This is a genomic window from Fenollaria massiliensis, from assembly GCF_023347705.1.
GTDB lineage: Bacteria > Bacillota > Clostridia > Tissierellales > Peptoniphilaceae > Fenollaria > Fenollaria massiliensis.
Genome location: NZ_CP096649.1, coordinates 1 through 57,671 on the forward strand (window position 1 = coordinate 1; position 57,671 = coordinate 57,671).

General features: G+C 38.8%; 39 protein-coding genes and 3 rRNA genes (1 of these 42 running past the window's edge). 28 read left to right on the forward strand and 14 right to left on the reverse strand.

Features of this window, described 5'->3' with window-relative positions; translation table 11 throughout:
- From dnaA to lipA, 11 genes are all read left to right on the forward strand, one after another.
- Entirely contained in the window at nt 1-1,332 is a 1,332-nt protein-coding gene (gene dnaA, locus M1R53_RS00005; protein WP_249242609.1) for a chromosomal replication initiator protein DnaA, read from the forward strand.
- A 478-nt stretch (nt 1,333-1,810) separates the two neighbouring features.
- Nucleotides 1,811-2,905: a DNA polymerase III subunit beta gene (gene dnaN / locus M1R53_RS00010; protein WP_249242610.1), complete on the forward strand. Its 1,095-nt coding sequence runs from the start codon at nt 1,811-1,813 to the stop codon at nt 2,903-2,905.
- A 39-nt stretch (nt 2,906-2,944) separates the two neighbouring features.
- Nucleotides 2,945-3,148, forward strand: coding sequence for an RNA-binding S4 domain-containing protein (locus M1R53_RS00015; RefSeq protein ID WP_070600668.1), 204 nt, complete (start codon nt 2,945-2,947; stop codon nt 3,146-3,148).
- Nucleotides 3,142-4,242 (forward strand): DNA replication/repair protein RecF, encoded by a 1,101-nt coding sequence (gene recF, locus M1R53_RS00020; protein ID WP_249242612.1) that lies wholly within the window; start codon nt 3,142-3,144, stop codon nt 4,240-4,242. Before M1R53_RS00015 ends, recF begins: the two co-directional genes overlap by 7 nt.
- Complete coding sequence (gene gyrB / locus M1R53_RS00025) at nt 4,232-6,139, forward strand: DNA topoisomerase (ATP-hydrolyzing) subunit B (RefSeq protein ID WP_249242613.1); 1,908 nt, start codon at nt 4,232-4,234, stop codon at nt 6,137-6,139. Before recF ends, gyrB begins: the two co-directional genes overlap by 11 nt.
- A 12-nt stretch (nt 6,140-6,151) precedes the next feature.
- On the forward strand, nt 6,152-8,590 hold the full coding sequence (gyrA, locus tag M1R53_RS00030; RefSeq protein WP_249242614.1) for a DNA gyrase subunit A: 2,439 nt from the start codon (nt 6,152-6,154) through the stop codon (nt 8,588-8,590).
- Nucleotides 8,591-8,615: 25 nt separating this feature from the next.
- Nucleotides 8,616-8,930 (forward strand): STAS domain-containing protein, encoded by a 315-nt coding sequence (locus M1R53_RS00035; protein WP_249242615.1) that lies wholly within the window; start codon nt 8,616-8,618, stop codon nt 8,928-8,930.
- The gene (locus tag M1R53_RS00040; RefSeq protein ID WP_249242616.1) at nt 8,927-9,262 is read left to right on the forward strand and encodes a hypothetical protein; all 336 of its coding nucleotides are present in this window, start codon (nt 8,927-8,929) and stop codon (nt 9,260-9,262) included. The genes M1R53_RS00035 and M1R53_RS00040 overlap by 4 nt, the downstream gene beginning before the upstream one ends.
- Nucleotides 9,259-10,017, forward strand: a complete 759-nt coding sequence (locus M1R53_RS00045; RefSeq protein ID WP_070600680.1) for a SigB/SigF/SigG family RNA polymerase sigma factor — start codon at nt 9,259-9,261, stop codon at nt 10,015-10,017. Before M1R53_RS00040 ends, M1R53_RS00045 begins: the two co-directional genes overlap by 4 nt.
- Nucleotides 10,014-10,997: a lipoate--protein ligase gene (gene lplA, locus M1R53_RS00050; protein ID WP_249242617.1), complete on the forward strand. Its 984-nt coding sequence runs from the start codon at nt 10,014-10,016 to the stop codon at nt 10,995-10,997. Before M1R53_RS00045 ends, lplA begins: the two co-directional genes overlap by 4 nt.
- The gene (lipA, locus tag M1R53_RS00055) at nt 10,998-11,852 is read left to right on the forward strand and encodes a lipoyl synthase (protein WP_249242618.1); all 855 of its coding nucleotides are present in this window, start codon (nt 10,998-11,000) and stop codon (nt 11,850-11,852) included.
- 683 nt (nt 11,853-12,535) lie between these two features.
- Here lipA and gltS read toward each other — a convergent pair.
- A complete protein-coding gene (gene gltS / locus M1R53_RS00060; protein ID WP_249242619.1) occupies nt 12,536-13,789 on the reverse strand; it encodes a sodium/glutamate symporter in 1,254 nt (417 codons plus the stop codon).
- 1,161 nt (nt 13,790-14,950) lie between these two features.
- On the opposite strand from gltS, the gene M1R53_RS00065 reads away from it, so the two are divergent.
- The 13 genes from M1R53_RS00065 (at nt 14,951) to M1R53_RS00130 (ending at nt 38,860) form a co-directional block, all read left to right on the forward strand.
- Nucleotides 14,951-16,485, forward strand: a 16S ribosomal RNA gene (locus tag M1R53_RS00065).
- Nucleotides 16,486-16,684: 199 nt separating this feature from the next.
- Nucleotides 16,685-19,543, forward strand: a 23S ribosomal RNA gene (locus M1R53_RS00070).
- 35 nt (nt 19,544-19,578) lie between these two features.
- Nucleotides 19,579-19,695 (forward strand): 5S ribosomal RNA (rrf, locus tag M1R53_RS00075).
- Together the 16S, 23S and 5S rRNA genes form the textbook arrangement of a ribosomal RNA operon.
- Before the next feature lie 632 nt (nt 19,696-20,327).
- Nucleotides 20,328-21,035, forward strand: coding sequence for a stalk domain-containing protein (locus M1R53_RS00080; protein WP_019214395.1), 708 nt, complete (start codon nt 20,328-20,330; stop codon nt 21,033-21,035).
- Nucleotides 21,036-21,150: 115 nt separating this feature from the next.
- A complete protein-coding gene (locus M1R53_RS00085) occupies nt 21,151-21,888 on the forward strand; it encodes a YfjL-like protein (RefSeq protein WP_249242620.1) in 738 nt (245 codons plus the stop codon).
- A 172-nt stretch (nt 21,889-22,060) separates the two neighbouring features.
- On the forward strand, nt 22,061-23,659 hold the full coding sequence (gene abc-f / locus M1R53_RS00090; protein ID WP_249242621.1) for a ribosomal protection-like ABC-F family protein: 1,599 nt from the start codon (nt 22,061-22,063) through the stop codon (nt 23,657-23,659).
- A gap of 694 nt (nt 23,660-24,353) precedes the next feature.
- Nucleotides 24,354-32,564: a S8 family serine peptidase gene (locus tag M1R53_RS00100; RefSeq protein ID WP_283162601.1), complete on the forward strand. Its 8,211-nt coding sequence runs from the start codon at nt 24,354-24,356 to the stop codon at nt 32,562-32,564.
- 506 nt (nt 32,565-33,070) lie between these two features.
- Nucleotides 33,071-33,394 carry an ArsR/SmtB family transcription factor gene (locus M1R53_RS00105; RefSeq protein ID WP_249242622.1) on the forward strand — a complete coding sequence of 108 codons (324 nt, stop codon included), beginning with the start codon at nt 33,071-33,073 and terminating at the stop codon, nt 33,392-33,394.
- A 121-nt stretch (nt 33,395-33,515) separates the two neighbouring features.
- Entirely contained in the window at nt 33,516-34,562 is a 1,047-nt protein-coding gene (gene arsB / locus M1R53_RS00110; RefSeq protein ID WP_249242623.1) for an ACR3 family arsenite efflux transporter, read from the forward strand.
- A gap of 138 nt (nt 34,563-34,700) precedes the next feature.
- Nucleotides 34,701-35,927, forward strand: coding sequence for a putative DNA modification/repair radical SAM protein (locus tag M1R53_RS00115; RefSeq protein WP_249242624.1), 1,227 nt, complete (start codon nt 34,701-34,703; stop codon nt 35,925-35,927).
- Entirely contained in the window at nt 35,905-36,633 is a 729-nt protein-coding gene (locus M1R53_RS00120; protein ID WP_249242625.1) for a TIGR03915 family putative DNA repair protein, read from the forward strand. Before M1R53_RS00115 ends, M1R53_RS00120 begins: the two co-directional genes overlap by 23 nt.
- Nucleotides 36,634-36,726: 93 nt before the next feature.
- Nucleotides 36,727-38,199 (forward strand): DUF1538 domain-containing protein, encoded by a 1,473-nt coding sequence (locus M1R53_RS00125; protein ID WP_249242627.1) that lies wholly within the window; start codon nt 36,727-36,729, stop codon nt 38,197-38,199.
- Nucleotides 38,192-38,860 carry a P-II family nitrogen regulator gene (locus M1R53_RS00130; protein ID WP_106018394.1) on the forward strand — a complete coding sequence of 223 codons (669 nt, stop codon included), beginning with the start codon at nt 38,192-38,194 and terminating at the stop codon, nt 38,858-38,860. The genes M1R53_RS00125 and M1R53_RS00130 overlap by 8 nt, the downstream gene beginning before the upstream one ends.
- Nucleotides 38,861-39,340: 480 nt before the next feature.
- Here the strand turns inward: M1R53_RS00130 and M1R53_RS00135 are convergent, their stop codons facing one another.
- The 7 genes from M1R53_RS00135 to M1R53_RS00165 form a co-directional block, all read right to left on the reverse strand.
- Complete coding sequence (locus M1R53_RS00135; RefSeq protein ID WP_249242628.1) at nt 39,341-41,020, reverse strand: sensor histidine kinase; 1,680 nt, start codon at nt 41,018-41,020, stop codon at nt 39,341-39,343.
- Nucleotides 41,017-41,688, reverse strand: coding sequence for a response regulator transcription factor (locus M1R53_RS00140; protein ID WP_249242630.1), 672 nt, complete (start codon nt 41,686-41,688; stop codon nt 41,017-41,019). The genes M1R53_RS00135 and M1R53_RS00140 overlap by 4 nt, the downstream gene beginning before the upstream one ends.
- A gap of 8 nt (nt 41,689-41,696) precedes the next feature.
- Complete coding sequence (gene phoU, locus M1R53_RS00145) at nt 41,697-42,353, reverse strand: phosphate signaling complex protein PhoU (protein WP_249242631.1); 657 nt, start codon at nt 42,351-42,353, stop codon at nt 41,697-41,699.
- 15 nt (nt 42,354-42,368) lie between these two features.
- Nucleotides 42,369-43,121 (reverse strand): phosphate ABC transporter ATP-binding protein PstB, encoded by a 753-nt coding sequence (gene pstB / locus M1R53_RS00150; protein ID WP_019214414.1) that lies wholly within the window; start codon nt 43,119-43,121, stop codon nt 42,369-42,371.
- Nucleotides 43,121-43,927: a phosphate ABC transporter permease PstA gene (gene pstA / locus M1R53_RS00155; protein ID WP_249242632.1), complete on the reverse strand. Its 807-nt coding sequence runs from the start codon at nt 43,925-43,927 to the stop codon at nt 43,121-43,123. Before pstA ends, pstB begins: the two co-directional genes overlap by 1 nt.
- Nucleotides 43,920-44,786, reverse strand: a complete 867-nt coding sequence (gene pstC / locus M1R53_RS00160; RefSeq protein ID WP_070600200.1) for a phosphate ABC transporter permease subunit PstC — start codon at nt 44,784-44,786, stop codon at nt 43,920-43,922. The genes pstA and pstC overlap by 8 nt, the downstream gene beginning before the upstream one ends.
- A gap of 68 nt (nt 44,787-44,854) precedes the next feature.
- Nucleotides 44,855-45,790, reverse strand: coding sequence for a substrate-binding domain-containing protein (locus M1R53_RS00165; protein ID WP_249242633.1), 936 nt, complete (start codon nt 45,788-45,790; stop codon nt 44,855-44,857).
- An 857-nt stretch (nt 45,791-46,647) separates the two neighbouring features.
- Between M1R53_RS00165 and M1R53_RS00170 the strand changes: the two genes are divergently transcribed.
- A complete protein-coding gene (locus tag M1R53_RS00170) occupies nt 46,648-48,006 on the forward strand; it encodes an MATE family efflux transporter (protein WP_249242634.1) in 1,359 nt (452 codons plus the stop codon).
- 300 nt (nt 48,007-48,306) lie between these two features.
- Here M1R53_RS00170 and M1R53_RS00175 read toward each other — a convergent pair whose 3' ends face one another.
- Both M1R53_RS00175 and ybaK read right to left on the reverse strand, forming a co-directional pair.
- Nucleotides 48,307-51,147, reverse strand: a complete 2,841-nt coding sequence (locus tag M1R53_RS00175; RefSeq protein ID WP_249242635.1) for an insulinase family protein — start codon at nt 51,145-51,147, stop codon at nt 48,307-48,309.
- Nucleotides 51,148-51,166: 19 nt separating this feature from the next.
- Nucleotides 51,167-51,649 (reverse strand): Cys-tRNA(Pro) deacylase, encoded by a 483-nt coding sequence (gene ybaK / locus M1R53_RS00180; RefSeq protein WP_249242636.1) that lies wholly within the window; start codon nt 51,647-51,649, stop codon nt 51,167-51,169.
- A 93-nt stretch (nt 51,650-51,742) separates the two neighbouring features.
- Between ybaK and M1R53_RS00185 the strand changes: the two genes are divergently transcribed.
- Nucleotides 51,743-52,855 carry an amidohydrolase family protein gene (locus M1R53_RS00185; protein WP_249242637.1) on the forward strand — a complete coding sequence of 371 codons (1,113 nt, stop codon included), beginning with the start codon at nt 51,743-51,745 and terminating at the stop codon, nt 52,853-52,855.
- An 8-nt stretch (nt 52,856-52,863) separates the two neighbouring features.
- Nucleotides 52,864-53,742: a glycosylasparaginase gene (locus M1R53_RS00190; RefSeq protein WP_249242638.1), complete on the forward strand. Its 879-nt coding sequence runs from the start codon at nt 52,864-52,866 to the stop codon at nt 53,740-53,742.
- A gap of 61 nt (nt 53,743-53,803) precedes the next feature.
- On the opposite strand, the gene M1R53_RS00195 is transcribed toward M1R53_RS00190, so the two are convergent.
- The 4 genes from M1R53_RS00195 to M1R53_RS00210 all read right to left on the reverse strand — a co-directional run bounded on the left by M1R53_RS00195 (nt 53,804) and on the right by M1R53_RS00210 (nt 57,105).
- The gene (locus M1R53_RS00195) at nt 53,804-54,421 is read right to left on the reverse strand and encodes a type II toxin-antitoxin system HicB family antitoxin (RefSeq protein WP_249242639.1); all 618 of its coding nucleotides are present in this window, start codon (nt 54,419-54,421) and stop codon (nt 53,804-53,806) included.
- A 24-nt stretch (nt 54,422-54,445) separates the two neighbouring features.
- A complete protein-coding gene (locus M1R53_RS00200; RefSeq protein ID WP_249242640.1) occupies nt 54,446-55,162 on the reverse strand; it encodes a DUF554 domain-containing protein in 717 nt (238 codons plus the stop codon).
- Nucleotides 55,162-55,893 (reverse strand): HAD family hydrolase, encoded by a 732-nt coding sequence (locus M1R53_RS00205; RefSeq protein ID WP_249242641.1) that lies wholly within the window; start codon nt 55,891-55,893, stop codon nt 55,162-55,164. Before M1R53_RS00205 ends, M1R53_RS00200 begins: the two co-directional genes overlap by 1 nt.
- 306 nt (nt 55,894-56,199) lie before the next feature.
- Nucleotides 56,200-57,105, reverse strand: coding sequence for a radical SAM protein (locus tag M1R53_RS00210; protein ID WP_346428864.1), 906 nt, complete (start codon nt 57,103-57,105; stop codon nt 56,200-56,202).
- Between the two features lie 340 nt (nt 57,106-57,445).
- Here M1R53_RS00210 and M1R53_RS00215 point away from each other — a divergent pair, with 340 nt between their 5' ends.
- A protein-coding gene (locus M1R53_RS00215; protein ID WP_249242642.1) for an ABC transporter ATP-binding protein crosses the window boundary here: on the forward strand, nt 57,446-57,671 show its beginning. Its footprint extends 692 nt past the window's final position; only the first 226 of its 918 coding nucleotides appear in the window; the start codon lies at nt 57,446-57,448; the stop codon falls past the right edge of the window.

A 57,671-nucleotide genomic window follows, 5' to 3' on the forward strand; every position in this document is an offset into this window, starting at 1 on the left:
ATGAACAACGCAAAGTCTCTATTTGCAACGTGCTTGGAGGCGCTTAAGGAGGACATTGCTCTAAATAACATAGATCTGTGGATTAGTGTTTTGGAACCGCTTGCTCTTGAAGATGGTGTTTTGGTACTTTTGGCTCCAAATATTTTCATAAAGAGTATAGTTGAGTTCAATTACAAGGACATTATTAAACGCAGGCTTGTATCGATGAATGTAGGTGTGAGTGATGTCAAGGTTTTGGAGCCTTCTCAAGGATACGATTATAAGCAAAGTGTTGAGGAAACATCGCAAAAAACTGGGGATATAATTCCGAATTTGAATCCATATTTCACGTTTAACAGGTTTATTCCGGGCGATGCAAACCTTTATGTTTTTGAAAATTCTAAGAGAATAGCGGAAAATCCTGGTCTTTTATATAATCCTTTTTTCCTTTTTGGTAAAACTGGTCTAGGAAAGACTCATCTTATCAATGCGATAGGCAATAAGATGCTAAAGGATCATAAGGATTTTAGGCTTTTATATATTACGAGTGAAGACTTCACAAATGAGCTTATTGCCTCTTTACAGAACAAAACTATGCGCGAATTTAAGGAAAAGTATCGCTCTTTGGACTGCTTGATTATTGACGATATTCAGTTTTTGTCGTACAAGGATCAAACGCAAGAGGAGTTTTTCCACACTTTTAACGCGCTATACACTATGAATAAGCAGATAATTATCGCATCGGATAGGTCTCCTAGTGATATTAAAAATATTCAAGATAGGATTATCAGCCGCTTTGAGAGTGGTTTGACTATTGAAGTTAAGCAGCCGCCTCTTGAGACGCGTATCGCGATTTTGAGGGCGAAGGCTGATGAGGAGCACTTAAATGTCTCTGATAATGTGCTTGAATATATTGCAAAACGTGCTAAACAGAACATTCGTCAGCTTGAGGGCGCTCTACTTGCTGTTAAGGCTGCTTCTGAACAGGAGGACGGCAGAAAGCTTGATATCAGTGTAGATTTGGCAAAGGATGCGCTTGATTTTATGAGTCAAAGTGAAGAAAAAGAGATCACCATCGACTCGATTAAGGATGCGGTTGCTAAATATTTTAACATCACTGTTGATGATATAAATTCTAAGAGAAAGAACTCTGATATAGCAATTCCAAGGCAGATAGCGATGTATTTTGCACGTGTAAATACTGATTTATCTTATCCAAAGATTGGGGAAGCTTTTGGTGGACGCGATCACTCTACTGTGATATATGCTTATGAAAAAATATTGAAGGAAAAGAAAACTAAGCAGGGTATGAGGGACGCAGTTGAGGCTTTGGAAAAAATCATCTGTGGATAAGTCCTTTTATATGAACATTTTATTCAGAAGACCTGTGGATAAATATTGATGATAAATGCAAATTTGATTAACTTATCCACAATTATACAGGACCTACTACTATTACTCTTTATTAAGATTATTGTTATAGAGAAATTGATTCTGTAAAACATAGTTTAAAAAAGAATGTTTATTTGAAAAGAAATATATTAATAAAAATATTGCTTAAAAAATATATATATTAAAAGAAAATTTATTGCTACTATTTTGTTTATAAAAGAATTTATATGTTTCTATGCAAATGGGTGGAAAAAAATTAAATTTTTATTATATATGTATTGAGTGGAAAAATTTTAATTGTTTACTATAAAAGAAAATTTACTCACATAAATTTTCTTGCGATTTTAAATATAACTATTTAAAATCTAATATATTGAAGAGAAAAAAATACGAAGTGGGTAAAACCATTTCCATTAACAAGAAATAAGAGGTGAATAATATGAAGTTTATTATTGATAAGGACCAATTTTTAAAACATATCACAATCGCTCAAAGGGCTATCTCTCAAAGAAGTCCTCTTGAAATTCTTGAAGCGATTAAAATTACTGCAGCAAATGAAAGAATTAGACTAGTTTCGACTGACACTGAATTAACTATCATAAGTGAGTGTCCATGCACAGTAGTTGAAGACGGCACTTGCTGTTTTTCTAACAAGCTTCTTTCTGACATTGTTAGAAAGGTGCCATCTGGCGATATCAGCTTTACATCGAACGGTGACGACGTTGAGATAAAGGCAAAATTCTCGAAATTCGATCTAAAGAGCATGCCTCACGACGATTATCCAGAGATTGACACGCACTACAGTTTAGACAAGTCTGTGAAATTAACTATGAAAGAGCTAAATAAAATTATCAAGAAAACATTATTCTCAACTAGTCAAGACCAAGCGAGACCAACGCTTTGTGGTGTTTATTTTAAATTTGAAGATGGCGTATTGAGCGCGGCAAGTCTTGATGGTTACAGGATTAGCTCCTTAAAATTTAATGTAGATGTCAAGGAGAATAGCTCATTTATCGTTCCTTACAGAACTTTAGCTGAAATTCAAAAGATGCTTGACGATAGTGACGATATCGTGGAAATAACTTACGCAAGAGACAAGGCTGTCTTTAAAATAGACAGAGCACTACTATATACAAGGCTTATTGAAGGCGACTTTTTCAACTACGAAGAAGTATTTGCAAGTGAGGATTACACTACTGTTGAGATAAATAGGATGGATCTTATCAATGCCATCGAAAGAGTTTCTTTAATCGGTTTTGAGGACAGAATCAGTCTTATTGTCATGGATTTTAAGGATAATAATTTAAACATCGCTGCATCGAACGAAATCGGCAGCGCGACTGACGACATCATGGTAGAAAAAACTGGTGACGACATCAAGATTGGCTTTAACGGCCGCTATGTGCTTGAAGGTCTAAAGGCGATGAGCGCGGATAAGCTTACACTTAAGCTATCTGAAAGCATCAGGCCTATGAAGATTTACGAGGGCGAGGAGTATCGCTACCTTGTTTTACCTGTAAAAATGCAAGCATAATTTAGTATTTATAATTATAGATGAGAATAGGTGAGAATTATGAAGTTTAAGCTAGAAGATGAATATATTCAGCTACAAAATGTTTTGAAGGTTTGCGGACTAGTTGATAGCGGCGCCATGGCGAAAAATATTATCCAAGATGGCTTGGTTAAGGTCAATGGCGAGGTCGAAACGCGCAGAGGAAAAAAGATCAGAGTAGGTGACGTGGTCACTGTATTTGACGAAAGTATCGAAATATGTTAAAGAGTTTAAAGCTTGTAAATTACAGAAGTTTCTCGAAATTGTACTTAAAGTTTCATCCTAAAAAGAACATAATTTTGGCAAACAATGCAAAGGGCAAATCGAATGTGGTTGAGGCGATATACATGCTCAGCTTTTTGAAGAGCTTCAGAACTGAGCGAAACGCGGAGCTTATAAAGTTTGGAAATGCGTCTAGCTATGCATCTTTTGAGTATTTGGCAAATGATATTTTAAATAGAATCGAGATCACGATTGAACCCAAGGGCAAGCTCGTTAAGCAAAATGACAAGATGATCAAGAATGCGAAGGAGTACAATCAAAGGTTTGAAGCGGTTCTTTTTGAGCCATTTGATTTAAATATACTAAAAGGCGCTCCAGGACTTCGTAGAAAGTACATCGACAGCATACTCACAAGGCTTTCGCCATCGTATCGCGATGAACTACTTAGCTACAATAAAGTCCTTATGAACAGAAACAAGGCTTTAAAAATGTACAAGGATAAAAATTCTTTAAAGGCTATACTAAAGTCCTACGATACGCAGCTTATCACGCTTGGTGCGGCTCTGGTAGAAAAGAGAAAAACTTTTACTGAGAATTTCAACACCATTTGCAAGGATATACACAAGGAATTAAGCGGAACAGATGAGCTAAATATAGTGTACAAGAGCAATATTGACATAGAAAAGGATATTAAAAAGGCTTACGAAGAGGCATTTAATGCCAATATTGACAAGGATATCGATAGAAAATCGACTGCCTTGGGCCCTCACAGGGACGACTACGCCATAAGTATAAATGAAAATGAGGCGAGAAAATTTGCCTCTCAAGGTCAGCTAAGGACTGCGATGCTATCTATGAAGATAGCTGAACTAAAGATGATTAGAAGCTTTAACAAGGATGTAACGCTTCTTTTGGACGATGTTTTTTCTGAGCTTGACAAAAAAAGAAAGAAATATCTGCTTGATGCTGTGGGTGATATGCAAGTAATATTCACGCTTCAAGACATGGATGATATAAAAGATTTAATTGACGACGATTATTTAATTATAAAATTAGAAACGAATGAAATGATTTACGGAGGAAGAAATGGAAGATAAGAATTATAATGCGGGTAGTATTCAGGTCCTTGAGGGACTTGAACCCGTTAGAAAAAGACCGGGTATGTACATCGGTTCAACTGGCACAAAGGGACTTCACCACTGCGTTATGGAGGTTATGGATAACTCCATCGACGAAGTTTTGGCTGGTAGAGCGGATACTGTCAAGGTAGTTATTTACAAGGACGGAAGCATATCTATAGAGGACAACGGCTCGGGTATACCGGTTGAAGTCCATCCAAAGACTGGCAAATCGACTTTGGAGACAGTACTGACTGTTTTGCATGCGGGCGGTAAATTTAACAACGACGCATACAAGGTATCAGGCGGTCTTCACGGTGTTGGTGTTTCATGCGTTAACGCTCTTAGCGAATGGCTGATAGCGACTGTTAAGCGCTCTGGCCACATATATGAACAACACTTTGCTAGAGGTAAGGCGCAAGGCGACATACAAGTAGTTGGCGACACAAAAGAATCAGGTACAACAATACAATTCATGCCGGATTCTGAAATTTTTGACACAACTGAATTTTCTAAAGAAGTTCTAGTAACTAAGTTTAGGGAAGTTGCCTTCCTTAATAAAGGTGTTAGAATTACTTTAATTGACGAGAGAGAAGAAGAGCCACAAGAAGAAGTTTTTCACTACGAAGGCGGTATCAAGAGCTTTGTTGAGTACATCAACCGCAGCAAAAACGCCATATCTGAAGATATCATCTATTTCGACAAGTCCATGGAGGACTGCGAGCTAGAGATTGCAATGCAATACACTGACGGTTATTCGGAAAACGTTTTAACCTTCGCAAATAATATACACACAACAGAAGGCGGCTACCATTTGACAGGTTTTAGAAACGCTTTAACAAGAGCGCTTAATGATTATGGTAGAAAAGCCAACATTATCAAGGAAAAAGAAGATAATCTTTCTGGCGATGACGCGAGAGAGGGTCTGACTGCAATTGTCTCGGTTAAGCTTAAAGAGCCACAATTTGAGGGACAAACTAAGTCAAAGCTTGGCAATAGCGAGGTTCAAGGTATTGTAAATACTACATGTTATCAAGAACTTATTGACTATTTCGAGCTTCATCCGCAAGAAGGAAAGAAGATTATAGAAAAAGCAATATCGGCGCAAAGGGCGAGAGAAGCGGCTAGAAAGGCGCGTGACCTATCCAGAGGCAAAAGAAGTGTCTTGGATAACACGACTCTTCCTGGCAAATTGGCGGACTGCCAATCAAACGACAACACTGAGACTGAGATCTTCATAGTCGAAGGGGACTCAGCCGGCGGATCAGCTAAGCAAGGCAGAGATAGAAAATTCCAAGCGATTCTTCCTTTAAGAGGTAAAATTCTTAACGTAGAAAAGGCAAGACTAGATAGGATACTTGCTTATGAAGAGATAAAGGCGATGATAACTGCCTTTGGTACAGGTATTGACACAGAATTTAACATAGAAAAGCTTAGATATGGCAAGATCATCATCATGACCGATGCCGACGTCGACGGCGCTCACATCAGAACACTTTTACTAACATTCTTCTTTAGACACATGAGAGAGCTTGTTGACGATGGACACATCTACATCGCTCAGCCACCACTATATATGGTTAGCAAAAACAGAAAAGAGCACTATGTTTATGACGATGACGAGCTTGAAGAATTACTTAAAGAGATAGGCAGAGACAACTACACAATTCAGCGTTACAAAGGTCTTGGTGAGATGAACCCTGAACAGCTTTGGGAGACTACCATGGACCCAGAACACAGAATTTTATTAAGAGTTAATGTTGATGACGCTGTTAATGCCGACGAGATATTCTCCATGCTAATGGGTGACAAGGTAGAACCGAGAAGAGAATTTATTGAAAAGAACGCAAAATACGCGTCTAACTTAGATATATAATGAGGTAAAAAGATGACAGATGAAGTAATTTTAAAAGATAAACAATTTAAGGACGTCAATGTCGAGCACGAGATGAAGAATAGCTACTTGAGCTATGCGATGAGCGTTATAGTTTCAAGAGCGCTTCCTGACGTAAGAGACGGTCTAAAACCGGTTCACAGAAGGATACTTTACTCGATGAACGAACTTGGCATCACACCGCAAGGCCAGTACAGAAAATCCGCCAGAGTAGTCGGCGACGTACTTGGTAAGTACCACCCACACGGTGATACAGCGGTTTACGACGCTATGGTTAGACTTGCGCAAGATTTCAACACAAGATACTTACTAGTTGATGGCCACGGTAACTTCGGCTCAGTCGATGGCGATGGCGCTGCTGCGATGCGTTACACTGAAGTAAAGATGACAAAGATCGCCATGGAGATGCTTCGTGACATAAACAAAGACACAGTCGATTACATGCTAAACTTCGACGAGACAACTAAGGAGCCAGTTGTGCTTCCATCTCGTTTCCCGAACCTTCTTGTTAATGGTTCATCAGGTATAGCTGTTGGTATGGCGACTAACATGGCGCCACACAACTTAAAAGAAGTTATAGACGCATGCGTTGCCTACATTGACGACAAGGACATAGATGTCGAAGGACTTATGAAGTACATCAAGGGACCGGACTTTCCTACAGGCGCTCTTATTATGGGTAAAGACGGAATCAAAGAAGCCTACAGCACAGGCAGGGGCCGTATTTTACAAAGAGCACTTTGTGAGATAGAAGAGAAAAAGGGCAGAGAAAAGATCATAGTTAGAGAGCTGCCTTATCAAGTAAATAAAGCAAAACTTATACAAAAGATAGCCGAACTTGTTAGAGATAAGAAAATCGAAGGCATATCAGACATCAGAGACGAGTCCGATAGAGATGGCTTAAGAGTAGTTATAGACATAAAGCGTGATCAAAGCGCAAACATTGTACTAAACAATTTATATAAGCTAACACAAATGCAAAATACTTTCGGTATAATCAATCTAGCACTTGTTAATGGCGAGCCAAAGGTACTTACACTAAAAGAACTTATCGAGTACTACATCATGCACCAATACGAGATCATCACTCGCAGAACACGCTACGACCTTGCAAAAGCTGAGGCTAGAGCGCACATCGTAGAGGGTCTACGTATTGCACTTGACCATATCGATGAGATAATCAAGGTAATCAGAGGCTCAAAAGACGATAAGACAGCTGTTAATGAGCTGATGACTAGATTTAAGCTATCTGAAATTCAAGCAAATGCCATCTTGGAGATGAGACTTAAGAGATTAACAGGACTTGAAAGAGACAAGCTTGAAGAAGAATATCTAGAATTAATTAAATTAATAAATCAATATAAGGAAATACTTGGCTCAGAAAGACTCATCTACGGCATTATCAAAGATGAGCTTATAGAAATAAGAGACAAGTACCAAGATTTAAGAAGAACAAGAATCATGCCAGACCCAGGCGAGATCGATACTATAGACATGATAGAGGATGAAGACGTTGTAATCACTCTAACACACTTTGGTTACATCAAACGTATGCCAGAGGGCGCATACAAGATGCAAAAGAGAGGCGGTAGAGGCGTTCAAGGCATGCAAAGACGTGAAGAGGACTTCGTTGAAGACATCTACGTAGTATCAACTCATGACGATTTACTATTCTTCACAGACAAGGGCAGAATTTATTCGCTCAAAGCCTACGAGATACCAGAAAGTTCGCGTCAAGCAAGAGGACTTGCCATAGTAAACCTTGTTCAGCTTGAAAAAGATGAGAAGATCTCAGCCATCATCCCACTTAAGAAAGATGAGGAAGGCGGCTACTTATCAATGCTTACAGAAAAAGGTATATACAAGAGAACTAGCCTTGACGAGTTCAAAAACATCAGTAAGAGAGGACTTAAGGCGATAAATCTTAAGGACGATGACAAGGTTATAGGCGTTAGAAGAACTTCAGGCGATGAGAAGATTGCCTGCGTTACAAAACAAGGTAAAATACTTATCTTTGACGAAAAAACTACTAGAGCCATGTCAAGAACAGCGATGGGCGTTATTGCGATGAAGCTAAATAAAGATGACAGCATAGTCTCAATCGAAGTCGCTAGAAAGGATACATCACTTTTGATGATCACTGAACACGGCTACGGAAAGAAAACAGCCTTTGATGAATTCAAGGTACAAGCTAGAAATGGTAAGGGCATGATCTGCTACAAAGTCACTCAAAAAACAGGACCTATAGTTGTTGCAAAATCTGTAGAAGAGGAAGACGAGATCATGATTATCTCACTTAAAGGCGTTATTATCAGGATAGACAGTGACAGTATAAGTGAATTAGGAAGAAACACACAAGGAGTTATACTTATGAAGCAAGCGGACGATAAAGTTGCCAGCGCATCAAAGTTTGTCTCCTCAGTTGAAGAATAGAATATTAGAATGATAGGAGGTTTATATGTTTGATTTAAACTTAATCGATGAAGAGGGTCACTACCTAATCGAGCTAATAGGCGACCTTGACATATATAACAACAAAAAATTTAAAGAAAAATTAGCCGACATCTACGAAGACCTTGATAAGGATATAGTTGTCGACTGCGCAAAACTTGAATATATCGACTCAACAGGTCTTGGAAGCTTTATAAGTCTATTAAAATTAACAAGAGACGAAGAAAAAGAGATCACAGTGAAAAATCTAAAGAAAAACATCAAAAAAGTATTCAAAATTACCGATTTAGATAAATTATTTAACATAGGAGACGAAGAATGATATTTACATTCGATATAGAAAACCAGGAAAATTATCTTTCTATGTTTAGGCTCCTTGTCAGCAAGGTCATGGCAGAGGAAAATTACAAATTTGACGAGATAGAAGACACAAAAGTAGCCGTTGGCGAGATGGCTCTTATTGCTCACGCCATCAACAAAGACAGGCTAAAGATGGATATCAAACTTAAAGAAAAGTCGATGATCATCACCATCTATCTAGATAAGTATCCAGAGGACGAGGCCTTCGAGATGAACTTTGACATCATAGGTGCCTTGTCAGAAGCCATGCTTAAACAGGACGATAGAATTGAGATCATAAGGACAAGACCATGACAAAGGCGAAGAAGAAAGACGACATTCAAGAGCTTTTTGAAGAGTACGCAAAGACGCACGATCAGGCGCTGAGAGATAAACTCATCGAAAAAAATCTATATATAGCCGAGATACTCGCAAAGAAATTTATCGGTAAGGGCATAGATTATGACGACATCTTTCAGATAGCCTCGCTTGGACTGATACTCGCAGTCGAAAGATACGAGCCAAGCCGCGGATTTAAGTTCTCTAGCTTCGCTACGCCTACAATCCTAGGCGAGATCAAAAGATATTTCAGAGACAAAGGCTGGACAATCAAGGTGCCACGCCGCGTTCAAGAGAATACGAAAAAAGTTAAAGATGCCTACCATCATTTATCAGTGGTCAATGGTGAAGTGCCTACAGTTAAGGAAATTGCTGACTATCTAGGCATTGACACGGACGAAGTTTTGCTTGCGATGGATGCAGGCAAGGTTTATACACCGCAGTCGATTGATTACGAGATAGGTACAGATGATAAAAAGACTGCACTTTCAGACATCATAGGCGATGACGACCAAAGCTTTAAAGACTTTGAAGATAGAGAGCAGCTCGATAGTTTGATGAAAAATCTTTCAAATACCGAAAAAGAGATAGTTAGAAAGAGATTCTTCGAGCAAAAAACACAGCTTGAGATAGCAAACGAGCTGGGCCTATCACAAATGAGCGTTTCGCGTATAGAGAAAAAAGCGCTTAAAGAGATTAAAAAACATGCTAAAAGGGAGGACTTTTATTGATATTCATAGACAACCAATCCCGAGACGGCGCGTATAATCACGCACTCGAAGAGTATTTAATAAAAAATTTAAAAAGAGAGCTGTTCATGATTTGGCAAAATGACAACACAGTTTTGTTAGGCAGAAATCAAAATCCATACAAAGAAGTAAACTGGGATTATATGAAAGAGACCCAAGCAAAGCTAGTTAGAAGGCCATCAGGAGGCGGCTGCATCTATACAGATAAAAACATCGTGCAGTACACCATAATCACGAAAAAAGAAGAAGACTCACTAAGGAAATTCACCGAGCCAGTCGTAAATTATCTAAACGAAAAAGGAGTAAAAGCAGAATTCACCGGCAGAAACGACATCATCGTAGATGGCAGAAAAATTTCCGGCAACGCACAGTACAAAGACAGAGAGCTCATGATACACCACGGAAGCATTATTTATCAGGATAGCTCCATTGACATAGGAAAACTACTTACACCAGCAAAGCTAAAACTTGCGAAGAAGTCATTAACAAGCGTAAAGAGCCGCATCACAAGCCTTAAATCCATGATGAATATGGATATTGCCATGTTTATAGAAGAGCTGAAAAACTATATAAAAAACTATTACCATATAAATGAAAATTACGTTTTGAGCGCAGACGAGCTAGAAAAAGTTGAAGAAATCAGAAAAAATAAATATGCAAACGATGAGTGGACATACGGCCGCTACGGCAAATTCGATAAAGTGCACTCATTTATGAACGACGCTTGCGTGATGGATATCTATTTGAAAGAAAAAAATAATGTAATAGAAGACATCCGCATAGACGGCGACTATTTTGGCGAAAAAGCAAAAGAAGATTTGGAAAATATTTTTGTGGGCGTAAAATTAGAAAAAGATGATTTAGAGAGGGCACTCTCGGGTATTGATATGAGTGAATACATCGAGGGCATCACAAAAGATGAACTTGCAGAAAATATTTTAAAGACGAAATCAGGTGATTAAATGCAAGAGAGAAATTATATAAGAAAGCCAGATTGGCTAAGAATAAAGGTTACAGGCGACAAGAACAACGACGAGATCGAGCACATGCTAAAGGAGCTGAAGCTAAACACCGTTTGTAAAGAGGCAAATTGCCCGAACAAGATGGAGTGCTACAAATCGAGAACGGCGACATTTATGATACTTGGGGAGAATTGTACACGTAATTGCAGATATTGCAACGTCACTACGAAGAGGCCAGAAGAAGTCGATCCGCATGAACCAGAAAATTTGGCGAAAGCAGTGAAGATACTTGGACTAAGGCACGCAGTTATTACCTCAGTTACAAGAGATGACCTTGCCGATGAAGGCGCCACACAGTTTAGAGACGTAATCAGATGGGTTAGAAAACTAAATCCCGAAACAACAGTCGAAGTTTTGATACCAGATATGCACGCGAAAAAAGACTTACTTGACATAGTTATGGACGAAAAACCAGATATATTAAACCACAACATCGAGACCATAGAAAGACTATTCCCAGAAGTGCGTAAAGAAGGAAATTTCAAAGAATCCATCGAAGTCATTAAATACGCCAAAGAAAAAGGACTTAAGACAAAGTCGGGCTTCATGGTAGGACTAGGCGAGACAAAAGAAGAAGTTTTGGATTTAATCAAAGAACTTTATGAAGCAGGCTGCGATTATATTACCATAGGACAATACTTAAGACCAAGTTTGAAACATTATGAAGTCAAGAGATACGTGCATCCGGATGAGTTCTTCGAGTATGAAGATTATGCAAAGAGCATAGGAATTAAGAAGATTGCGGCTGGACCGTTCGTAAGGAGTTCATATAAAGCAGCCGACATGGTTGAATAATTTCTGTTCTTTCTTGTTCAATTTGCACCTAAGGCTCATTCACTTTTTCGCAATGCTCACGTACTACGTGTACGCTCCGCTTGCTAAAAAGTTCCATTTCGCCTTATGCACTAAATTGCTCCAAGAAATAACTAGAAATTATAAATAAAAAATTGACAAAATTTCTATTTTTGAAATCATCACTTTTTATCTAAGAAAGAAGTAATATGTATTTTGCATATATGCTCCGCTTGACAAAAAGTTCCATTTCGTCTTATGTACTAAATTGCTCCAAGAAATAACTAGAAATTATAGATAAAAAATTGACAAAATTTCTATTTTTGAAATCATCACGATGCAATGCACAAAGGTTCTCGGTCATTTAGACCGGGGTTCTTCTTTATCTAAGAAAGAAGTAATATGTATTTTGCAAAAGAAAAGAAAAAATAGCAAAAAAAGAAAATTTATTCACATAAATTTTCTTGCGCTTCAAAATGCTTGCGCATTTTAAATCTAAAAAAATAATGGATATAGATTAATTTCTATATCCATTTTTGTATATTTAGTAAAATTACTATCATAAGCAAAATTTCTTAATTAACGAAAAGCGCAAATCCATTTACCACGAATAAATTTCTTAAATAAGAAACCCACTAAAAACTTGTACCCTCCTTACTGGTTTGTCCAGTAAAGAGGGTACTATTTTATCTAAAGTTTTGCGCGATATTCAAAAATACGGTTATAGAAAGCGAGTTGATTATGTCGATTGCGAAGGCTCCAACCATTGGCAAGACAAAGTATGCCTTTGGTGATGGGCCAAATCTTTCAGTAATCGAGTCCATGTTGGCGATGCCGTTGTATGTTGCACCCATACCGAAGCCGCAAAGACCGCCCGACAAAACTGCCGCGTCGTAGTTTCTACCCATAACCCAGTAGTTGATAAAGTACGCGTACACAGCCATGAGCACAGTTTGCGCAAGTAGCACCACGAGCATGATGCCGGCAACATCCTTTAAGTCAAGAAGGTTGATGTCGATTAGAGCCATTACCAAGAAAATGTTTAAGCCGACGTCACCGCAGATGGAGTTAGCTCTCTCATCAACAGCAAACTTCGAACCCTTCTTGCCGATGGTGTTGACGAAGATACCTGCAAGTATCATTGCTGTTACATAACTAGGTAGGCTGAGTGGATTACCAAGTATGCTTACATTGTTTTTGATGAGAACTTGCAATATTGAACCAAGACCAACAGAAATGAAGATGAGACCTAAAACCTTGACAAAGTCGAAGGCATTTAGTGGAACAAGCTCTTTATAGCTAGCACCAGCGTTAACCTTTTCGAGACTCTCCAAAACATTATTCTCAGAGCTGTCATTGTATGTAGGCTTAGCCAAGTGATTTCTTCTAATAAGCATAGAACCGATAGGTCCACCTATAACAGAGCCCATAATTACACCGAAAGTTGCAGCCGCCATGCAGAAAGTTGACGCATTAAATAGGCCGTGTTCCTCAAAAGTGCTACCCCAAGCGCCAGCAGAGCCGTGACCACCAACCATAGTAACCGAACCGCAAATAAGACCAAGCAGCGAATCTACCCCTATAACTTTGCACATGAAAATGCCAAGGACATCTTGAAAAATAACTAAAAACGTTGCTACAAGTAAGAAATAAACAAAACCCTTGCCGCCCTTCTTAAGCGTGTCGAGATCGGCTCCAACGCCGATAGATGTGAAGAAGACCATCATGAAAGGATCCTTAAGAGTGTTGTCAAAAACAAAAGTACATAGCCCCGTAAGAGCTAAGACAAACCTAATGATAGCGAATAAAAAACCGCCAATAACAGGTGCAGGGACACAAAAAGTCTGGAAAAATTTAACCTTCGTTCTGATAAATTTCCCCACCAAAAAAACCAAGATAGCAAAGCCAACCGTTTGCATTACATTAAATGAAAGAATCATTTAATAAACCTCCTTATTAAAGATTGCCTCTCCTATCTACAAGAATAATTATAACATAAAAATTGTAAAATGCAAGAGTAATTATATATAAAAGTATTACAAATATGTAATCTTTGTATATTAAGTGAAAGTGATAGAGTATAAAAAAGACTACACGGATAAAATGTGTAGTCTTTCTTTATGTCTTAAGATAAGAAAAGCACATCGAAAAGATAGTTCCACCAGAGCTTAGTTCATCAAGTTGACAATTGCACATTGAAAATTGATTTCCTTCGCTTGCTACGTCTACATAAATTGTTAATTTCTAAACTTGATGTCTTGAAAATTCATATTCGTTACGCTACGCTCCACTAGATGAATTTTGAAGAACCTCGTACTAAAGTACGAGAACCTTGGTGCAAGACACTTGGGCAGACATTTTCGTTAAGAAATTAATGCAATTTATTCCGAAGGCTGCGCTCGTGAAAATCAATTTTCTAATTATTATATTTAGGTTTAGTAATTCTCTTATAATAAATAGACTATACAGAAAAATGTGTAGTCATTATTTATCCCATCAAAAAATCTACCACGAACAAATTTCTTAAAACAAAAATCACTCACATTCATACTCCGAACAAATTTCGCGAAATAGCTTGATGATTGGGACGAAGTGGACTTTCGCGCAAAATTTCTATTCTTTCTCGTTCAAACTGCGTCTGAAGCTCGTTCGTTTTGTTGACAATGCTCGAGTACATTTGTACACTGCGCTTGTCAAAAAACTCCACTTCGCCTCATCCATCACTTTGCTCCGAGAAATAATTAGAAATTTTAAATAAACATATTTAGTTTAATTAAAAAGTTTATCGAGAAGCGAACGAGTTCCAGGCGCAAGGTAGGCGCGAAATTTTTCTTCCTTTATATATAATACTTATACATACTACACATAGTATAGAATTTATTTATACTACACAAGTGTAAAAATTTTTAAAAAAAGTGAAAAAAAGTACTTGACAAAGTAAAAAATAAATGGTAGAATGGATAAGTCATCTGGAAAGACTCCAGAAGGCAAGCAAAACTGAATAAAAGTGAAAAGAACGATTTAAACCAATCAATTTTTTTATTGATTAAAAATAATTTCGAATTTAAGAGCCAAGGTTAACTTGGGATTAAATAAACCATTTAATCGAGAGTTTGATCCTGGCTCAGGACGAACGCTGGCGGCGTGCTTAACACATGCAAGTCGAACGATGAAAGAGAATCCGATCTCTTCGGAGTGAAGAATCTCTGGATTAGTGGCGGACGGGTGAGTAACGCGTGAGCAATCTGCCTTACACAAAGGGATAGCCTCGGGAAACCGGGATTAATACCATATGATATCTATTAACCGCATGGTTTATAGATTAAAGAATTTCGGTGTAAGATGAGCTCGCGTCCCATTAATTAGTTGGTGAGGGTAACGGCCCACCAAGATAGCGATGGGTAGCCGATCTAAGAGGATGACCGGCCACATTGGAACTGAGAAACGGTCCAAACTCCTACGGGAGGCAGCAGTGGGGAATATTGCACAATGGGGGAAACCCTGATGCAGCGACGCCGCGTGAGCGATGAAGGCTTTCGAGTCGTAAAGCTCTGTCCTATGGGAAGATAATGACGGTACCATAGAAGAAAGCCCCGGCTAATTACGTGCCAGCAGCCGCGGTAATACGTAAGGGGCGAGCGTTGTCCGGAATTATTGGGCGTAAAGAGTGCGTAGGCGGCAAATTAAGTCAGATGTGAAAACTAAGGGCTCAACCCATAGATTGCATCTGAAACTGATATGCTTGAGTCAAGGAGAGGAAAGTGGAATTCCTAGTGTAGCGGTGGAATGCGTAGATATTAGGAGGAATACCGGTGGCGAAGGCGACTTTCTGGACTTGAACTGACGCTGAGGCACGAAAGCGTGGGGAGCAAACAGGATTAGATACCCTGGTAGTCCACGCCGTAAACGATGAGTGCTAGGTGTCTGCTCATACGAGTAGGTGCCGTACGTTAACACATTAAGCACTCCGCCTGGGGAGTACGTACGCAAGTATGAAACTCAAAGGAATTGACGGGGACCCGCACAAGCAGCGGAGCATGTGGTTTAATTCGAGGCTACGCGAAGAACCTTACCAGGACTTGACATACCAAGGAAAGTTTTTAGAGATAAAAGCCCTAGATTTATCTACCTTGGATACAGGTGGTGCATGGTTGTCGTCAGCTCGTGTCGTGAGATGTTGGGTTAAGTCCCGCAACGAGCGCAACCCTTACATTTAGTTACTAACAGGTAGTGCTGAGGACTCTAGATGGACTGCCGATGACAAATCGGAGGAAGGTGGGGATGACGTCAAATCATCATGCCCTTTATGTCCTGGGCTACACACGTGCTACAATGGTCGGTACAAAGAGAAGCGAAATAGCGATATCAAGCAAACCTCAAAAAACCGATCCCAGTTCGGATTGATCTCTGCAACTCGAGATCATGAAGCCGGAGTTGCTAGTAATCGCAGATCAGAATGCTGCGGTGAATGCGTTCCCGGGTCTTGTACACACCGCCCGTCACACCATGGGAGTAGGCAATACCCGAAGCCTGTGAGCTAACCGTAAGGAGGCAGCAGTCGAAGGTAGGGTCAATGACTGGGGTGAAGTCGTAACAAGGTAGCCGTATCGGAAGGTGCGGCTGGATCACCTCCTTTCTAAGGAGAACATTAGTTCTTTTCACTTTGGGCTTTGCTTTATGGATCTTGAAGAACTTAAAAAAGGTGCAAATCCTTTTAGATCCAAAACCAAATAAAACTTAATAACCATAATCAAATGAAAACGAAACGACATTTATAAAGAAAATAAATACAGTAAATTTTAACAATAAGCGTTAAAGGATTTTAAAGAAAAATAGGTCAAGTTACTAAGAGCGCAGGGCGGATGCCTTGGCACCAAGAGGCGAAGAAGGACGTAGAAAGCTGCGAAAAGCTCCCTAGATCTGCAAACAAGAAACGAAAGGGAGATATCCGAATGGGGCAACCCACTTAAGCAAACCTTAAGTATCTATATATGAATAAAATAGTATATAGAAGCAATACCGGGAGAACTGAAACATCTAAGTACCCCGAGGAAAAGAAAGAAACATCGATTTTCAAAGTAGCGGCGAGCGAAATGGAAAGAGCCCGCTTAAAGAAAAACTAAAACAATATCCGAATGATCTTGGAAAAATCATCCAAAGAAAGTGAAAGACTTGTAGGAAAAGATATTAGAATTTCAATAAGCTTAACGAGTACCACAAGGCACGAGAAACCTGGTGGGAACACGGGAGGACCACCTCCCAAGGCTAAATACTACTTGGTGACCGATAGAGAACAGTACCGTGAGGGAAAGGTAAAAAGAACCCCGAAAGGGGAGTGAAATAGAACCTGAAACCCTGCGTTTACAAGCAAAGAAAGCACGTGAAAAGTGCAATCTTGTACTTTTTGTAGAACGGGCCAGCGAGTTACTTTTGTAAGCAAGGTTAAGAAGTTAAGCTTCGAAGCCGAAGAGAAATCAAGTCTTAATAGGGCGAAATAGTTTACAGGAGTAGACCCGAAACCAGGTGACCTATCCATGAGCAGAGTGAAGTTAAAGTAAAATTTAATGGAGGCTCGAACCGGGTGTGGTTTAAAACACATCGGATGACTTGTGGATAGGGGTGAAAAGCCAATCGAACCTGGAGATAGCTGGTTCTCCTCGAAATAGCTTTAGGGCTAGCCTTTAGGATGTTTAATGGAGGTAGAGCTACTGACTGGTTGCGGGGTGTTTATACATTACCAAAACCTATCAAACTCCGAATGCCAAGAAAACAAACCTAAGGAGTCAGACATAGTGGGATAAGCTTCTATGTCAAAAGGGAAAGAGCCCAGACCATCAGCTAAGGTCCCCAAATACCGATTAAGTGGTAAAGGATGTGAAGTTACCCAAACAACTAGGATGTTGGCTTAGAAGCAGCCATACATTTAAAGAGTGCGTAATAGCTCACTAGTCGAGTGACCTTGCGCCGAAGATTTCCGGGGCTAAATCGGATACCGAAGCTGTGGACTCGTAAGAGTGGTAGAGGAGCATTGTGTAATAGATAGAAGCAGTATCGAAAGGCGCTGTGGACGAAACACAAGAGAGAATGCTGGCATAAGTAGCGAGAAGGAGTGTGAGAATCACTCCCGTCGAAAACCTAAGGGTTCCTGAGCAAGGCTCGTCCCCTCAGGGTAAGTCGGGACCTAAGGCGAGGCCGAAAGGAGTAGCCGATGGACAACTAGTAAAAATTCTAGTACTATCAAATATCGTATAAATGAAGCGGGGACACAGAAGGATAAGCTAAGCGTACCAGATGGACGAGTACGCTCAAATAAAAAGGCATGCCAGGACTAATAACCAGGCTAAGCTAATTTATGATGAGGATCGAAAACAAGTAGAGAAGTAGCCGATTTCACACTGTCAAGAAAAGCCGCTAAATAGATAAATGATACCCGTACCGTAAACCGACACAGGTAGGAAAGGAGAGAATCCTAAGACGCGCGGAAGAACCTTTGTTAAGGAACTCGGCAAAATGACCCCGTAAGTTAGCGAGAAGGGGAGCCAGAGCGATCTGGCCGCAGTGAATAGGCCCAAGCGACTGTTTACCAAAAACACAAGTTTCTGCTAAGTCGAAAGACGACGTATAGGAGCTGACACCTGCCCGGTGCTGGAAGGTTAAGGGGAAATGTTAGCAATAGCGAAGCATAGAACTTAAGCCCCAGTAAACGGCGGCCGTAACTATAACGGTCCTAAGGTAGCGAAATTCCTTGTCGGGTAAGTTCCGACCCGCACGAAAGGTGTAACGATTTGGGCACTGTCTCAACAAAGGATCCGGTGAAATTGAAGTAATGGTAAAGATGCCATTTACCCGCGACAGGACGGAAAGACCCCATGGAGCTTTACTGTAGGCTGACATTGGATTTCGGTAGTACATGTACAGAATAGGTGGGAGGCTTAGATCCTGGTACGCCAGTATCAGAGGAGCCGAAAAGTGGGATACCACTCCTGTAGTGCTGGAATTCTAACCTTGAGCCGTAATCCGGTTTAGGGACACTGTCAGTTGGGCAGTTTGACTGGGGCGGTCGCCTCCCAAACAGTAACGGAGGCGTTCAAAGGTTCCCTCAGCACGGACGGAAATCGTGCAAAGAGTACAAAGGCAGAAGGGAGCTTAACTGCGAGATAAACAGATCGAGCAGATGAGAAATCAGGACTTAGTGATCCGGTGGTACCACGTGGAAGGGCCATCGCTCAACGGATAAAAGCTACCCTGGGGATAACAGGCTTATCTCCCCCAAGAGTTCATATCGACGGGGAGGTTTGGCACCTCGATGTCGGCTCGTCTCATCCTGGGGCTGAAGTAGGTCCCAAGGGTTGGGCTGTTCGCCCATTAAAGAGGCACGCGAGCTGGGTTCAGAACGTCGCGAGACAGTTCGGTCCCTATCCGTCGTGGGCGTAGGAAATTTGAAAGGAGCTGTCCTTAGTACGAGAGGACCGGGATGGACAAACCAATGGTTTATGAGTTGTAACGCCAGTTGCATAGCTCAGTAGCTACGTTTGGAAAGGATAAGAGCTGAAAGCATCTAAGCACGAAGCCCCCCTTAAGATAAGATTTCCTTTAAGTAAGACACCTTGAAGACCACAAGGTAGATAGGCAGTAAGTGTAAGAGTAGTAATACTTTGAGCCTAACTGTACTAATATGTCGAAAACTTGATCAAAGACGCTTATTTAAAGAATTATGGTTATTAAGAAATGTGGCAGCAATAGCAAGAGGGAAACACCCGTAACCATACCGAACACGGAAGTTAAGGCTCTTAACGCTGAAGGTACTTGGTTGGAGACGACCTGGGATAATAGGTAGCCGCCACTTAGCAAAAAAGCAGTTCAAATGAACTGCTTTTTCTTTTGCATTCAATTTGCGATCTTGGCTAGTTTCGAATTTTTCGTCGCTGCGGAGTGCCACTAGCACACGTTAAGTCCATGCACCAAGAGAACGAGTGAAACGAAGTTCGATTGGCTATGCATGCCTTATGCCAGAGCTTACAAAGAGACGGAACGAAGTGAACGTCGATTTGATTAAACTTACGGCCACTCCAAAAAATTCTGCACAACGCCAATCTCATCAAATTGCTCTGCAAAAGTATCCTCCGTAGGAGTTTTATATAAATATTTATTGCTTTGTTGACAATGCTCACGTACCACTAGTACGCTGCGCTTGTCAAAAATTTTCACTTCGCCTCATTCATCAATTTGCTCTGCAAAACTACTCGTTGTAGAAAATTTTTCAAGTATTTTTGTTTTGTGTTTGCGGCAATGCTCACGTACCACTAGTATACTGCGCTTGCCTCGAAGCTCCATATCGTCTTATCCATCGTAGCGCAAAGGTTCACGTCAATTTATTGACATCTTTCTTCTTTTATCTGCAAAACTATTGCCATAATTCCAAATAAATGCTATAATTGTAGTGAGATAAATTCTTAATATATTTACGGAGGAAAATTTATGAAAAGAAAAAGCAAATTTATTTTAGCTCTTGTTTTAATGCTAGTGTTCTCAACAGTAGTATTTGCAGCAAGAAAGGTTAACATCACAGTTACTTATGACAACATCAAAGTAGTTGTTGATGGAAAAGAAGTTCAATTTGGCAAAGACACAAAGGGTAATCAAATCGAGCCATTCATTTATAATGGCACAACATATCTACCTCTACGTGCAGTTGCTGAAGCAGTTGGCAAAGAAGTTAAGTGGGATCAAAACACTAAGACAGCTTTCTTAGGCGATGGCACAGTTGACATGGGCGAAGTAAATAAGCCATTAACTGAGATTATGAAACCATTTAGCACAGAAAAGGCTGAAGTTATAGCTAAAGATGAATATAAGACAAAGTTCTCTTTAGGTGGAAAAGAATATAATAACGGTATTCTTTTTAACTCTTACACTTATAAAAAGGGACATGCTAATTTTAACCTAGAAGGCAAGTACACTAATCTAACAGGTCTACTAGGAGCTGATCAAGAAGGACTTACAGTAAAGGTTGACTTTGTTGGTGATGGCAAGCTTATTCAATCATTTGATGTAGTTGGTGGACAATTACCAGTTAACGTTAACTTAAATGTTACAGGCGTTAGACTTCTTGAAATTAAGTTTGAATGGACAGACGGTCTATACAGCACAACATACACTGGTTTTGCTGATGTATTTGTAAAATAATAAATATAATCATAAATATAATCATAGCCGAATATTTTTGTATGCGGCTTTTTTGCTCAAAAAGCCATTTTGTGGTATAATTTACTAAAGGAGGCTGATCTAAGTGAGTAAAACTATGAAAATAATATTATACACAGCTCTTGCAATACTTTTAGCTATTGTTTTATTCATTGTGCTCTCATTATTTGGCAATCCCATTAGCAAAATTATGGCGGAAAAGGCAGCGGATCAATATTTAGAAACACATCACAGAGACCTTGACCTTGTGCATGAGCGCGCCTACTACAATTTTAAGGACGGGACCTACGTCGTAAGCCTCTGGGACATGAAGAGCATTGACACGAAGTTCAATCTTGAGTTCGATAGCTTTGGCAAGATGAAGCGCGACACTTTTGATGATAGGCTTTTCAACACTTTGCGCAGATACATGGGCTTTTTAGACGACTTAGCAGATGAGATAGCTAAAGACAGCGGACTTGATTTTGTAATTTGGCTTAGACCAGATGATGATTTTGATTATAGAGAGTATCTCACACTTGATCAAGACTTTGATAAGGATAATTTGCCAAGCAAGATTACAGCTGGTTTTAAAGCTTATGCAGAAAAGCCAAGTTTAGATGATTTAATGAATGGCCTTAAAAAAGTCTACGAAGTGCTTAAAGAAAGAAATATAGCCGTAAAGTCATACTCAGGCCTTGTAATTCCTAACGATGACAAGAAAGAAGATGGCGAGGCAGAAACTTGGAAAAACGCTATCAGCGTCAATGATGTGCCGGAGAAAGTTATTGTGGATGGGGAGTTAGACGAGCTGAAGAGAATTTATGACAAGGGCAATAAAATTTTAAACAAATAATACGAATGATTTTATTACCTAAATAATGAATAATATTTTAAAATTATGAAAGTATTTGATAAAATAAAGATATAAATTTCAAAGAATTTGGAGGTATAGACAGATGACAATTAATAAATTTTCTTTCAAATAATACGAGAGGTTAAGTCCTCTCAAAAAATAAGGAGGATTTATGATATATATAGATAATCTAAAAAAAGAAATTAACACAAGAACGTTATTTGAAATAAAAAATTTGACCATTGGAGAAGACAATAAAATTGCTTTAATCGGTGATAATGGAGCTGGTAAAACAAGTTTCTTTAAAATTCTAATAGGCCAAGATACAGACTACAGTGGGAAAATTGATGTACAAATTAAAATAGCCCATCTTTTAAATGACGATGAAGAAGAAAAATTTTCACATGATAACTATCTTAAAGCTAAACTTAATAAAGAGGGAAAATTTAGTCCTGGTGAATACCAAAGACTGAAGCTAGCGAAACTCTTATCGAATGAACAAAGTTTTTTATTGATTGATGAACCAACATCTCATTTGGATATAAAACAGAAGAAAAACTTAGCAGAAAGTCTAAGAAATAGAGATAAAGGTTATATTCTTATTTCCCACGACCGTGATTTTATAAACCAAACATGTGATAAGATTTTTGAATTATCACATGGAGAACTAGAAGTATTTAATGGTGACTATACTTTCTACCTGGATGAAAGAATTAAGAGGAAGAAATTCCTTCAGAAAGAATACGAAGGCTATGTTAATGAAAAGAAAAGATTGACAGGCATAGCAAATGACATAAAAGCTCAAACGTTAAAAGTGAGAACAACTCCCAAAAGAATGGGCAATTCAGAAGCTAGACTCCATAAAATGGGTGGACAAGGCAATAAGAAAAAACTAGATAAGCAAGTTAAATCCATTAAATCAAGAATAGATCAGCTTGAAGTTAAAGAAAAGCCAAAAGAAGAAGCCGAAATTAAATTAACTATTGATGAAAAGGATAAAATATTTTCCAAAGTACTAGTAAGAGCTGAAAAATTAAGTAAAAGCTTTGATGATAAAGTTCTTTTCGATAATGCTAATTTTGAAATCCCAAATAAGAAAAAGATAGCTTTATTAGGAGATAACGGTTCAGGAAAAACAACTATTTTAAATATGATTGTAAACAAAGAAGTATGGTGTCATCCTAATCTTAAAATTGGCTATTATAGTCAGTTGAGTGAAATTATTGATGAAAAGAAAACAGTATTAGAAAATGTTTTTGAAAGCTCAATCTATGATCAAACGATGACTAGAATTATTTTGGCTAGGTTAGGATTCAAAGAAGACGAAGTCTTTAAGATGGTAGACGTTCTAAGCGATGGGGAAAGAGCAAAGGTAAAGCTAGCAAAGCTTGTCACATCTGATTTTAATTTTTTAATTATGGATGAACCAACGAACTTCCTAGATATTAGAGCAATTGAAGCCTTAGAAGAATTGTTGATAGGATATGATAGACCGCTACTGTTTGTGACCCACGATGTCTCGTTTATAAACAACATAGCGGATGGACTTATTATCATTAAGAACAAAAAGTTAGAGAGTTTTTCGGGCAATCTAGCTCAGTATCAAAATCGTAGAGAAAAGTTGAAAGAAAATAAAAATTCTAACGATTTTCTTATAGAATTTAGATTAAGTGCCATTAATAATCGTTTGGCAAGTGAGATTCCAAAAGAAGAAAGAGAAGAATTAGAAGCAGAGTACGAGAGACTTTTGAAACACAGAGATAATAATTAAAGCTTATGGACCAGCAAGCCTCTAGACTTCTATCGTAATCAGATGCTACAGACATTGATTTTGCTTAGGATTTTTCACTTTCTTCAATTTGCTTACTAAAGCCATCTTTATCCAAGTGCTTCTTATAGTGCAAAGGTTGTTAAGTCCATGCACCAAGAGAGCAAGCGAAGCGAAGATCAATTGGCAATGCATGCCTTATGCCAGAGTTTACAAAGAGACGGAACGTTAGTGAACGTCGATTTGATTAAACTTACGGCCGTCCATATTTGAACGAGTTTCTTCAATTACTCTTCGGACGATATAGCGATTAGTAAAATTTGATTTAGTGGCAATAAGTCAACTATTCTTTGAATAAGAGTCTTATAATAAATATTATAGTAATGAGCGTGGAGTCCCACGCTTTTTTTATGAAAAAACTATATATAATAAGAAAAAAGTAAAAGCATATAACACTATTTGTTGTAGTACTGCAAAGCGCATACCACCACACAGTGTGATACAAGTATTTCTGTTTATATGTAATTTATTTTTTATTTTTTCTTGATTTATATATTACAAATGTGTTACAATAAGTTCGTAGGGTAAGTTTTACCCATTATTTTTGCACAATGCGCTTTATCAAGACAGACTGAAGAAGTAGCGGAGCTTTAAATAACTGGTAGACTGCCAAAGAAATGAAATGGGGGAGGCAATTATGAAACGCAAAATTATTTCACTTATTTTATGCTTATGCATGATTTTTAGCCTATTTGCAGGCTATCAAACTGCATTTGCTAGTGAAGAGAGGGGAGAGTACATAGTCTACTTGGATGTAGAAAAACAATCTCCTGGATATGAAAGGGCTTATTTAAATAAGGACTATGGCAAGGCCATAAGCCTAGCGGACGAGGCTTTGGACTTTTATGAAGAAGAGTTCAAGTCGATGTTTGCTGACATTGATGTGATATCTAGGGCTGAACTACTAGTTCCATCTCTTTGTGTAAGGCTTAATAAGAGTGAGCTTGACTCAATCAAGGCGCTTGACTATGTCAAGGAGGTCTTCAATAACGAGATCATTTATGAATCTGACGTTGTTCGCTCTGACATGAGGGTTTTCAAGGACCAATCTGTCATGACTGACTCGATCAAGATGGTTAACTCGAACGAGCTTATTGGAAATGACGATGTGCTTCAAAAGAAGTACAACGGCGCTGGCTCTGTACTTGCTATCATCGATAGTAACATGGACCCAAGTCACGAGGCGTTTCGTTTAAGTGGCGGCGACATAGGAAGGCTTAGTAAGCTTGATATAAATAATTTCCTTAATGGTGGCAAATTAAGTCTTAAGGACAATACTCAAGATAAAAAGCTTTATAAAGACGTTTATAGAAGTGAAAAGATTCCATTTGGCTGGAATTACAATACTAACAGCAAGGATTTAAATCCTGAAAAAGAAAAAGCAGCTCACGGTCAACACGTTAGTGGTACTGTAGCTGGTAACGCTGTTCAAATTGATGGCAAGACTTGGAGAGGTGTTGCTCCTGAGGCTCAGCTTTTAATGATGAATGTTATGAAGCAAGGCTCAACATCTTCAAACATCTACATCAGAGCTATGCAAGACGCGATAGTTATGGGGGCTGACGCGGTTAATATGAGTTTAGGCTCTACTAAGGGTCTTCCTGGTCAAGCTGATGGTCTTGTTGGCAAGGCTATAAACAACGGCTACGCTCTTGATACTAACTTTGTTATAGCTGCTGGTAACGAAGGCCAATACCAAGGTAATCTCAACATTGACAACCCTGACTTTGGTACTATGGCTGCTCCTGGTATTGCGACTAACGCTATCACAGTAGCATCTTTAGAGAATAAAACTATGTATGTTCCGCTTGTAACTTATGGCGGCATTAAATATATCTTCCAAACTGGCGGAGAGATCAGATTTAAAAAAGGCGACTACTTCTTAGTTGACTGTGGCAATGGACTTATCGATGCTAAAAAGAAAATTAATGACTTTGAAGGCAAGGACCTTACAGGCAAGGTAGCTCTTATAAAGAGGGGCGGAAATACTTTTAGCGAAAAGGTTCTAAACGCTCAAAATGCTGGTGCTATAGGCGCCATAATCTACAACAATGTTGAAGGCGACTTACACATGAGTGTTAAGGGCAACAAGATTCCAGCTATATCCATAACTTTGGACACTGCTGAGACTATGCTTAAGGATTTGTCTAAGCCTGTATCTATTGATATGACACCTCAAGAGGCTGATAACCCTCAATATGGCGAACTTAGTGAGTTTACTAACTGGGGTCTATCTGCTGGTGGCTACATGAAGCCTGATATCACTGCTCCTGGCGGACACATCTACTCGACTCAAACTATGGGCAACACATTTGGCGATATGAGTGGTACTTCTATGGCGACTCCTCACGTTACAGGCGCTATAGGCGTTATACGTACTCGTTTAAATGATATGATGTTTGCAGGTGAAAAACATAAGGCAGCTCTAACAAAGACAATATTAATGAATTCTGCTGTTCCTCATGTGGACCCAGTTACTAAAACTACTACATCACCTCGTCGTCAAGGCGCTGGTGTTATGAATCTTACAAAGGCATCGAAGCTTGATTTTACTGCTGTTGATAGAGATACTAAGATCGCTTCAAAATTTGTAGGCAATGTTGACGATAAAATTACTTTAAATTTAACTATACACAATTACTCATCAGCTCCAAAGACTCTTATACCATCGGTTCAAGCAACTATTGAAGCACGCGATGGCAAGAAGTTATTATTAAGACCTGATGAATTATTCTCAAGAACTTATGATGACAAAGTAGTTGAAGTACCAGCACAAACAAGTGTTGACTACGAAATTACTTTCCCAATCGAACACTTGGAAAAGGTAGAACCATTCACTAATGGTGCATTTGTTGAGGGCTTCCTTCACTTAAGAGACCAAAATGGCATGGAGATTTCCTTCCCGTTCGTTTCATTTAAGGGCAGCTACGACAAGATCCCTTCGATTGAAAAACCACTATATGATTTTGATTTCGAAAGTGAAAAACCAATGTACTGGAACTTAAAGACTAGAAACCATGACTGGTTTAAGTATTCGACTCACATCGAAACTAATTACGGTACTTACAAAGACGAAAAAGGCAAAGTAAATAACAATGTTGTAATCGCTGGTCTTAAGAACTTTGAAGAAATTGATAAAAATAAAAATACGGCTAATGAACCAAAACCTGAGTTTGGACCTATAATTATTTCACCAAACGCTGATAACTACCAAGACGTACTAAGCATTAACATGGTTATGACTAGAACTGCTAATGTTAAGGCATCAATCATTGACAAAGAAGGCAAGTCACAAGACTACCCAATCGGTCTTAAGTACTCTAACATATCGACTGACCCTGACAATGATAAGAACAGAGAACAATATGTTGGCTACACTGCACCTGGCGCTGTTCCTCTAAAGGACTATAAAGATGGTGACTACACTCTAAGGCTTACAGCAGCTGCGGTTAAGGCGCCAAAGGAAAGCTATCCAGAAACATATAGAGATATAAAATTTACTATAGATACAGTGGCTCCACAATTTGAAAATAGTTTTTATGATGAAAAGACTAGAACATTAACATTTAATCTTAAAGAAGAAGGCTCTGGCATTGACGAATTCAAGATTGAAGACGCTGATGGCAAAGCTATGGACTTTGCTAAAGATAATAATAAAGTTACAGTAGTAATTCCTGAAGGAAAAGAGCTTTCTGACATAAATATCACAGCTATGGACTTTGGTCACAACACTAATATTGTCACAGCTGAAATGCTTGTATATAAGGATATGTTTGGTTCACTTGAAGTAGAAGTTAAACAAGCTGGTAGAGAGGCACTTAACCTTGAATACAAGGTTTATACTGAAGACGGAAAAGAACTTAAAAACCACGAACATCTTAAATTTGGCAAGTACAAACTTGTCGTTACAAACTATTCTAATAAATTTGAGCTAAAGGGCGAAAGCGAAATTCCATTTGAAATATCTGAAGGAAATAAAAATCACAAGATAACTCTTGAATTTACTGAAATACCTACTGGTAGAGTAACTATCAAGGTAGCATCAAAGGACAACCTTGAGTGGGCTGACTTTGATTTATTCGCAAAGAACGTTAAAAATAATAAGGTAATTAAATTTATTCAAGACGAAGGTATATATGACAAATACTTCGACGCAGACCTTCCATACGGTGACTACATGTTCTACGCAGAATTTAAAAACGGCAAGGAAGGCTACACAGTAACATTTAGCGACGAAATGCCATATACAGTAGATAGCTCAACAAACTTCACAACAGTTACTGCAAATATCAAGAGAGCTGACTTCTACAAGGTAAACGTTACTACTGAAGGAGCTCAAGGCGTTAAGTATCTTGCAAGAGACGGTAAAAACGGAAGCATCGTTGGTCTTGATGAGCTAGCTGAAGGCACTTGGATGATATTCCCTGAAAAGATGCCTGAAGGCATGTATATAGAAAAGCCATATGAATACGTTACACTAACACAAGAAAAGCCTGAAGCAAATGTAACATTCACATACAATGAAATCGGCAATAAGAAATTTAAATTTACTATAAAAGATAATTACGACAAGGCTGTCTACTACCTATGCGACTTCTACAAATGGATTGGTAGAGAAGGCAAAGTCCTTGATTACACTCCAGGCATGGAGCTTACACCAGGCACATACTATGTTGAAGCCGAGGCTGATAAGGAAAGATTTGGCGAAACAACTATAACTATAGATGATCAAAACTATGTACAAGACTCAAGAACATTCAAGTCTGTTACAAATCCAGTAGAGGTAGAATTCAATTGGACTAAGTACTCTGATAGTGACAAGACTAGTGAAGGCGTAATCTATGTTAATGATGATGCTTTGGCTGAAGATCAAAAGAAGGGTTCGTATGAGTACGTATTGACAGGAACAAAGGGTGAGCCAATAAAGAAGACTTTCATTAAGACTAGTCCTAGTTCATGGATGACTGATCTTCCATACGATTACTACAAAGTAGAAGTAAAGGGACTTCCTGAAGGTTACACTGTTGATACTAAGGAATTTGTTGTTAATTCTGATGAATTCCAAGTTGATTTTATTATAAAACCTGAAAAGAAAGAAGAACCAGCTGAAAAAGTTAAAGTAAACTTTGAATTCTATTATAATAATGAAAAGATTAGTCCGGTTAAGTTTAACCTTGATGAAGATTATGTAACTGAATATACTGATGGAGAAGTAGAATTAGCAGTTGGCGAGCACGCACTTGAAGTATTTGAACCAGCAGAGTATATACAAAAAGAAGAGTTTAGTACAATAAATGTTACTAAAGATACAAAGAACTTACGTATAGAGCTTGAAGAATATAAAGAACCACCAGCACCAACAGGAGAAGGTACTCTTAAGTTCGAGGTTTGGGAATCTGATGGAACTACTCAAAAACAATCTAATATGTTTATCTCTGCATGGGCAGGAGCTATACGTTTACAAAATAATGAGCTTAAAGATAAAGTACCTTATGGCACATATAAAGTTGAATTAAGCGACTATATGATAGATAAAACTAAATATGATTTAGAAAAATCAGAAATTGTAAAAACAGTTACTATTGATGATGCTAATCCAAATGCTGTAGTTAAGTTTGTACTAATGCTTAAAGGAGCAACACCAGGACCTGATCCTAAACCTGAGGAACCTACAAAAGGTAAGGCTAGCTGGGACATCAATTACACTGGATCAAAAGTAAATCCAAAGTTCTTTGAGAAAGTTAAGCTATATAGAATTAAAGACGGTAAAGACAAAGAAGTTAAATTAAACTATTATCAAGAATCACAACATGCTGAAATTGAACTAGAATTTGGTAAATACGCTTATGTACTGGAAGATTTACCAAGTTACCAAAAAGTTGAAGTTAAAAACAAGAGAATCGAATTTACTCTTGACAAGTATCATCCAACATTTAAGGCAGAATTTATCATTGAAGATAGAAAAGAAAAGCAAATTATTGAAGTAAAAATACCGAAGGACGCTAATGAAACTCTTGATGATTATACTATTAGAGTCTTCGATATGAAGGGCAATGAAGTTGAAGGCGTTACAAAGACAGCTAAGGGCTTTGAGTTCCCAGCTATTTCAGGCGTTGACTACGAACTAAGACTTGAGGGAACAAAATACGCTTACTATCCAAACATCATAAACGCTTATCCAAGCCCAACATTCTCTAAGTATATAAACATCGTTGCACCACTAGTTCTTAAGGTAAACTCACTTGCTGGCGATACTCCAGTTGAGGCTAAATACGCAGTTTATGCTAAAACAAACTACGGCGAAACTTATGTAACTGATCTTAAGAAAGTACCATACATTGGCAATGGCAATCAATTATACCAAGTAAAATTCTTAAGCTGCGAACAAGGCTATAAGCTAGTCGGAGCTGATACACAAGAGTTTACAGTTACTCAATATGATAAGTTTGAGTTAACATTTAAATTCGAACGTGATACAAGCATTGCCATAGTTAACAAAGATGAGCTAAGAAAATTAGTAGATGAATATGACAAGATCAAGGCTACAGACGCTTACAAGGGCGCTGCAAAAGCACTTGTAGATGCTTATGATAGTGCAATCACTGAAGCAAAGGCAGAACTTGCAAAAGCAGTAACTACTCAAGAAGCAATAAATGCTTTAGTAGACAAAGTTACAAAGGCAAGAGATGCCATCATCGGATCTATGGAAAATCTTAAGAAGAAAGAGCTTAAGAAACTAATCGATGATGAGGCCACTGTCAAGGCTCAAGACACTTACAAATTTGATACAGCTGAAGACAAAAAAGCTTATGACGACGCTATTACAAAGGGTAAAAATGTTTATAATGATAAGAATGCTACAGAAGAAGCTATTAACAAGGCTATAGCAGATATCAAGGCAGCTCTTAAGAAGCTTGACGGCTTCAACGAAGCCAATAAAGATGAGCTTAAGAAGCTATTAGACGAGTACAAAAACGTTTACAACTCTGATAAATACTGGAAATCAACAGCAAAAGAAAGAGAAGCATATCAAACAGCCATAGTCGACGGTACTAATATATTCAACAAGAAGAAAGCTACTCAAGAAGAGGTAAATGCAGCTGTTAAGGCGATTGAAGATGCAATTGGAAAGCTTAGCGGCGAAATAGTGCCAACAGTTAAGACTGAAAAAGTTACTCTTGAAGATGCTTATGTAAACGATAAGTATGTAAGAGGCGCTGGAACTATTGGGGCCTTCGTTTACTACGAAATCCTTGGTAGAGACAAAGCGCTTGCAAATACTGAGTCTAAGCCAAGAGTTGGTATGAGAATAGGCGAGAGCGGAAAATTCTCGATAGACGTAGGACAAATTATTGAAGGCGAAGAAATTATCGTTTATCAAAAAGAAGAAAAGAAATTGATGAGTGAAGGCGTTAAGCTAAATGTTCTAGCACTTGATAAAACTGGTTTAGAAGAACTAGTTAAGAAGGCTAAGGGACTTGAAGATACTGTTAAATTCAAGCATGCAGATGCTAAGGATCAAAAACACTTAAGTGACGAACTAGCTAAGGCAGAAAAAGTTCTTGCAAGCCCAGATGCCAATAGAGAAGAGATCCAAAAAGTAGAAACAGAGTTAAAGCTTGCAATAGCAGCAATTGAAAACGTTGAGATAAAATACTTCACAGTTACATTTAAGTATGCTAATGGAGCAGCTGATGACGAAGTAAAAGTTATTAGTGGCGACAAAGTTCTTAGACCAGAAGATCCTAAGAAAGATGGATACATCTTTAAAGGCTGGTTTGCGGATGAAGAATTAACACAAGAATTTGATTTTGAAAAGCCAATCGAAGCTAATACAAATATTTATGCTAAATGGGAAGAAATTCTTGAATACGAAATCACTTTTGATCCTAACAATGGCGAAGCTACTTGGACTGAAAGAGTTCGTGAAGGCGAAAAAGTTAATAAGCCAGCAAATCCTATAAAAGCTAATCACACATTTATCGCATGGCAATTTAACGGCGAGGACTATAACTTCAATACAAGCGTTATGGCAAATATGATGCTTATAGCTAAGTGGGAAGAAAATAGTGTAGAGCCAACACCACTACCTACACCAACACCAGAACCATACGAACCATATAGACCAGAGCCAAAACCATATAGACCAATAAAACCTACACCAGAACCTAAGCCAGAAGAAAAGAAAGAAGAAACAAAACCAGTTGAAACAAAACCGTTAGAGACAAAACCAGCCGAAGAAAAGAAGAACTACGGCATCATCACAGAGTATCCTACAAGCCCAGTTGAAACAGTCGTTTTAAAAGACGTACCAAAGGGTCCAGAAGGAGAAGCAATCAGAAACCTAGTTTCATACGGCATCATCAAAGGCACAGGCAAAGGTAAATTCGAAGGCAAAAAGACAATCAATAGAGCCATGGTTACAAGAGTCTTTATGTTAATCAGTAAAGATAAATACACAGAAGACGCAATAAACTTCACAGACGTTAAAGACACATCATGGTATGCAGACTCAGTTAAGTGGGCAGCAACAAAGAACATTATAGCTGGCTATACAGACGGCACATTCAAGGCAGAAAAGAAAGTTTCAAGACAAGAGTTCTGCGTAATGCTAATGAACCTACTAAAAGTTAATGGCATAGAATTAAATACAGTAGTACCAGTTAATGAAGCAGATTTCAAAAACACAGCAAGCTGGGCAAAATACGCAATGATAGCTATGAAGAGAGCTGGACTTGTAAATGTTGATGCAAGCGGCAAGTTTGGACCAGAGAGTGAATTTACTAGAGAAGAATTGGCGAAGACTATTGACCTACTAATCAAACTAATCAAACTAAAGGAAAAATAAAATTTTGCGTTCGTGCGAAGCATCAAGGTTGTTAAGTCCATGCACCAAGAGAACGAGTGAAACGAAGTTCGATTGGCAATGCATGCCTTATGCCAGAGTTTACAAAGGTATGGAGCGCAGCGAGCATAGCTTTGATTAAACTTACGGCCGTCCATATTTGTACGAGGTTCTTCAATTACTCTACGAACAATGTGGCGATGGATAAAATTTGATTTAGTGGCATTACACTCTTTGAAGAAGATTGTATAAGTCAATTACTCTTTGAATAAGAGTCTTATATTAAATATTATAGTAATGAGCGTGGTATATCCACGCTTTTTCTATTGGCAAAGCTATAAATAATATCTATAATAAACCCAATCAATATAAAAAAATTTAATGCATCTGTAAACTCTCCTCTTTAGAACGAATATATAGAAAAAATTCTATATATTTAATAAAAACATATTGACTTTTTTCTATATGTATGTTAGTATTGTTTTAGAGACAAGAAAGGAGTGAAGGATATGTGTGAAAATATTTATGAAGCTATTTCTAAAAAGCTTAAGGCGATATCGGATCAAAAGAGGCTAAAGATTGTTGACATGCTATCTTGCGGTGAGCTTTGTGCCTGTGAAATTCTTGAAAAGTTTGACATCACTCAGCCGACTTTGTCGAGTGATATGAAAAAGCTTGAGGAGGCAAAGCTTGTCACAAGCCGCCGCCAGGGCAAGAACACTTATTACACGCTAAACAAAAAGGCGCTTGAGCACTTCCTTGAGCAGCTTGAGTACATCTTTGGCGACAAGCCTGATTGTATCTGTCACAGCGAGGAGAAGCTTGATTACTAATATATTTATATAAATTTTGAATATATTAAGCTAATAAGCGCCTTGCACGGCACCCATACGCATGTGATATGGCGAAATGCACTAAAATAATTTTTAAGTAATTAAATCTAAAGGAGACAATATGAAAAAAGCAAATAATAAAGCAATAGGATCATTTCAAAAGAATTTATCGCTATGGGTATTGCTATGCATGGTATTTGGAACTTTGCTTGGCAAATTCATCCCTGCAATTCCACAGCTACTGAATAAACTATCTATCGCAGGTATTTCTGTTCCGATAGCTATTTTGATTTGGGTTATGATATATCCAATGATGATAAAAGTAGACTTTCAAAGTATAAAAGAAGTGGGAAAAAATCCTAAGGGACTATTTATAACATGGATAACAAATTGGCTAATCAAGCCATTTACAATGTTTGCCTTGGCTTACGTATTTATGTTTGTAATATTTAAATCATTTATTACTCCGCAGCTAGCAACAGAGTATTTGGCTGGTATGGTGCTTCTTGGAGCAGCGCCTTGCACCGCCATGGTTTTTGTTTGGAGTGCTCTAACTGATGGTAACCCAGCATATACCGTTGTACAAGTAGCGACTAACGACCTTATCATTTTGTTAGCTTTTGTACCGATAGTAAAGTTTTTACTTGGCGTTTCAAATGTAGTTGTTCCATACAGCACATTGTTTATAAGTATATTTCTATTTGTAGTAGTGCCACTAGTAGCAGGTGTACTTACTAGAGTAGTAGTTACTAAAAAGAAAGGAAAAGAGTATTTAGAAAATAATTTTCTACACAAATTTGACAATGCAACAAGCATCGGCCTACTTTTAACTCTTGTACTAATATTTAGCTCTCAGGCAGAAGTTATCATCAACAATCCACTTCACATCATATTGATAGCGCTGCCACTAATAATACAAACTTATTTAATATTTTTCCTTGCATTTGGAGCAAGTAAAGTACTAAAACTACCTTTTGATATTGCCTGCCCTGCTGGAATGATAGGTGCATCAAACTTTTTTGAACTTGCCCTAGCAGTTTCGATAGCTTTGTTTGGAACAAAAAGTGGAGCTGCGCTAGCTACTACTGTAGGAGTGCTTACCGAAGTACCTGTCATGCTTTCATTGGTTAAAATAGCTAATAAGGCAAAAGCTAAAGCTAATATATAAAGATATATTAGGGTAAAATATAAGATTTATTTGAAATCAAAGGGCTTATCTGTACTGGATAAGCTTTTTTCTTCCCCTATTCCTGCCCATATCTTGCCAAAATCGCCATTTAGTGATACAATTATCTTAGGTGATTTTATGGATTTAAAAGCGAAACTCAAAATTTTATCTGACTCGGCGAAGTACGATGCGTCATGCTCTTCGTCTAATTCTTCGCGCAAAAACTCTGGAGGCATTGGTAACGCTGCGTCATCCGGCATCTGTCACAGCTGGTCTGAGGACGGCCGCTGCATATCTCTTTTAAAAATCCTCTTCACCAACGTTTGCATCTATGACTGCGAGTACTGCATTAACCGCGCTTCGAACGATGTCGCGCGCGCTTCGTTCACGCCGGAAGAGGTCGCTGAGCTCACTATGAACTTTTACATCCGTAACTACATCGAGGGCCTATTCCTTTCAAGCGCGGTCATCAAGAGCCCCGACTACACCATGGAGCAGCTGATCAGAACGGCTGAGCTTCTTCGGGGCACCTACCATTTCAATGGTTACATACATATGAAGGTTATACCGGGCGCTTCAAAAGAGCTGGTCACAAAACTATCGTCCCTGATTGATAGGGTATCTGTCAATATTGAGCTGCCGACTGAAAAGTCACTTAAAATGCTTGCTCCGCAAAAAACTACTGAGGGCATAATGAAGCCCATGAACAATATTAAAATGGCAATAGCCGAGAACAAAGAGGACAGGCGCAAGTACAAGAGCGCTCCACTCATTGCTCCGGCTGGTCAAACCACGCAGATGATTATAGGCGCCGCGAATGAAAGCGACGAGACCATAATCACGAAGGCATCGCTTCTTTACAAGGGTTTTAACATGAAGCGCGTGTATTATTCGGCCTTCGTTCCGGTCGTGAAATCGAAGTTTACTTCGGGTATTAAAGCCGCTCCACTACTACGTGAGCACCGCATCTACCAAGCGGACTGGCTGATGCGCTTCTACAAATTTAAGCCAAACGAAATCGTTTCGCGCACAAGTCCCATGCTCGACCTAGACCTTGATCCCAAGGCATTTTGGGCGATAAATCACATCGAGCTCTTCCCGATCGAGGTGAACAAGGCGAGCTACGAGGAACTTCTTCGCGTGCCTGGCTTTGGGCCGACGACTTGCCGAAGGATTATCAACGCAAGGCGCTTTGCCAAGCTATCGTATACTTCGCTCGAGAACATGCACATCTCCTTAAAGCGTGCCAAATACTTCATCACAGTGGGCGGGGTTTATAGAGGCGGCAAAATTGATACATGTGAGGATCTTCGCATAAAACTTATGGATAAGGTGAATCTCAATGAACAGCTATCGTTATTTTGATTATGATAGGTCTTTCGACGGACTCATGACGGTCATCTTTGATTTATATGAGGACATAGAGCGCGCCAAATTTATGCCAGAGGCGCAAAGCAATTTATTTGATACGAAAATATTTATAAGCGCGGATATGGTGAAGGCCACTCGCGTAATTAAAGCGCTTGAAGAAAAATTTCCAAAGCGCTTCATGAGAGAGCTAATAGCGGTATTTTTGTCCTGCGACACTAATAAGGAAGATATTTTAATTCGTGCGATAAAAGGCGTTTTTGAGCGTGGTTATGGTTACATCTTTTCTTCAGAGAAGGCTGCGAGCGAATTTCGCCGCATTCGTAGAAATGTTTTATCAGAAAATCATTCTTACAAAGGCCTTTTGCGTTTCAAAGAAGTCGAGGGAGGCGTGATGCTCGCTGAGTTTGCGCCAAAAAATGATATATTGACACTAATTGTGCCACATTTTGTGAAAAGATTTCCTACCATAAACTTTGTAATCGCTGATGTGAAGCGAGAAACGGCAGCCATGCACATGGACGGAAAAGTAGAATTTTTAGAGCTAAAGGAGCTTGACTACACAATTAGCGAGAGGGAACAATTTTTCGAAGAGGCTTGGAAGGATTTCTACAAGACCATTGCCATAAACGAGAGAAAGAGCGAAAAGCTGATGATTTCAAATATGCCAAAGCGTTACTGGCGCTACTTAGTTGAAAAATAGCTTGTAATTTGGAGTTTTTTCAATTATAATATAATTAATGATTTTATCTATCTAAAGAAATAAACAAATTTGAGTAAAAAAGGGAGTGAGATTTTGATAAAAGAGAAATTTAAAGAGGTTCTAGCGACCGTTTTGCCAATCTCGCTACTCGTTGTGGTGCTGAATTTTACAGTAGTTCCGCTTGAAGCAGACGTCTTCACACGCTTTTTACTCGGAGCATTTTTCATACTTTTGGGTCTAACGATATTTTTAATCGGCATTGACCTTGGTATCACGCCTATGGGCGACAGTTTCGGTCACGCAGCCGTTAGAAGCGGTAAACTTTGGGTTATAGCCGTCATGGGACTTGTGCTAGGCTTTGTCATTTCCATAGCTGAGCCAGATTTACACATCTTGGCAGATCAAGTTGAGGGCGTAACTCTAGGCGTTGTATCCAAATCAAGCCTAGTTATACTTGTGTCAATGGGTGTCTCAGCACTGATATCGCTTGGCATGATACGTATAGTAAAAGTATTTTCACTAAAGACATTTTTATTAATAACATACGGCGCAATACTAGTACTTGGTATACTTGCAGACCAGTTCTTCCTAGCAGTATCCTTCGATGCTTCGGGAGCGACAACTGGGGCACTTACTGTACCATTTTTACTAGCTTTATCCGCAGGTGCCTCCGCCATTAACAAAGACAGCCAAAAATCAGAAGAAGACTCCTTTGGTCTAGTTGGCATCGCATCCGCAGGCGCCATTATCGGTGCACTTATCTTAGGCATGATATCAAATCCAAAATTCGTTGATGCGCCAGACATAGCCGGGGCAGCCGAAGCTGGCATTTTATCACACTTCATCCATGAGGCGCCGATAGTCGCAAAAGAGATAATCATCGCACTATTACCAATAATATTGATATATGTGATCTGCAATATACTCTTCTTTCATAATTCAAAAAGAGCAAACGCAAGAGTTGCAACCGGCTGCATTTTAACCTTCGTAGGACTTGTAATCTTCCTAGTTGGCGTAAACAGCGGCTTTATGGACGTCGGACGCTACATCGGTCACGTTCTAGCAACAGAGCACAGCAAGACATTCGTAGTCGCAATCGCCTTTCTGATGGGCGTACTAACTATACTTGCCGAGCCGGCAGTTCACGTACTTACAAACCAAATCGAAGCCGTTACGGCAGGCTCAATCAAAAAATCAGTCGTACTCATGACCTTGTCAATAGGTGTCGGCATCGCGGTTGCCTTGTCGATACTTAAGATACTTGTACCAGGGATGCAGCTTTGGCACGTTTTGCTACCAGGATACATCATCTCATTTATTATAATGAAAAAAGTGCCAAATCTATTCGTCGGCATCGCCTTTGACTCAGGCGGAGTTGCCTCAGGACCAATGACAGCAACATTTATACTTGCCTACGCACAAGGCATTGCGGCATCAACACCAACAGCTGATTTGCTTATAGACGGTTTCGGTACCATCGCCATGGTAGCAATGACACCGCTTATAGCCTTGCAAATACTTGGTCTATTCTATGTGAAAAATAAGGGGGGAGTGAAGAATGCGTAATTTAAAGTCTCGTCACTTAGAGATGCTAGTCGTAATAGTTGAGCAGAATAAAGCGAGCAAAGTCTTGCATTTAGCAGATGAGAAGGGCGTTACAGCCTCAGTTGCCATGCTCGGCATAGGCACAGCATCTAGGACATTATTCGACTACCTAGGTCTAAACGATAAGAAAAAAGCAGTTCTATTGCTCTTCGGAAAAACTGAGGAAATCGAGGATCTAGCTGATTATTTAGTAGAAAAATTGGAATTAAACAAGCCAAACCACGGAATCGCCTACATCGAGAGCGCATTCAACGTCTTTGGCACAGAAGATAATGACAATGGTAATGGAAGTGAAAATATTAAAAGAGGTGAAACAATGTACAACGCCATCTATACAATAGTTGAAAAAGGAAACGCAGAAGACGTCATCGAGGCAGCACAAAAGGCAGGCTCGAGAGGCGGAACCATAGTAAACGCAAGAGGTTCGGGCAGTGAAGAGGCGCGCAAAGTCTTTAACATGTTCATCGAGCCCGAAAAAGAGATAGTTTTGATTATCTCAGAAGAAAAAATGACTAAGGATATAGTTGATTCGATAAGGAAAGAGACTGGGATTGAGGAACAAGGAAAGGGAATAATATTTATTACGAATGTTAACCAAACCTATGGTTTGGTTAAGAATTAGGATTTTGCGTTAGAATTGCGCCTAAGGCTCGTTCGTTTTGTTGACAATGCTCGAGTACTATTTGTACACTCCGCTTGTCCAAAAACTGCACTTCGCCTTATCCATCATAGCGCAAAGGTTCTTGCACATTTATGTGCGAGGTTCTTCTTCTCTTCGCAAAATCTATATGGATATGAGCAGTTTGATCTTTTATCCAAATCGCTATGAAATCTACCTTTTGTAGTAGATTGTGAAATTTACTCTTCGTACAAAATTGCAAAATCTGTATGGATATGAGCAGTTTGATCTTTTTATCAAATCGCTATGCATAGCGTAAAGGTTCACGTCCATTTATGGACGGGGTTCTTCAATTTATCCTTCATACAAGATTGAAAATAAAAACAATAGAATAAACATAAACAAAGCTGTGAGAATTTTCTCACAGCTTTCATTTTTGTAAAGTGTATTAATTTTATTAACTAGGCGCAAATCGAATGCGAACTATTTACTGAAAATAACCTTAAAAGTAGTTCCTTTGCCTAATTCACTCGTAACATCTATCGTTCCACCCATATCTTCCACTATATGTTTAACAATGGCTAGACCCAAGCCTGTTGAGTTTGTATTTCTATTTCTTCCTTTGTCAACCATGTAGAAGCGTTCAAATATACGAGGGATCTCGTCTTTCTCAAGACCTATGCCTGTATCTGTGATTTTGCTTATAATATTGTCAGCGCGTTTTTCGACCGAGATATTTATTTTGCCGCCATCTTTATTATACTTAATTGCGTTTGAAATTAAATTTCTGTAAAGCTCTGAAAGCATGCCAAGTGGCACGTTTTTCTTAAGCCCTTCTTCAATATGGCACTCGACTGATAAATTTTTCGCGTCAATTTTTCCTTTATATAGCTTTAAAACATCGTCGATGGTCTCTTTAATCGAAACTTCTTCTTCGCATCTTAGCTCTGGTTTTTCGTCAAGCTTTGATATCAATATGATATTTTCAATAAGTCTGAGCATTTGGCCTGCTTCGTCAAAGATGATGCCGGAGAATTTTTTTATGTCTTCGTCCTTCACCATGCCATTCTTAATTAGCTCGGCGTAGCCAGATATCGATGTTAGTGGGCTCTTTAGCTCGTGCGAAACGTTCGCAGAAAATTCGCGTCTAAGCTTTTCGGCCTTTTTCTCGTCGTTCACGTCAAGTACAAGCATGATGATGCCTGTAAGTGCGCTGCCGCTCTCAATTGGAGAAAGATAAATTTTTAGGCTGTCTTCATCTGCCATAAGCTCGAAGCTCGAGGCTTTATGTGTTTTGACTAGTTCTTTCAATTTATCCGAAACTTCTTGGCTTCTTGTTAATCTCACTATGTCCATATCCATGTAATTGGCTTGCATGCTTGCTTTGAAGAGTTTTTTTGCCGCTTCGTTTAACTGAAGAACTTTTAGCTCTGGATCAATCAAAACCAATCCTTCATTCATGTTACGAAGTATCTCACTTACTGTTGCTTCCTTATTTTCAAGTCTTTCGATATATTCTTTAATATCTTTATTTTTTCTCTCTATAGTCCTTATGAATGGACTTAGTTCGTCGTAAACATCGAGCTTTTGGGTACTAAAATCATCTCTATGAAGGTGCTCTGAAGCGTAATCGATGGGTTTTAGGAGTTTATCGACAAGTTTTCTATTTAGGAATAATAATACTAGTATCAATAGTATTGACATAAGTAGTATTAGTGGCACTGTCTTCATAAACTGACCAAGTATTGACTCTGTTTGCTTTGAAATTCTTACTACATTTCCATCTTGCATAAGCTGTGCGTAGTAGTAAGTGTCCTTACCAAGCGTATTTGATAGTCTAACATCTTTACCAAGATTGCCATTTAGTGCCTCTTTAATCTCTTTTCTACTCGCATGGTTCTCCATATTTTTGGGATCTGTAAAATTGTCATAGATGACACTTCCATCAGGGTCCACTACTGTCACACGGATATTATTTTTAAATGTGCCAATATTTTCAAGTGCGTCCAAATCCATGCTCGAGGCAAATTTCAATTCATCTTGCAAATCTCTTAGCTCGTTTGCGCTAGTATTTTTGTAGATTAAAAAAACTGTGAGCGAAACGCTTATTAATATCGCTAGAAAAAAGCAGATGGCGTAGGTGATATTTAATTTTTTCTTCATTTAGCATCACCAACTTTGTAGCCAAGGCTTCTGATAGTCTTGATTATGCCTTGATATGGCTCAATCTTCGATCTGATTGAGGCGATGTGAACGTCAACGGTTCTTGTTTCTCCTTCAAAATCGTAGCCCCAAATCTTTTCTATAAGTCTATCTCTAGTCAAAACGATGTTTGGGTTTGATAATAAAAAGTAGAGTAGCTCGAATTCTTTATATGTTAGAGAAATGTCGCGGCCATCGACTTTTGCGACTCTTTTTTCGTAGTCAAGCGTTATGCCTGCGTACTCAAGGATCTCGCCTTCACTCACTTTGCTACGTCTAAGTAGGGCTCTTACTCTTGCTAAGAGCTCCAAGACGCTAAATGGCTTTGTGATGTAGTCATCGGCGCCTCTATCAAGCCCAGTAATCTTGTCAAACTCAGTTGTTTTTGCAGTTAGCATTATCACAGGTATATTCTTTAGCGCAGCATCTTTTTTCATTTTATCAAGTATTTCAAGGCCGCTCATACCAGGCAGCATTATGTCGAGCATAACTAGTGTTGGCGTCTCTTTTTTTATTCTAGAGAAAAATTCATCGGCATTTTCAAAGCCTTCAGCCTTGTAATTTTCATTGTGCAGAGCATATAGAACTAATTCTCTAATGCTTCTGTCGTCTTCAACTATATAAATCATAGTTCCTCCTACTCATAGTGCTTTGCTGTGATTGAAAATACGCTCCAGTCCGCGATAGCCTCTGCGTTGTCGCCGATTCTTTCGAAGTATTTCGCAATTTGAATTATGTCAATGAGTCTTAGAGCGTCCTCTTTTTTCTCACCTATTTTAGTGGCGACTTCATTCATAATATGGCTGAATAAATCGTCAATCTTGTCGTCAGAGGCGATGACCTTGTAGCTCTCTTCCAAATCGCCGGTGATAAAGGCATCAATCGCGCTCTTTAGCATCTTCTTAGTCGATAGGCACATATCCAAAATCTCTTCAGTAAAGTTTTCGAGTGCATTTGTGAATTTCAAAAGGCCAGCAATTTCAATCACGTGTCCACCAATCTTTTCAATATTTCTAATGATATTCAAAGTTGACGAGACAAATCTCAAATCCTTCGCAACTGGTTGCTGCGTCGACATAATCTTAAGGCAAAGCGTTTCGATATCTCTACTAAAGCCGCGTATTTCTTCATCTTTTGTTTCAATCATACTTAGCTTATCCGCTAAATCAGAGCCATCTGACGCCTCTTCAATAATTACCTTCATATCCATCAGCATTTTTTCAACTGTAGCACTATATAAAATGATTTCGTTTTTTAAATTTTCTAACTCGTTAATGTATCTTGTTCTTACCATAATTATACCCCTTTTTTAACCGAAACGACCAGTAATGTAGTCTTCAGTTTTTTTATTTTTTGGATTTTGGAAAATGGTGCTCGTTTGATCCGATTCAATTATTTCTCCTTCAAAAAAGAAAGAGCAAAAGTCCGATATACGAGCAGCTTGCTGCATATTGTGAGTCACTATGACGATGGTGTAGCTCTTTTTAAGTGAGTCGCATAATTCTTCGATTTTAGATGTAGATATTGGGTCAAGGGCCGATGTTGGTTCGTCCATCAGTAAAACTTCTGGCTCAACAGCTAGCGCTCTTGCTATGCATAGCCTTTGTTGCTGTCCTCCAGATATTTGCAAAGCATTTCTTTTTAATTTATCCTTTACTTCGTCCCAAAGAGCAGCGCCCCTCAAAGACCTTTCTACGATGATGTCAAGGTCTTTTTTCTTTTTTATCCCGTGCACACGAGGACCATAAGCAATGTTATCATAGATAGACATGCTGAATGGGTTTGGCTGCTGAAAAACCATGCCGATCCTCTTACGAAGCTCGTTCACATCTACCTTTGGAGCGTAGATATCCTCGCCATCCAAAGTGATTTCGCCAGTGATTTTTACACCATCGACAAGATCATTCATTCTATTTAAGCTCTTTAATAGCGTTGACTTACCACAGCCAGATGGGCCAATGAAAGCCGTGATTTTGTTCTCAGGCATATCCATAGACACATTCTTTAGCGCCTGAAAATCACCATAAAAGAGGTCAACGTTTTTAACTTCAATTTTATTCATTATTTACTCATAACCTTTCTTGATAATTTTGTTGATAGCATATTGATAATTACGACCACTATCAGTAATATGAAGGCAGTCGCAAAACTTTCTTCAACGTGAAAACCTTCTTCGCTCAAAGAGTACATGTGCAAGGAAAGTGTCCTGCCTGACTGATTTAAGCCGGTCGGTAGGCCAGTAGTGTTGCCTAGAGTGTAGATAAATGCGGCTGTTTCGCCGACTATCCTTCCTATCGCAAGTATTATTCCAGCCAAAATTCCGTTCATGGCTGGAGGCAAAACTACTTTAAATATAGTAGAAAGTTTTCCTGCGCCTAGACCATAAGATGCCTTTCTAAATGAGTCAGGCACGCTAAGAAGCGCCTCTTCAGATGTTCTGATTATAATTGGCAAAACCATAATGATGGCGGTTAAAACGCAAGCAGCCACGCTGTACTGCATTTGCATTTGATAAACGAAAAGGATCAGACCAAATAGGCCGTAGATTATAGATGGAATACCAGCTAGTGACTCTGTTCCAAGCCTAATTAGTCTAACGACTCTAGAGCTTTTATTTGCGTATTCACTTAGGTAGATAGCGCTAGCGACGCCTATGGGCACGGCTGCTAAAAGAGTTAGGATGACTACAATTAGCGTAGTGATAAGGCTTGGTAGCATTGATACGTTTTCTGTTGTGTACTTAAATGCAAAAAGTGATGGCCTTAAGTTTGGTATGCCATTAATAGAAATGTAGAGGATTATGAAGATAAGCGTTGCCAAAGTAAAGTAGGCAGCTGTTTTAATCAGAATTTTTAAAAATTTACTCATAATTCTTCTCACTTCCTTTTATAAAATAGAAAATAGTGTTAATTATCAAAATAAAGATAAATAGAACCATGGCTGTTGCGATAAGCGCTTGCAAATGCTTTGGTGTAGCGTATGCCATCTCTATAACGATGTTTGTTGTTAAGGTTCTAACGCCTTGTGTAAGTGAGGCAGGTATTCTTGGCTGATTGCCTGCAACTAAGTAAACTGCCATAGTCTCGCCGATGGCTCTACCTATACCTAAGATGAAAGATGAGATGATGCCGCTCTTTGCAGCGGGCACCACAACTCTAAATATACTGATTTCCTTGCTTGCGCCTAAAGCTACTGAACCTTGATAGAAGGCTTTGGGGACGGCTCTTAATGATGAATCGCAAATCGAAATTATCGTTGGAAGTATCATTATTCCTAAAAGTAGGGAAGCCGTTATTATATTCATGCCGTCGCCGCCAAATGCGCTTCTTATAAGTGGCACCATAACTACTAGAGCAAAGAAACCATATACAATTGAAGGGATGCCTGCCATGAGCTGAACAGCTGGTTCAAGTATTTTGTAAACTTTTTTATTGGCATAAAATGCCATATATATGGCTGTTAATAGGCCTATAGGAAGACCGATGATTATCGCGCCAAGTGTTGTATAGACAGATCCCACGACCATGGACACTATGCCATAAGAGGCGGGAACGTTTCTTGGCGCCCAAGTTTTGCCAAATAAAAATGCTTTAAGTCCGTACTCTTTTACAAAGGGTATGCCTCTTGAAAAAATGAAGTAGCATATCAAAAAAAGAGCAAAGACTGAGATAAGAGAGATGATAAAGAAGAAATACTTCATGAAAGTCTCTTTAAAGTTTTTATTCATAATTACTCCTTATATAATTATGGAGGGCTCAAATTCGGCCCTCCACGTGTAGTACTAATTTATTTTAATTATTTAATGTCGCCCCAAGTTTTGATATCTCCTACGAAGATGGCTTTGATTTGATCAAGTGTCAAGTCTTCTATTGCGTTGTCATTATGAACTATAACAGCGATACCGTCTTTAGCGATAACTACATTTGTTAATTCTGCTTTTTCCTCGTCAGATAGGTCTCTTGAAGCCATACCTAAGTCAGCTGCGCCTTGTATAGCAGCTTGTATACCAGCAGATGAGCCAGTTGCTTGTATTTCAATCTTAACTTCTGGATACATTTCCATGTATTTTTCAGCAAATTTTTCCATAAGTGGAGTAACAGAAGTTGAGCCGCCAAGAACAAGCTTACCACTTTGAGAGTTTTGTTTGTATTCAGGCGCTGCAGTGTCAACTTGAACGTATTTATTTTCAAGAACCATTTCTTGACCTTCTTTTGACATCATAAAGTCAATGAAGTCTTTCTTAAGTCCGTTTAGCTCGCCTTTATAAACAATGTTGAATGGTCTTGCGATCTTGTATGAAGCGTTTAGAACGTTTTCAGCGCTTGCTTCAACGCCTTCAACCTTGACAGCCTTAACGCTATCGTTTAAAGAGCCTAAAGAGATGTAGCCGATGGCATTTTTGTCGCCGTTAACAGTCATTAGCACAGCGTTAGTAGATTTTTGAACAACAGCGTCAATAGTTGTTTTGTCAACCTTTTGGTCGCCGTCTTTTTCTTCTATGCCAGTGATTTCAATGAAGGCTCCTCTAGTACCAGAACCGTCTTCTCTTGAAATTACAGTGATAGGTTCGTTAGAAGCTTCAGGTGCTTTTTCTTCAGTTTTTTCTTCAGTCTTTTCTTCTGTTTTTGTTTCAGTAGCTGTTTCCTCTGGTTTGTCCTCGCCCTTAGAGCAAGCTACTAGTGATAGAGCTAATACAAGTACTAGCATTAATGAAATTAATTTTTTTGTCATTTTAAATAACACTCCTTTAAATGATTTTTACAAATTGATTATAGAGTTATTATGTAAAGGAAGTATGTATGAAGTGTAAAGATTATGTAAAATATGTAAAATAACCAAAATTCTTTACTTTTTATGATGATTATGGTCTTGTGATTGTAAAATTTGTTTTACAAATTGAAAAGTGATTAGTTTGATCTTGTTAACGAAAAGTGTATTACTCGTGACTTAGGCTTCTCAAATTGGAAATTTCTATAAGCTCGATCGCTTGAAAATTCATATTCGTTACGTTTCACTTCACTAGATGAATTTTCGGACAGCGCTCTTCGCTAATAAATTTCACAATTTGTTCAGATGCGTCACTTCGTTAATAACACTTTTCTTTTAGTAGATAGAGAATAAACATATAGATTATAATTCTAAATATACTTAATAAAGATCACTTTTCTTATGATTTCATCTTTACCTTAGAGAGAAAAAAAGTGATTTTCAAGGGGAGCAGCATTTAGTGAGAAAAGATATGTTCCAAAAGCAGCGCATTGAGACAAATTGCTCCAATTGCTTGGCGTAGGACGACGGCCATAAATCCATCTAGTGGAGCGTAGCGGAACGAATATGGATTTATAGTCGGACAAGCTTAGCAATTGTCAATTTGTTGAACTAAGCTGCGTGGAACTATCTTTTCGATGTGCAAAGAAAAGCCGTAAGTTTAATCAAATCGACGTTCGCTATGCTTCGTTTCTTTGTAAACCCTGGCATAAGGCATGCATAGCCAATCGCACATCGCTAACGCTCGTTCTCTTGGTGTATGAAATTAACAAGCCTTAGGCGCAAATCGAATGCAAAAGCTACTTGAAGGAAATTATTCTATGTGCTATAATTTATATATATCACAAGGAGGTTTTACTATTACCACGGTAAAAATCAAAAAACAATTTTTTTCATATATAATTCCGTCGCTCTCTGCCATGATCATCTTTAGCCTATATTCAATGGTTGACGGCTTTTTCGTGAGTAAATACGTCGGCGTCGAGGCTCTAAGTGCGGTTAATCTTTCAATGCCTTTCATAAATATAGTTTTCGCACTTGGAATAATAGCTGCAGTCGGCTCGCAGACTATGTGCGGCGTTTTGATTGGCAGGAAAAATTACATGAAGGCTAATAAAATTTTTAGCTTCAACATAAAAACTGTGACAATTTTTTCAATAATATTGACAGTGCTTTTTTATTTTAATATGGATAGAATTGCGCTACTTTTAGGTGCGAGAGGCGATTTAAAACCTTTAGTCATTGAATACATCGGTCACATCGTGTATTTTGTGCCATTCTTAATGATTTCATATAATTTCGAAGTTTTGGTCAAGGTCGATGGTTTTCCGCGCTTGGCGGTCGTAACGGTTATTACATGCGGCTTAAGTAACGTAATTTTGGACTACGTCTTCGTTGGTCTAATGGGTAAGGGCCTCGCAGGTGCAGCAGTTGCAACGGGTATATCGCAAGTCATCTCGACAGTCGTCTACCTAATTCACTTCACCATCGGCAAGTCGAATCTTGAGTTCACCCATGTAAAATTCTCGCTCGATACGCTCAAATCCATCTTCACGCTTGGTGTTGGCGATTTCGTTTCAGAGGTCGGCATCGCGATGATAGTTTTGTTCTACAATTTATTCATAATCAAGTTTTTGGGCGAAAAATCCATCGCCACGTTCTCGGTAATTAGCTATGTCAATAATCTTGCCCTCACTTGTTTTGCAGGCATAACGCAAGGCACGCAGCCACTTCTAAGCTATTATTATGGTAAAAAAGATTACGCTAGCCTCAAAAAGCTATTTCGTCTAGCAACTGCGGCGATATTTGTAACGGGAGTTGTCTTTTTAATGGGATCACAGCTATTTCCAGAGAGAATATTTAGGATATTTTTAAATGTAGACAAGGAAACCATGGCGTACTCAGTAGAATCGCTTCGCAAATTTTCGATATCTTTCATGATAACGGGCTTCAACGTCTTGATAGCAGCCGTTTGCGTGTCATTCTTAAAGCCAAAGTACTCAGTCACAATCAATATCTTGAGAAGCTTCGTGACCATATATTTGGCGCTTTTCGTCTTGACCATGGTCGAGCCAAGGCTAATATGGTTCGCTTCGGCAGTATCAGAGGCAGTGACGTTGATATTTGCTTATTATTTCTATAGAAGGCTAAGCCGCGAAAATCAAGAGAAGTACGAATAAATTTATCTAATAAATATAAATATAGACATGAAAAAACTGTGAGATTCTAATTCCCACAGTTTTTTTGATATTTTTAGTTTTAAATAATATACTAGTTCCTTATATTATATAAAGGAAGAATATTTTTTATAAATTGAAAAGTATAATTTACTACGAAGAACAAAAGTCGCCAAACCAATTTTGTGGAGCACTTAGATGAGATTGGCGTAGTACAGAATTTTTTGGAGCGAGGTGTGCTAGAGCACTCCGCAGCGACAAAAGAATTCGAAACTAGCCAAGATCGCTAAGTGAACACAAAATTTAGCGGATGTCGATTATTTCGTCATAAACTATATTATCATCTCCGTCAGGTCCAATAACCGTCACTGGCGCATCCTCTAATTTTTTCAATTTTTCTACATATTTTTTCTTTAACAAATCCAAATCCGTATCCAAAATTTCTATATATGTCTTCAAATCGTCTTCTTCTGTCAGACCTTGAAGCATTCTCACAAAGGCAAGTTTGCCCTTTTGTCCCTTGCCGTACGCTTTATTATACTTAAGTGTCGAAGCGATCTTTCTTCTTTCAAGCTCGTCTTGGTCAAGTTCGCATCCCTCCAAGAACTCAGCCGATTTTCTCATAACCTCAAAGCTTCTCGAAACGTGCGGATCTCTAAAGGTAAACTCTGCAAGGTAGTCAATGCCTGCACTTAAGCCATCACCATATGCGCCGCCCTTAGCACGAAGCTCTGTGTGTAGGTAGTCATTTGACATTATTTGTCTTAAAACTTCTGCATCGCCGTCATTATCACTATCTAGGTCAGTCGCCATAGCGTTGAAATAAACTTTGGATGAAACGATTAATTTAATATTTTTCTTTTCAATATTTTTTTCTATGTTAATGGCTGGAGCATCCACGCTCTCAAGTGAAGCTTCTAGCTCTGCTATAGCCTTGTCTAGCTCTGGAATTTTGCTTTCGAATGAATAGTGCGATAGAAAACCATTTCTTCTAAACATAGTTTTCATTAGTCTTTCATAGTCTTTTATCTCTTCGTCCTTAAGTTCATCAAATTTTGTCTTCAATTCTTTAAGGTGAATAAATTTTTCTATGCCATGAAGCTTTAGCGTAAGTCTCTCTTTTTCAAGGCTTTGCGCTTTCGCCACATCCATCGCAACGTTTGAAGCTATATTTAAAATATTATTATCAAAGTCTGAAACGCTCTCCAAAACGTTCATCTTAAGGACTTTTTCGTCGCTCGGATCGGAGCACTTGATGATCTCATCAATTAGTTTCATCGCGTCCATTGCCTTATCTTTAGTAAATTTCGCGCTGCATTGCACAAACGGTGTCAATTTGCCGTTCTTGTAATTTTTCACAACGCTCGCAGCAAAATTTATCGCGCCAGTAGTTTTGAATATGTCTGTCTCAAGCTTTTCTCTCGAGGACTTTGTAGTTTTGATGTCAGCAAGTAGATCAGTTAAATTAGCGACTTTCACGTAATCCTCCTCGGCAATATGAGAAATGTCGAAGAATAAGTTTAGATAACAAATTTTGCTATCTTCCTTAGAATAGTATGCTGAGTCAGAAATTTTTTCAAGCGGCAGTTTTTCAATATCGCGTGGCAAATCACTTAATTTAAGCGTTGGTATGCTAGATATGGCTTCCTTACTATCTTGTGCTTCTTGCATAGCCTTTAGGTCTTCATTTTCCTTAATTAGCGCCTCAAGCTCCTCATCCGAAAGATTTGCCTTGAACTCGTCAAGCGCCTTTCTTTCAGCTTCGTCTCTGTCCTTGTAAAAATCTTTAACTGGATAAAAATCAATTAGCTTAGCATCTTTATGAACATCTTTCACAAAGTTTATAAAGGCACTCTTATCCTTCTTAAGCTCCTCAAGTGTAGCATTATACGCAAATGCAGCCCGTGGCGACTTGTCAAATAGCCACATAGCCACAGCTTTTAGCGCAAGTGCAATGCCCTTAGTTGCAGTATTTGCAAACTCTTTAAGTGTAAAGTCCATTAAATTAAGCGCTGAATCGTAGATATCAACATTGATGCGGCCAGATTTTATATTTTCTAGCTCTTCTTCAACAGCATCTTTGTAAATGTTTGCCTTGCCGCCATCTGCGTCTTTTAAAATCATATTTATGTCAGTGAAGTTACCATTACCATAGCCATAGTTGGAGTAACTTAATAAATCACTCGCGATACCCATCTCTTGAATCTTTTTCTTAAGCGGCGAATTTGAGAAATAGCTTAGGTACTTACTCAAAAACTCTGTCATAATGCTATCACGAGTATTGTCGATATCGCCTGTGATGAAGCTATATGCATAATTGTGCTTATCTGAGACATCGTTTGGATAAGCGCGCTCAATAAATTTTTTACTGTCCTTAGCTAAACACATGCCAATTTTATTCGGAATTTCTTTGTAATCGTAAGCTGACAAAAATTCGTCCAAATGTTCAAGTTCTGCGTCTACGTCGCCATCGCCATACAAAACAGTGTAGGAGTTCGATGGGTGGTAGTGCCTTCTGTAGTAGTCAAGAAGCTCATCGTAAGTAAGTTTGATGATATCGTAAGGGTCGCCGCCTGAGTTGAAAGCGGGATAATTACCTGGATACATCTCTTCTTGCATCGCTTGGTAGATGAACTCTTCCGAGGAGGACATAGCGCCCTTCATCTCGTTATAAACAACGCCTTGGTACTGAATTTCGTCATTTTTATTAAAAATTTCGCGTCTAGTGCCTTCTTGAAGGAAGACTCTCTTGTCCGTTAATAGTCTTGGATTAAAAACAGCATCTAGATAAACGTCCATCAAATTGTAAAAGTCCTTCGCATTTCTTGATGAAATCGGATAAACTGTCATGTTTTGGAAAGTCATCGCGTTCAAAAACGTTGCAAGTGATGATTTTGCAAGGTCCATAAAGGGCTCCTTCGTTGTGTATTTTTTTGATCCAGATAAAACTGCGTGCTCAATTATGTGCATTATGCCCTTTGAATTCTCTGGAATCGTTCTAAATCCTATCATAAATGCCTTGTTGTCATCGTCATTTTCAAATTTTATGACCCTAGCCTTAGTCTTTTTATGTGTAAAAATCTTGTATGCTGAACTTATTTCGTCTATAAATCCACTCTCCACTAGAGAAAATTTTTCGTTCATTAAATCACCTCAATTATCATTATTGTAACACAGCCGTCTTAACTATGTCAATGGCAGCCCCATCCGTTAGCTTAATTAAATCTTCTGGGCTTATTTTTATTTGCAAACCGATTTTGCCTCCGCTCACATAAATATATTCCTTATCCATCGCCGATGCGTCTATAAATGTCCCAAGTTTTGTCTTCATGCCAATGGGTGAGCAGCCACCATGCACGTAGCCTGTTAGTGGCAGTAAATCCTTTTGTTTGAGCATGTCCATTTTTTTAGCGCCAGCTGCCTTCGCCGCTTTTTTTAGGTCAAGCTCCATCGCCACGGGCACTATAAAAACGAAGTGTTCCCCTTTATTTGTCTCAGTAACGAGGGTCTTGAAAACCATTCTTTCATCTTCATTAAGCGTATGAGCAACGTCGACCCCACTGATTCCAAGGCTCGCATCGTATTCAAATTCTTCATATTTCACGCCCGCCGCGTCTAGTAGGCGCATCGCATTTGTCTTTTTCATAAAATCACCTACCTTATTATACCCAAAACTATTGTCAAAACTATTGTCATAGATAAGCTTTTGTGCTATGATTTAATTAAGGAAGGTGGATTTATGCTGCTTGTTAAAAACGCAAATTATAATGGTAATGGTGTTGATATCTTATCTTTAGACGGCAAAATTACCAAGATAGAAGAAAATATAAAAAATTATTATGGGATTGAAGAGATAGATTTAAATGGAAAGAGAATTTTTCCATCGCTAATCGATGGCCACGTACACGTGACAGGTGGCGGTGGAGAGATGGGTCCTACCTCGCGCGTTCCCGAGATAAAGTATGAGGACATAATTATGGCTGGTGTGACTACTGTAGTTGGCTTACTTGGGACTGATAGCACGACTCGTTCGGTCGAAAATCTTGTATCGAAGGTAAAGGCGCTAAATGAGTACAACGTCAGAGCCTTTGCACTTACTGGTGCCTACGAATATCCTTCTAAAACCATAACAGGCTCGGTCAAAAAAGACATCACTTACATAAGTGAGATAATCGGCTGTAAGCTAGCAATTTCAGACCACAGAGCAAGTTACATCACAGAAGACGAACTCGTAAGGCTAGCGAGCGAGTGCTACCTAGGCGGCCTCTTCGCTGGCAAAGTAGGCGAATTACACATGCATACGGGCGGACTGGGTAAGGAAGGCCTTTCAAAAGTCTTCGCAGTTCTTGAAAAACACGAGATCCCGATCAAGACATTCAGGCCGACTCATTGCAAAAATATAGTTGACGACGCTGTTAAGTTTATGAATATGGGTGGATACGCGGATTTTACTGCAGGAGAGAGCGGTTTAGATGCGATCGATTACGCGATAAAAAACGCGCCATTTGATAGAATCACGCTTTCATCAGACTCGAACGGCTCTGTGCCTATCTGGTCCAAGGACAAGGACCTCTTAGGTATAGGCGCTGCAAAGATTACAGAGCTTTTTGATACTATAAAGGCGCTTTGCAAAAATTATGGATATGAGCTAAAGGATATGATTAAACTTGCCTCGACAAACGCAGCGAAGGCGCTTGAAATAGACAAAATCACGGGCGAGATAAAGGAAGGGCTTTCACTTGACCTTATGGCGCTTGATGATAATGATGGTATTGACACAGTTATTAGCAAGGGAATTCTTGAGATGAGTGACAAAAAAGTGCTTCGCAAGACTAATTTTTCTGATTTTTAGGAGGATATATGACAATTATAGCTACTTGGAAAATGGCTTTAAATGGCACAAAGCTCGCACGTGAAGCGCTTTTAAATGGTGCTGCACTTGAAGAAGCCTTGATCACGCTAATAAAAGATGTTGAAATGAACGAAGATTTTCACTCGGTCGGCTACAGCGGCCTACCGAACGAAGATGGCGTAGTTGAGTGCGATGCAGCCATCATGAACGGGGACAATCTGCATTTTGGTGCGGTTGCTGGCCTTAGAAATATAAGGAGCGCTGTCTCAGTCGCTTATACCCTCATTGATAATGAATACAATAATTTTTTAGTCGGCGAAGGCGCCTTGAAACACGCTAAAGAAATGGGTTTTAAAGAAGAAGAGATGCTTACAGACGAAGCAAAAAAGCTCTGGCTCGAAGAGAGGGCAAAAAAACCAAAGGTGTATAAGGGGCACGATACAGTCTGCGGCCTCATCGCAGAGAAAGGAAGATGCATAGCGGCAACATCTACATCGGGACTTTTCATGAAAAAAGTGGGCCGTGTGGGCGACTCACCACTTGTGGGTCCCGGTCTATATGCAGACAGTGAAGTGGGCGCCGCAGCTGCAACAGGCGTCGGCGAAGACATAATTAAAGGAACATTATCCTATGCAATTGTAAGTTTAATTGCGAGTGGATTAAGTCCTCAAGACGCCGCTACAAAGTCAGTCATGGATTTAGACGCAAAACTTAGGGCGAAGGGCGAAGAGCCGCGTGATTTCTCAGTAATTGCAGTTAATAAGGACGGAGCATGGGGCGCCGCCACAAATATAGCCGAGTTCCCATTTATAGTAAGCGAAGATGGTGGCGAAACGGCGATGTATATAGCAAGAGACTTTGGTAGAGAAATAGAAAAGATTAAATAAATGAAATAGATTAGATTAAACGAAAAGGGCGAGAAAAAACCTCGCCTTTTGCTGTGTGTATTTATTTTTTCATGTCTGAAGCTCTTTTTACAAGATCCTTATAATACTTTTCATCGCTTTTTATATAAGCGTTTTCAATCATATTGCTAGATAAATCAGCTTTTAATAAAATTAAAAATTCGTCGCTATTTAGCTTTATATCATCTAGCTCACTTGGCATTGGCAAATCCAAATCGTTTTCATAAAGAGTATTTATTACCCCATTTAAAACGTCTTTCGTGTTTACAAAAAGTTCATCTAAAGTCTCAGCATCAGTAAAGCAAGCATCAAAATCAGGAAAATTAGCGTAATAAACGCTATCTTCATGCCTAACAAGACAAGGATAAATTGAAATATTTTTCTTAATATTTATTTCACTTGGCACAAAAACTTCAACAAGCATAGTTCTTTCATTGTCTTGAAGTGTTAAATCTTGCAATTTGCTCGGATCAGGTAAAAAATCTTCATCTTCTAAAATTCCTTTTATAAGTACAAAAAGCAGCTCTTTTGCGTCTTTCATTAGATCCTTGTCATCTTCATTACTAGTATAAATATCAAAGTCAGGAAAATATGTTTCAGTAGAGCCCTTATCAAAATAAGTGACAATCGCTGGATATGTGTAATAATCAATATTTTTCATGCTTAGCCTCCTTGTGTATTTCTATTAAAATGGCAAATACGCCGCAGCCATTGCTATTATCAGTGCTGGAAGCATATTGGCAACGCTGACTCTCTTATCGAAGACTAAATTGATGCCGATGCACGCGATTAAAACTGATCCAACAAGCGAAAGATAGTCAATTGCAAGATCTGTAACGTATGGCGCGATGAGTTTGGCTAGACAGGTGATACTCATTTGCAAGATGAAGACTGGTACGAAAGAAAAAGTCGCTCCCTTACCCATTGACGCGGACATGACGAAGACGACGATGAAGTCCAAAACCGCCTTTATAGCCAAAGTTGAGTAATCGCCTGCTATTCCTTCTTGCATCGATCCTACTATTGCCATAGCGCCGATCGAGACTGTTAATGACGTTGTGACGAAAGCCGCGATAAAGCCTTGATCTGAATCGCTCTTAGTCTTCCTCTTAAGATAGGCGCCGAAACGCTCGAAACCCTCTTCAATGCCTATGATTTCGCCAATTAGCGCGCCTATCGCAAGTGATATCACTAGGAGCATGGCTCTGCCGCTTTTAAGCGTGCTGCCTGAAATGCTGAGCATGCCTTGCATTGAGCCTGCAAGTCCTATGAAGAATATGCTCACGCCCGATGACAGTACGAGCGCTTTTTGTACTTTTTTATTTAGTATTTTTGAGAATATCCTTCCCAAAATGCCAGCGACGATGATGGCTGCACAGTTAATTAATGTGCCTAGACCCATTATTCTAGCGCCTTCTTTAAAACATCTCTAAGTGCTTTGGCGTCAGGCGCGTATAAAACTTTGTAATTTTTTGGTTTTGCGCCGAAGTAGATGGCTTTCATGCCGCTCGCAAGTGCGCCGAAAACGTCTGAGTCTATGTTGTTGCCTATCATTATTGACTCATCTGCACTAACACCAGCCATTTTCATAGCGCCAAAGAAAAACTTTGTATCTGGTTTACCATAACCAAAGTCGCCTGAAGCGAAAACGTAGTCCATAAGCGCGTCAAGACCTAGTGTTTGCGCCTTTCTATGCTGAATTTCGCTGATGCCGTCTGTGATCACGCCAAGCTTATGACCGGCAGCCTTTAAATCCTTTATAAGCTCTAGCATGCCGTCAATGGCCTCTGTGTAGTCGAAGCGTCTTTTCAAAAATGCCGCGAAAAATTCTTCTTTTGTAGTTTCGCCCAAAATGTCTTTTACGTCACTATAAACCCCATTCTTAAAAAGTTCAAGCCTTTCTTCTTCGTATGGCTCCTCCATAAGTAGGTAGTCAAGTGGGTCTATGCCGATCGTTTCGTTGTAGGCAAAGTCCAAGTGCCTTATCATGCGCGAGCGAAGTGCAGTCCTTATGCGGCCTCTAAACTCGTCAGCGTCCATGTCGATGTGCAAATCCATTTGCGCGCGCTCAAAAATCAGTAAATTTGTTTTAGCAGTTGCTAAAATAGTGTCATCTAGATCGAAAAAGATCATATATAAATTCCTCCATTATTATTATATTTATCATTTATATTATAGCACAATTTGTAAATATTATCGTGGCAAGATTATTTTTTAATTTTTCGGAGCACTTAGATGAGATTGGCGTTGTGCAGAATTTTTTACTGATAATATTTATATTTTTGCTTATAAAATCAAACAGGTTTTGCGGAGCAATCGGATGGATTGAACGATGTGGAGCTTCGAAGCAAGCGGAGCGTACAGATGGTACTCGAGCATTGCTGAGAAGCGAATGAGTTCAAGGCGCCGATTGAATGCGAAATCCTATTCTTTAAAATTTTATTCCTTACTCCATATTTGCCACTTCTTCATTTCCATTCGTCTTAGTTCTTTCTCAGTATTATTATCTATATACTCTTTTAGTTTTCTTATCATATCCGCTTTACCCTCTGGGAATTTCGCAAGTAAAGGCAGTGGATTGGTTTTGTGCGTTGCCTTGATAACCGTATTCGTCTCAAGATTTTCTAGTATATAGATTTCTTCGTCTAAAACTTCTTTTACCCGCAGCCTTGTAAATTCTTTCGCGCGAACTATGTCCTTAAGTGGCGCACGCTTGAAAATTACAGTCGTCACGAAAACTATTTCGAATGGCTTTATCTCGTTTAATAATTTTGCTGTCTCAATTCTATGAGCCATAGTCATCTCTTTGCCACCGAGGCCTAGCATTATGTATACGGAGTAATTAATTCCAAGCCTTTCAAGCTTTTTGCAGGCTCTTAGGCTATCCGAAACGCCGTGACCTTTTTTGTGAAAGCTCAAAACTTCGTCCGAACCGCTCTCAAGACCCAAGCATAGCCTATCCATACCCATAGCTTTAAGCCTAAGCAGCTCCTTATCAGTTTTACGAAGAACGTCACTTGCGCGCGCAAACATCGATATGTACTGGACTTCAAAATATTTGTGTATAAGATTGAAAACATCTTCAAGGAAAGAGGCTTTTACGCATAAGGGGTTCCCCTCAAGCAGTGTAAATTTCTTGGGGCTGCGTCTCATATTGTCATATTTAGTTTTTTCGCTGCACAAATACTCCTCGATTTCGTTCAGCTTAAAAATGTGAAATTTTTGCCTAAAATTCAGATCGCAGTAGAGGCATTTTTGGTAGGAACAGCCAGATGTCACGGGCACCATCACATTGTGCATCTCGGGCATCGGCGTGTACATGTAGATTGGATAAAAGCCTTCCATTATATATCACCTCTTGATTTATATATATCAAATAAAAAGCCTAACATTAAATGCTAGGCCTAATATAAGCGAAAACCTCGCTTGCTTTCCTTGTAAGATAATTATAGCCTGCTTAATATTTTTTGTCAAGTTTTATATTCTTTGAACTTATCTTTAAGTATTATTTTATCAGATGTAAAATTTTATTTCAATATACAATAGGTTTTTCACAAATCGAATGCAAAAGTGAAATCTTAATTAATTCTTAAGAAAACTTAAGAGATTCTTAAGGTTTAATTAAGAAATAATTAAGATTTGTGTATTATAATTAACTCATAAAGATAAAAAAGGAGTGAAAACTATGAAAGAAATTTTAAAGGTAAATTCTGTAAGCAAGGTTTACGGCTCTTTCTACGCACTAAAGGACGTTAACATGTGTGTAAATGAAGGCGAGATCTATGGCCTTGTCGGCAAGAACGGCGCTGGTAAATCTACTTTACTTAAAATCATAACTGGCCTTAGCTACCAAACAAGTGGTTCTATCGAGCTTCTTGGCGATGCGGGCGCAAATATTAACATAGCGAGGA

Excerpts from the sequence above, each read along its gene's own strand:
- dnaA (WP_249242609.1), top strand. The coding sequence starts at position 1 with ATGAACAACGCAAAGTCTCTATTTGCAACGTGCTTGGAGGCGCTTAAG.
- dnaN (WP_249242610.1), top strand. The coding sequence starts at position 1,811 with ATGAAGTTTATTATTGATAAGGACCAATTTTTAAAACATATCACAATC.
- M1R53_RS00015 (WP_070600668.1), top strand. The coding sequence starts at position 2,945 with ATGAAGTTTAAGCTAGAAGATGAATATATTCAGCTACAAAATGTTTTG.
- recF (WP_249242612.1), top strand. The coding sequence starts at position 3,142 with ATGTTAAAGAGTTTAAAGCTTGTAAATTACAGAAGTTTCTCGAAATTG.
- gyrB (WP_249242613.1), top strand. The coding sequence starts at position 4,232 with ATGGAAGATAAGAATTATAATGCGGGTAGTATTCAGGTCCTTGAGGGA.
- gyrA (WP_249242614.1), top strand. The coding sequence starts at position 6,152 with ATGACAGATGAAGTAATTTTAAAAGATAAACAATTTAAGGACGTCAAT.
- M1R53_RS00035 (WP_249242615.1), top strand. The coding sequence starts at position 8,616 with ATGTTTGATTTAAACTTAATCGATGAAGAGGGTCACTACCTAATCGAG.
- M1R53_RS00040 (WP_249242616.1), top strand. The coding sequence starts at position 8,927 with ATGATATTTACATTCGATATAGAAAACCAGGAAAATTATCTTTCTATG.
- M1R53_RS00045 (WP_070600680.1), top strand. The coding sequence starts at position 9,259 with ATGACAAAGGCGAAGAAGAAAGACGACATTCAAGAGCTTTTTGAAGAG.
- lipA (WP_249242618.1), top strand. The coding sequence starts at position 10,998 with ATGCAAGAGAGAAATTATATAAGAAAGCCAGATTGGCTAAGAATAAAG.
- gltS (WP_249242619.1), bottom strand. The coding sequence starts at position 13,789 with ATGATTCTTTCATTTAATGTAATGCAAACGGTTGGCTTTGCTATCTTG.
- M1R53_RS00080 (WP_019214395.1), top strand. The coding sequence starts at position 20,328 with ATGAAAAGAAAAAGCAAATTTATTTTAGCTCTTGTTTTAATGCTAGTG.
- M1R53_RS00085 (WP_249242620.1), top strand. The coding sequence starts at position 21,151 with ATGAAAATAATATTATACACAGCTCTTGCAATACTTTTAGCTATTGTT.
- abc-f (WP_249242621.1), top strand. The coding sequence starts at position 22,061 with ATGATATATATAGATAATCTAAAAAAAGAAATTAACACAAGAACGTTA.
- M1R53_RS00100 (WP_283162601.1), top strand. The coding sequence starts at position 24,354 with ATGAAACGCAAAATTATTTCACTTATTTTATGCTTATGCATGATTTTT.
- M1R53_RS00105 (WP_249242622.1), top strand. The coding sequence starts at position 33,071 with ATGTGTGAAAATATTTATGAAGCTATTTCTAAAAAGCTTAAGGCGATA.
- arsB (WP_249242623.1), top strand. The coding sequence starts at position 33,516 with ATGAAAAAAGCAAATAATAAAGCAATAGGATCATTTCAAAAGAATTTA.
- M1R53_RS00115 (WP_249242624.1), top strand. The coding sequence starts at position 34,701 with ATGGATTTAAAAGCGAAACTCAAAATTTTATCTGACTCGGCGAAGTAC.
- M1R53_RS00120 (WP_249242625.1), top strand. The coding sequence starts at position 35,905 with ATGAACAGCTATCGTTATTTTGATTATGATAGGTCTTTCGACGGACTC.
- M1R53_RS00130 (WP_106018394.1), top strand. The coding sequence starts at position 38,192 with ATGCGTAATTTAAAGTCTCGTCACTTAGAGATGCTAGTCGTAATAGTT.
- M1R53_RS00135 (WP_249242628.1), bottom strand. The coding sequence starts at position 41,020 with ATGAAGAAAAAATTAAATATCACCTACGCCATCTGCTTTTTTCTAGCG.
- M1R53_RS00140 (WP_249242630.1), bottom strand. The coding sequence starts at position 41,688 with ATGATTTATATAGTTGAAGACGACAGAAGCATTAGAGAATTAGTTCTA.
- phoU (WP_249242631.1), bottom strand. The coding sequence starts at position 42,353 with ATGGTAAGAACAAGATACATTAACGAGTTAGAAAATTTAAAAAACGAA.
- pstB (WP_019214414.1), bottom strand. The coding sequence starts at position 43,121 with ATGAATAAAATTGAAGTTAAAAACGTTGACCTCTTTTATGGTGATTTT.
- pstA (WP_249242632.1), bottom strand. The coding sequence starts at position 43,927 with ATGAGTAAATTTTTAAAAATTCTGATTAAAACAGCTGCCTACTTTACT.
- pstC (WP_070600200.1), bottom strand. The coding sequence starts at position 44,786 with ATGAATAAAAACTTTAAAGAGACTTTCATGAAGTATTTCTTCTTTATC.
- M1R53_RS00165 (WP_249242633.1), bottom strand. The coding sequence starts at position 45,790 with ATGACAAAAAAATTAATTTCATTAATGCTAGTACTTGTATTAGCTCTA.
- M1R53_RS00170 (WP_249242634.1), top strand. The coding sequence starts at position 46,648 with ATGTGCTATAATTTATATATATCACAAGGAGGTTTTACTATTACCACG.
- M1R53_RS00175 (WP_249242635.1), bottom strand. The coding sequence starts at position 51,147 with ATGAACGAAAAATTTTCTCTAGTGGAGAGTGGATTTATAGACGAAATA.
- ybaK (WP_249242636.1), bottom strand. The coding sequence starts at position 51,649 with ATGAAAAAGACAAATGCGATGCGCCTACTAGACGCGGCGGGCGTGAAA.
- M1R53_RS00185 (WP_249242637.1), top strand. The coding sequence starts at position 51,743 with ATGCTGCTTGTTAAAAACGCAAATTATAATGGTAATGGTGTTGATATC.
- M1R53_RS00190 (WP_249242638.1), top strand. The coding sequence starts at position 52,864 with ATGACAATTATAGCTACTTGGAAAATGGCTTTAAATGGCACAAAGCTC.
- M1R53_RS00195 (WP_249242639.1), bottom strand. The coding sequence starts at position 54,421 with ATGAAAAATATTGATTATTACACATATCCAGCGATTGTCACTTATTTT.
- M1R53_RS00200 (WP_249242640.1), bottom strand. The coding sequence starts at position 55,162 with ATGGGTCTAGGCACATTAATTAACTGTGCAGCCATCATCGTCGCTGGC.
- M1R53_RS00205 (WP_249242641.1), bottom strand. The coding sequence starts at position 55,893 with ATGATCTTTTTCGATCTAGATGACACTATTTTAGCAACTGCTAAAACA.
- M1R53_RS00210 (WP_346428864.1), bottom strand. The coding sequence starts at position 57,105 with ATGGAAGGCTTTTATCCAATCTACATGTACACGCCGATGCCCGAGATG.